At 34.3% G+C, this 57671-nt stretch carries 54 protein-coding genes (2 of these 54 running past the window's edge); 22 read left to right on the top strand and 32 right to left on the bottom strand.

Going from position 1 to position 57671, the window contains the following annotated elements:
• From ACFSTE_RS12905 to ACFSTE_RS12860, 10 genes are all read left to right on the top strand, one after another.
• Positions 1-42, top strand: partial view of an SDR family oxidoreductase gene (locus ACFSTE_RS12905; protein WP_176027182.1) — the 3' end only. 702 nt of this gene lie to the left of the window's left edge; 42 of the gene's 744 nt are visible here — the last part of the coding sequence; the start codon falls outside the window, past its left edge; its stop codon occupies positions 40-42.
• A gap of 170 nt (positions 43-212) precedes the next feature.
• Entirely contained in the window at positions 213-551 is a 339-nt protein-coding gene (locus ACFSTE_RS12900) for a cupin domain-containing protein (RefSeq protein WP_176027183.1), read from the top strand.
• Between the two features lie 50 nt (positions 552-601).
• On the top strand, positions 602-1102 hold the full coding sequence (gene azu / locus ACFSTE_RS12895) for an azurin (protein ID WP_378253433.1): 501 nt from the start codon (positions 602-604) through the stop codon (positions 1100-1102).
• Between the two features lie 326 nt (positions 1103-1428).
• Positions 1429-2937, top strand: a complete 1509-nt coding sequence (locus tag ACFSTE_RS12890; RefSeq protein WP_176027185.1) for a pyridoxal phosphate-dependent decarboxylase family protein — start codon at positions 1429-1431, stop codon at positions 2935-2937.
• A 55-nt stretch (positions 2938-2992) separates the two neighbouring features.
• Positions 2993-4330, top strand: coding sequence for a lysine N(6)-hydroxylase/L-ornithine N(5)-oxygenase family protein (locus ACFSTE_RS12885; RefSeq protein WP_176027186.1), 1338 nt, complete (start codon positions 2993-2995; stop codon positions 4328-4330).
• A 227-nt stretch (positions 4331-4557) separates the two neighbouring features.
• Complete coding sequence (locus tag ACFSTE_RS12880; RefSeq protein ID WP_176027187.1) at positions 4558-5715, top strand: MFS transporter; 1158 nt, start codon at positions 4558-4560, stop codon at positions 5713-5715.
• A gap of 166 nt (positions 5716-5881) precedes the next feature.
• Positions 5882-7699, top strand: a complete 1818-nt coding sequence (locus tag ACFSTE_RS12875) for an IucA/IucC family protein (protein ID WP_176027188.1) — start codon at positions 5882-5884, stop codon at positions 7697-7699.
• Positions 7700-7710: 11 nt separating this feature from the next.
• Positions 7711-8331, top strand: coding sequence for a GNAT family N-acetyltransferase (locus tag ACFSTE_RS12870; RefSeq protein WP_217704358.1), 621 nt, complete (start codon positions 7711-7713; stop codon positions 8329-8331).
• 19 nt (positions 8332-8350) lie between these two features.
• The gene (locus tag ACFSTE_RS12865) at positions 8351-10159 is read left to right on the top strand and encodes an IucA/IucC family protein (protein ID WP_378253430.1); all 1809 of its coding nucleotides are present in this window, start codon (positions 8351-8353) and stop codon (positions 10157-10159) included.
• A gap of 15 nt (positions 10160-10174) precedes the next feature.
• Positions 10175-10762 (top strand): nitroreductase family protein, encoded by a 588-nt coding sequence (locus ACFSTE_RS12860; RefSeq protein ID WP_176027189.1) that lies wholly within the window; start codon positions 10175-10177, stop codon positions 10760-10762.
• Positions 10763-10849: 87 nt separating this feature from the next.
• On the opposite strand, the gene ACFSTE_RS12855 is transcribed toward ACFSTE_RS12860, so the two are convergent.
• Positions 10850-11860, bottom strand: a complete 1011-nt coding sequence (locus ACFSTE_RS12855) for a helix-turn-helix transcriptional regulator (RefSeq protein ID WP_176027190.1) — start codon at positions 11858-11860, stop codon at positions 10850-10852.
• Positions 11861-11954: 94 nt separating this feature from the next.
• Here ACFSTE_RS12855 and ACFSTE_RS12850 point away from each other — a divergent pair, with 94 nt between their 5' ends.
• Positions 11955-14303, top strand: coding sequence for a TonB-dependent receptor (locus ACFSTE_RS12850; protein ID WP_378253427.1), 2349 nt, complete (start codon positions 11955-11957; stop codon positions 14301-14303).
• 25 nt (positions 14304-14328) lie between these two features.
• Positions 14329-15648, top strand: coding sequence for a DUF4374 domain-containing protein (locus tag ACFSTE_RS12845; protein ID WP_176027192.1), 1320 nt, complete (start codon positions 14329-14331; stop codon positions 15646-15648).
• A 175-nt stretch (positions 15649-15823) separates the two neighbouring features.
• Here ACFSTE_RS12845 and ACFSTE_RS12840 read toward each other — a convergent pair whose 3' ends face one another.
• From ACFSTE_RS12840 to ACFSTE_RS12810, 7 genes are all read right to left on the bottom strand, one after another.
• The gene (locus ACFSTE_RS12840) at positions 15824-16663 is read right to left on the bottom strand and encodes a M57 family metalloprotease (RefSeq protein ID WP_378253425.1); all 840 of its coding nucleotides are present in this window, start codon (positions 16661-16663) and stop codon (positions 15824-15826) included.
• 497 nt (positions 16664-17160) lie between these two features.
• Positions 17161-17436: an ATP-dependent Clp protease adaptor ClpS gene (locus tag ACFSTE_RS12835; protein WP_176027194.1), complete on the bottom strand. Its 276-nt coding sequence runs from the start codon at positions 17434-17436 to the stop codon at positions 17161-17163.
• A 56-nt stretch (positions 17437-17492) separates the two neighbouring features.
• Positions 17493-18335, bottom strand: a complete 843-nt coding sequence (prmA, locus tag ACFSTE_RS12830) for a 50S ribosomal protein L11 methyltransferase (RefSeq protein ID WP_176027195.1) — start codon at positions 18333-18335, stop codon at positions 17493-17495.
• Positions 18336-18453: 118 nt separating this feature from the next.
• A complete protein-coding gene (gene tpiA / locus ACFSTE_RS12825; protein WP_176027196.1) occupies positions 18454-19206 on the bottom strand; it encodes a triose-phosphate isomerase in 753 nt (250 codons plus the stop codon).
• 43 nt (positions 19207-19249) lie between these two features.
• Positions 19250-20299, bottom strand: coding sequence for an ABC transporter permease (locus tag ACFSTE_RS12820; RefSeq protein ID WP_378258877.1), 1050 nt, complete (start codon positions 20297-20299; stop codon positions 19250-19252).
• A 71-nt stretch (positions 20300-20370) separates the two neighbouring features.
• Entirely contained in the window at positions 20371-21465 is a 1095-nt protein-coding gene (locus ACFSTE_RS12815; protein ID WP_378253422.1) for a BT_3928 family protein, read from the bottom strand.
• An 88-nt stretch (positions 21466-21553) separates the two neighbouring features.
• Positions 21554-22102: a DUF1599 domain-containing protein gene (locus tag ACFSTE_RS12810; protein WP_176027199.1), complete on the bottom strand. Its 549-nt coding sequence runs from the start codon at positions 22100-22102 to the stop codon at positions 21554-21556.
• A gap of 104 nt (positions 22103-22206) precedes the next feature.
• On the opposite strand from ACFSTE_RS12810, the gene folP reads away from it, so the two are divergent.
• From folP to ACFSTE_RS12780, 6 genes are all read left to right on the top strand, one after another.
• Positions 22207-23037, top strand: a complete 831-nt coding sequence (folP, locus tag ACFSTE_RS12805) for a dihydropteroate synthase (protein WP_176027200.1) — start codon at positions 22207-22209, stop codon at positions 23035-23037.
• A gap of 373 nt (positions 23038-23410) precedes the next feature.
• Entirely contained in the window at positions 23411-24973 is a 1563-nt protein-coding gene (locus tag ACFSTE_RS12800; RefSeq protein WP_378253420.1) for a 7TM diverse intracellular signaling domain-containing protein, read from the top strand.
• A 228-nt stretch (positions 24974-25201) separates the two neighbouring features.
• Positions 25202-25462, top strand: a complete 261-nt coding sequence (locus ACFSTE_RS12795) for a hypothetical protein (protein ID WP_378298170.1) — start codon at positions 25202-25204, stop codon at positions 25460-25462.
• Positions 25463-25519: 57 nt separating this feature from the next.
• Positions 25520-26563, top strand: a complete 1044-nt coding sequence (locus tag ACFSTE_RS12790; RefSeq protein ID WP_378253416.1) for a hypothetical protein — start codon at positions 25520-25522, stop codon at positions 26561-26563.
• A gap of 74 nt (positions 26564-26637) precedes the next feature.
• Positions 26638-27666, top strand: a complete 1029-nt coding sequence (locus ACFSTE_RS12785; RefSeq protein WP_176027204.1) for a hypothetical protein — start codon at positions 26638-26640, stop codon at positions 27664-27666.
• A 174-nt stretch (positions 27667-27840) separates the two neighbouring features.
• Positions 27841-28617, top strand: coding sequence for a diadenylate cyclase (locus ACFSTE_RS12780; RefSeq protein WP_378253414.1), 777 nt, complete (start codon positions 27841-27843; stop codon positions 28615-28617).
• A gap of 95 nt (positions 28618-28712) precedes the next feature.
• Here ACFSTE_RS12780 and ACFSTE_RS12775 read toward each other — a convergent pair whose 3' ends face one another.
• The 5 genes from ACFSTE_RS12775 to truA form a co-directional block, all read right to left on the bottom strand.
• Positions 28713-29390 carry a LytR/AlgR family response regulator transcription factor gene (locus ACFSTE_RS12775; RefSeq protein WP_176027206.1) on the bottom strand — a complete coding sequence of 226 codons (678 nt, stop codon included), beginning with the start codon at positions 29388-29390 and terminating at the stop codon, positions 28713-28715.
• A gap of 73 nt (positions 29391-29463) precedes the next feature.
• Positions 29464-30474 (bottom strand): sensor histidine kinase, encoded by a 1011-nt coding sequence (locus ACFSTE_RS12770; protein ID WP_378253412.1) that lies wholly within the window; start codon positions 30472-30474, stop codon positions 29464-29466.
• A 26-nt stretch (positions 30475-30500) separates the two neighbouring features.
• Positions 30501-32807 carry a TonB-dependent receptor domain-containing protein gene (locus tag ACFSTE_RS12765; protein ID WP_378253410.1) on the bottom strand — a complete coding sequence of 769 codons (2307 nt, stop codon included), beginning with the start codon at positions 32805-32807 and terminating at the stop codon, positions 30501-30503.
• A gap of 114 nt (positions 32808-32921) precedes the next feature.
• Entirely contained in the window at positions 32922-34685 is a 1764-nt protein-coding gene (locus tag ACFSTE_RS12760; protein WP_378253408.1) for an ABC transporter ATP-binding protein, read from the bottom strand.
• The gene (gene truA, locus ACFSTE_RS12755) at positions 34666-35427 is read right to left on the bottom strand and encodes a tRNA pseudouridine(38-40) synthase TruA (protein ID WP_176027210.1); all 762 of its coding nucleotides are present in this window, start codon (positions 35425-35427) and stop codon (positions 34666-34668) included. The genes ACFSTE_RS12760 and truA overlap by 20 nt, the downstream gene beginning before the upstream one ends.
• 116 nt (positions 35428-35543) lie before the next feature.
• Between truA and ACFSTE_RS12750 the strand changes: the two genes are divergently transcribed.
• Positions 35544-36038 (top strand): metallophosphoesterase family protein, encoded by a 495-nt coding sequence (locus ACFSTE_RS12750; RefSeq protein WP_176027211.1) that lies wholly within the window; start codon positions 35544-35546, stop codon positions 36036-36038.
• A 68-nt stretch (positions 36039-36106) separates the two neighbouring features.
• Here the strand turns inward: ACFSTE_RS12750 and ACFSTE_RS12745 are convergent, their stop codons facing one another.
• On the bottom strand, positions 36107-36517 hold the full coding sequence (locus ACFSTE_RS12745) for a DUF4293 domain-containing protein (RefSeq protein ID WP_176027212.1): 411 nt from the start codon (positions 36515-36517) through the stop codon (positions 36107-36109).
• Between the two features lie 215 nt (positions 36518-36732).
• Here ACFSTE_RS12745 and rho point away from each other — a divergent pair, with 215 nt between their 5' ends.
• The 3 genes from rho (at position 36733) to ACFSTE_RS12730 (ending at position 40807) form a co-directional block, all read left to right on the top strand.
• The gene (gene rho / locus ACFSTE_RS12740) at positions 36733-38433 is read left to right on the top strand and encodes a transcription termination factor Rho (RefSeq protein WP_176027213.1); all 1701 of its coding nucleotides are present in this window, start codon (positions 36733-36735) and stop codon (positions 38431-38433) included.
• A 122-nt stretch (positions 38434-38555) separates the two neighbouring features.
• Complete coding sequence (gene msrA / locus ACFSTE_RS12735) at positions 38556-39218, top strand: peptide-methionine (S)-S-oxide reductase MsrA (protein ID WP_378253404.1); 663 nt, start codon at positions 38556-38558, stop codon at positions 39216-39218.
• Between the two features lie 431 nt (positions 39219-39649).
• On the top strand, positions 39650-40807 hold the full coding sequence (locus tag ACFSTE_RS12730; protein WP_176027215.1) for an SH3 domain-containing protein: 1158 nt from the start codon (positions 39650-39652) through the stop codon (positions 40805-40807).
• A gap of 387 nt (positions 40808-41194) precedes the next feature.
• Here the strand turns inward: ACFSTE_RS12730 and ACFSTE_RS12725 are convergent, their stop codons facing one another.
• The 18 genes from ACFSTE_RS12725 to rplO all read right to left on the bottom strand — a co-directional run.
• Positions 41195-42088 (bottom strand): bifunctional 5,10-methylenetetrahydrofolate dehydrogenase/5,10-methenyltetrahydrofolate cyclohydrolase, encoded by an 894-nt coding sequence (locus ACFSTE_RS12725; RefSeq protein WP_176027216.1) that lies wholly within the window; start codon positions 42086-42088, stop codon positions 41195-41197.
• A gap of 40 nt (positions 42089-42128) precedes the next feature.
• A complete protein-coding gene (gene ffh / locus ACFSTE_RS12720) occupies positions 42129-43457 on the bottom strand; it encodes a signal recognition particle protein (RefSeq protein WP_176027217.1) in 1329 nt (442 codons plus the stop codon).
• A 242-nt stretch (positions 43458-43699) separates the two neighbouring features.
• On the bottom strand, positions 43700-45478 hold the full coding sequence (gene argS / locus ACFSTE_RS12715) for an arginine--tRNA ligase (RefSeq protein WP_378258875.1): 1779 nt from the start codon (positions 45476-45478) through the stop codon (positions 43700-43702).
• Between the two features lie 274 nt (positions 45479-45752).
• Entirely contained in the window at positions 45753-46169 is a 417-nt protein-coding gene (locus ACFSTE_RS12710) for an RrF2 family transcriptional regulator (RefSeq protein ID WP_176027218.1), read from the bottom strand.
• A gap of 13 nt (positions 46170-46182) precedes the next feature.
• On the bottom strand, positions 46183-47088 hold the full coding sequence (gene ctlX / locus ACFSTE_RS12705; RefSeq protein ID WP_378258873.1) for a citrulline utilization hydrolase CtlX: 906 nt from the start codon (positions 47086-47088) through the stop codon (positions 46183-46185).
• A 40-nt stretch (positions 47089-47128) separates the two neighbouring features.
• Positions 47129-48091: an arginase gene (locus tag ACFSTE_RS12700; protein ID WP_254884075.1), complete on the bottom strand. Its 963-nt coding sequence runs from the start codon at positions 48089-48091 to the stop codon at positions 47129-47131.
• Positions 48092-48246: 155 nt separating this feature from the next.
• The gene (locus tag ACFSTE_RS12695) at positions 48247-49533 is read right to left on the bottom strand and encodes a citrate synthase (protein ID WP_176027220.1); all 1287 of its coding nucleotides are present in this window, start codon (positions 49531-49533) and stop codon (positions 48247-48249) included.
• A gap of 220 nt (positions 49534-49753) precedes the next feature.
• Positions 49754-51067, bottom strand: coding sequence for a phosphopyruvate hydratase (eno, locus tag ACFSTE_RS12690; RefSeq protein WP_378253400.1), 1314 nt, complete (start codon positions 51065-51067; stop codon positions 49754-49756).
• Positions 51068-51260: 193 nt separating this feature from the next.
• Positions 51261-52367, bottom strand: a complete 1107-nt coding sequence (gene carA, locus ACFSTE_RS12685) for a glutamine-hydrolyzing carbamoyl-phosphate synthase small subunit (RefSeq protein WP_378253398.1) — start codon at positions 52365-52367, stop codon at positions 51261-51263.
• A 131-nt stretch (positions 52368-52498) separates the two neighbouring features.
• A complete protein-coding gene (gene rplQ / locus ACFSTE_RS12680; protein ID WP_176027223.1) occupies positions 52499-52972 on the bottom strand; it encodes a 50S ribosomal protein L17 in 474 nt (157 codons plus the stop codon).
• Between the two features lie 60 nt (positions 52973-53032).
• Positions 53033-54025: a DNA-directed RNA polymerase subunit alpha gene (locus tag ACFSTE_RS12675; RefSeq protein WP_176027224.1), complete on the bottom strand. Its 993-nt coding sequence runs from the start codon at positions 54023-54025 to the stop codon at positions 53033-53035.
• 23 nt (positions 54026-54048) lie between these two features.
• Positions 54049-54654 carry a 30S ribosomal protein S4 gene (gene rpsD, locus ACFSTE_RS12670; RefSeq protein WP_176027225.1) on the bottom strand — a complete coding sequence of 202 codons (606 nt, stop codon included), beginning with the start codon at positions 54652-54654 and terminating at the stop codon, positions 54049-54051.
• 115 nt (positions 54655-54769) lie between these two features.
• Positions 54770-55153, bottom strand: a complete 384-nt coding sequence (gene rpsK / locus ACFSTE_RS12665) for a 30S ribosomal protein S11 (RefSeq protein WP_176027226.1) — start codon at positions 55151-55153, stop codon at positions 54770-54772.
• Positions 55154-55161: 8 nt separating this feature from the next.
• Complete coding sequence (gene rpsM, locus ACFSTE_RS12660) at positions 55162-55536, bottom strand: 30S ribosomal protein S13 (RefSeq protein WP_176027227.1); 375 nt, start codon at positions 55534-55536, stop codon at positions 55162-55164.
• Positions 55537-55538: 2 nt separating this feature from the next.
• A complete protein-coding gene (gene ykgO, locus ACFSTE_RS12655) occupies positions 55539-55655 on the bottom strand; it encodes a type B 50S ribosomal protein L36 (RefSeq protein WP_073316873.1) in 117 nt (38 codons plus the stop codon).
• A 119-nt stretch (positions 55656-55774) separates the two neighbouring features.
• Positions 55775-55990, bottom strand: a complete 216-nt coding sequence (gene infA, locus ACFSTE_RS12650; protein WP_010181908.1) for a translation initiation factor IF-1 — start codon at positions 55988-55990, stop codon at positions 55775-55777.
• A gap of 1 nt (position 55991) precedes the next feature.
• Positions 55992-57332: a preprotein translocase subunit SecY gene (gene secY, locus ACFSTE_RS12645; protein ID WP_176027228.1), complete on the bottom strand. Its 1341-nt coding sequence runs from the start codon at positions 57330-57332 to the stop codon at positions 55992-55994.
• Between the two features lie 10 nt (positions 57333-57342).
• On the bottom strand, positions 57343-57671 hold the 3' portion of the coding sequence (rplO, locus tag ACFSTE_RS12640) for a 50S ribosomal protein L15 (RefSeq protein WP_176027229.1). It continues 124 nt past the right edge of the window; the window shows 329 of its 453 coding nt (coding positions 125-453); its start codon lies beyond the right edge, outside the window — the gene reads right to left on this strand; its stop codon occupies positions 57343-57345.

Below are 57671 nucleotides of genomic sequence, written 5' to 3'. Positions count from 1 at the left end.
TTTCCCTCTTTCGCCATCAAAAAAATAAATGCTAACAACTGATACATTTCATCTTATGTCTATGCATAAATTTTTCATATCACCTTATCATAATTTTATGACTGGAATCATATAATGACAAGTAGCTTTTTTATAATTTTGATTCATTCTTAATTACAGAATTATATGTTCTGTACTATGTCTTAGTATTATTTAATGCAAAAAAACACCCTATGAAAATAGCTTCTCTCCATAAAGATGTAACATTCAATGAAAAAAAACCTTCTATTTCTGTATTGTTAGAAACTGAATACGCTAAAGAAATTCGAATTGCAATGAAAAATGGTCAACTCATGAAAGAACATCAAACACCATTTCCTATTGCGGTCGAAATATTTGAAGGAGCTATCTCCTTTACTGTTCGGCAGGAAACATATCTGCTTCAGAAAGGAGATATTATTTCATTAGAAGGAGGAGTTCCTCATAGTTTATTTGCAAAAGAAGATAGTATTATCAGGCTTTCTTTATCTAAGAATGATTCAGAAAAAAGAGTTAAGGACATCGTACAATAGCATGCTTGTCTTTGACAAAAACAACACACTATTCCAAGTAAATTATTTATATGAAAAAAGTAATATTTATTGCAGGTACCATCATCGCCCTTCTAGGATGTAATTCCAACCAGAAAGAAAAACCAGAAAGAATAACCATCCAATCAAAAAACAAAACCGAAGCATCATCGAATGATCTCGTCAGTAACACGATTATCTTATCTTCTAATGACCAGATGCAATTCGATAAAAAAATACTTCGAGTAAAAAAAGGCGAAAAAATTACATTAACCCTCCAGCACACAGGAACCATGAGTAAAAATGTTATGGGACATAACTTTGTGTTATTACAGCAAGGAACTGATATTATTCAATTTGCCAGAAAAGCAATGAAAGCAAAGGATACAGAATACATTCCGGAGGGTGACGACGTCATTGCCTATACGAAGTTAATAGGAGGAGGAGAAAAAGTAACAATTACCTTTGATGCTCCTGCTCCAGGAACCTATGATTACATATGTAGCTTCCCGGCACATTATACATTAATGAAAGGAAAATTGATTGTAGAATAAGTACAATGATTCTAATATTGTAATAAAAGAAGTCCTATTCTACACTGTCAGATTTTCTTTAAACTAAAAAAAACACCAATTTCTCACTGCGGTTAGTTTTCAAAACATATGTTAATTAATCGCAGTTTTTTTAAATCTTTTAGACACTTCCTTTTCCCTTTACCAAATCATTAACAGTTATTTCTATAAATCACGTATAAATCTGTGAATACTTCTATACGTGAACGGCTTCATCCGCGTCTTTTTTTCTCCCTTATACGTCATTTAGTTCTTTTGTTTGGATTTAGTTTTGTGTAAAAAATTATTTAGACCAAATAAAAATAATTATGCTACTTGAAACTGAAAAAACTCTTACTCCTCTCTCAATTGACACCAAACTTCTTTTTGATGCCGATTCCAAACACGAATATGAAGATGCGATTTTTAATGCAGTACAATACATCAAAGGTTTCCTAAACAATGAGAATTTTTATAGTGGAGAAAAGCCAAATAACCTGAGAGCTCTTAAGCACCTTATACAAGCAGATCCATCATCTCCTATTTCTATAGAAGAAAGTTTAAAAGAAATTAAGACTTTATTTTTAGATCATGCAATTTCTTTTCACAATCCACAATATGTAGCACATCTTAATTGTCCCATATTAATTCCGGCACTTGTAGGTGATCTCATCGCATCTTCTGTTAATACTGCAGTAGAAACCTGGGATCAAAGCACTTCTGCCACTTTGATAGAACAAGAAATGATCAGGTGGATCAGTAACGAATTTAAGTTCCCAAAAGAAGCCGATGGAGTATTCACCAGTGGAGGAACCCAGTCTAATTTTATGGCACTCCTGATGGCCAGAGATCATTATGCGTTTAAGCACTTCGGATTAAACCTTAAGGAAAATGGATGGGCTGATGTAGTGAGTAAATTCAGATTTTTTTGTTCGGACAAAGCACATTTTAGCATTAAGAAGAATGCGGCATTACTCGGTATGGGATATAATTCGGTGATCACAATTGAAACCGATGAAAGAATGAAGATGAAACCCGAAGCATTGGTTCAGGCTATCGAAAAAGAAAAACAACACGGGAATATCCCAATCGGTATCGTTGCCACTATGGGAACTACTGATTTCGGAAGTTTCGATCCTCTTACTACCATCTCTAAAATCGCTAAAGAATACGATATTTGGTTACATGCAGATGGCGCCTATGGGGGATGTTATGTTATAACCGATACACATAAGCACTTATTAGAAAGTGTGCAATACGCAGATTCTGTAACGGTAGATTTTCACAAGACAATGTTCCAACCTGTATGTTCGAGTGCATTTATTGCAAAAAACAGACAACATTTCCGCTATGTTTCTTATTATGCTGATTATTTAAACCCATTAGAAAGCAGAGATACTGAATGTCCTAATCTCATTGAAAAATCACTGCAAACCACCAGAAGATTTGATGCATTAAAATTGTGGTTCACCTTAAAAGTTACGGGACAAAAAACACTTGCTTCTTATCTGGAAGCAGTTCATTTACTAGCTCAGGAAATCTATCATGAAATTAAGAACGATCCTTTTTTCGAAGTGATTCATGAACCCGAATTAAGTACATTAGTCTTTCGTTTCAAAGCCAAAGGAATTGAAGACAACACCATTCATGACACCATCAATTTATTTATAAAAAACACTTTATTCAAGTCTGGTCAAACATCTGTTGCCAGTACGAAATATAACGGTAATACTTATTTAAAATTCACCCTCTTAAACCCTAAAAGTACTATAAGTAACCTTATAGACATTATAAATCAGATCAAGCAAAAAGGGCAGGAATATAAAATGAGTAATTAGGCTTTTTTGCCATAACATTTTAACGATTATTTAAATTCAAAAAAATCAAATCCCTATGAACCACACAAAAATTTTGGACTTTTTAGCTATTGGAGTGGGTCCATTTAACCTTGGTCTGGCATGTCTCACAGAATCTATTGATGAATTAGAAGGTGTTTTTCTAGATAAAAAAGAAAAGTTTGATTGGCATCCCGGGATGATGCTTCAGGACACCACGTTACAGATTCCTTTTATGGCGGATCTTGTAACGCTCGCTGATCCTACCAACCCATTCAGTTTCCTTAACTATATGAAAGAGCAAGGGCGTATGTATTCTTTTTACATAAGAGAAAACTTCCTTGTTTTGAGAAACGAATATAACAAATACTGTCAATGGGCTATCAAAAAACTCCCTAATGTTCACTTTAGTACAGAAGTAAAGCATATTCAATACAGCGAACAAGAAAAATGCTATATTATTACCGCTACCTGTACTCAAACAAGTGACCTGAAAATATACAAAGCAAAAAAATTAGTCTTTGGAACCGGAACGGTTCCTTATATCCCTAAGTGTTGTTCTTCTCTTAAATCACAGGCTGTTCATTCTTCTGGTTATCTATATCACAAAGAAGAATTACAGAAAAAAAAGTCAATTACCGTTTTAGGAAGTGGTCAGAGTGCAGCAGAAATATTCTATGATTTATTACAGGATATCGACACTATTGGTTATGAATTAAACTGGATAACCAGATCGCCAAGATATTTCCCATTAGAGTATTCAAAGTTAACACTGGAAATGACATCTCCTGAATATGTTGATTACTTCTATAACCTTCCTGAAACCAAAAGAGATCATTTAATTTCTAATCAAAAGCACCTCTACAAAGGAGTGAATCAAGATCTGATAGGGGCTATTTTTGATTTGTTATATACCAAAAAACTTATCAAGGATGATATTAAAATCCAGTTAAGAACAAATTCTGAATTAAAGAAGGCTTCTTTTGACACTGAACAAAACAAGTTTAATTTAGAAATACATCAGACAGAGCAGGATAAGCATTACAGACATCTGGTAGAAGGGCTCGTACTGGCGACAGGATATACCTATAAACAACCAACATTTATAGAAGATATCGAAAATAGAATCCAGTGGGATCAGAAAAACAGATATGCCGTTAACCGTAACTATAGTATTGATACAAAAGGAAACGAAATCTTCGTGCAAAATGCTGAACTACATACCCATGGGTTTGTTACTCCGGATTTAGGGATGGCTTGTTACAGAAACTCGTACATCATAAAAGAAATTACCGGAAAAGAATACTATCCGATAGAACAAAAAATAGCATTCCAGCAATTTGAAGTAACGGAAGATGAAGAAATCCAGGTAAGTAATGCTGTAAATCCGTCTTAACAATAATATTACGCCAACCATGCAGAAGTACAAAAGCTTGCAGTTATCAGATTTTTATTCAAACCATAGCTATAGAATAAAAAGTATTTTTTCTTCTTTTGACTGTCAAGCTTTTTACTTCTTTTTTACAAAACATCAAATTACACAATCATCCGTTTCTCCTAATAAACAATAAATCTTTCTTAACTCTTTTACACAAAATGAAAATCAAGTCGTTTTTGATATTTATGACTTTAGTAGCAGTTCTCTGCGACTATATGTTACATCCTTTTTATCCTCAGTTTTTTGAAGCTCGTTTTGGTGTTACCGACCCTAAATATGTGGGATATTATTTTGCTGCTATATGTGCAATGGTAATGATCTCATTCCCTTGCTGGGCATATCTTTCTAAACGAGTTGCAGAACTTAATATATTAGTATGTACTCAATTTATCGCTGGTATTCTGGCCTTATATTGCTATTGGACGACATCTTATCTCAATTTTTGGATTGTATCATTAATCATGATTCTTTTTAAAGGAAGTTATCTCTTGGTATATCCTTATATTCTAAAAACAATTACCCGAAAAGAGCATACAAATACGATCGGACTACTATCAGTTGTTGTTCATTTAGGAAGTATTTCAGGAGCTGTCATCGGAGGAATTGTTGTCGACTTTCTGGATGCAAATAATATTTATCTGATCAAGGCAATTGGAGATTTCTTATTAATGGCGACCAGTATATTTTTACTAACCAGCAATATTTCCAAAACAAAAAAAGAAGACGCTTCCAAAAACCTTCCCGAAAATCAGCGTTCTCCTAAAGGTTTTGTACTAAAACTGGGACTTATTTTATTGATTTTATATTTTAGTTCCGCATCTATTCGCCCATTCTTCTCTAAATACTGGGAATTTTTATCGGTATATGACAGTAAAATTATTTCTGGATCCATATATGCTATTCCTGGACTAATGGCATTAATTGCATTATGGTATAATAAAAGTAAATCATCAAAAAAGGGCAGTTATGAAGGAATCATGTCTTCTATTTTTCTGGGGATTATTGGGTTATTACTCCAGGGAATCCCTCATGAAGCTTTAGTTATTGCAGGACGTGTCATTTATGGATGGGCTATATTTCATATCGTTGTTAGAATGGAGGTATTACTCTTTACTTTCAGTACCAAAGAATCCTATACTACCGATTATAGTAAAATTCATTTTTTCAAAAACCTGGGAGTACTATTGTCCTCTTTTTCGATAGGGATCCTGGTAGATAATTACGGACTAAGAATTCCTTTTTTTACAGCATTAATCGGATTCGGAATCACAGTCAGCTTATATTATATATTTTTTAAAACAGAGCTAAAATCGAATCAAAAGAAATTAGCAAAAGTATCATAACCTCTTGTCTATTTTTAAAACCTAAACCGATGTTCTCCTATTTTCCTATCAAAATTACAACACCTCTTTTATCAAGGAACGGAGACTCTCTTTTAATGTATTACACAAGTACCCATACCCCGTCTTGTAATCATTATAATTTGTATACACTTATAAACCTATAATTATGAATCGTATTTCACCCAAACAAGCCAGTGTGCATTTAACCCCCAAGCATTGGTATAAAAGTAATCGACATCTGATAAAAAAGGCAATATGCGAATTTTATCATGAATTATTAATCAAACCCACCATTGTTTCTTCTTCAAAAAATGGATGGAACACCTATGAATTAGCCGTAAAGAACAGCACTATTAAATACACATTTGATGCTAAGCTCTTACACTTACGTCATCTTTGGATTAAAGATGATTCTTTAAGAAAAACAGACAATAATCGTCCTTCAGAACTGGATGTAGTTTCATTTTTCAAGGAGTTTAAAAGTGACTTAGGAATTGATGACGCCAGATTTCCTGTCTACCTGGAAGAAGTTATAAGCACACTCCACGGAAGTATTTATAAATTATCTTCGGACAACCTCACATCGGATGAGTTGGTACATGCTGATTTTCAAACTATCGAAAAATCAATGACCGAAGGACATCCGGGTTTTGTAGCTAATAATGGACGAATCGGTTTTGATAGCACGGATTATCAAGCCTATGCTCCTGAGACTGGAAAAACATTTTCGCTTATTTGGTTAGCTGGACACAAAGACCACACGCATTATTCTGCAAAAAAAGAATTGCCATATAAAATCCTTATCGAACAGGAATTAGGAAAGGATACAATAACTCGCTTTAATCAAATAATAACAGAAAAAGGGCAACATCCCGAATCATATTATTTTATCCCCGTACACCCCTGGCAATGGCACAATAAACTAGTCAATATATTCTCCCCTCAGATTGCAAAAGGAGATTTGATTTTTCTAGGTTCCAATCCTGATCAATACCAACCACAACAATCAATCAGAACCTTATTTAATATCAGCAACCCTCATAAATTCTATACAAAAACAGCCTTATCTATTCTGAATATGGGCTTTGTCAGAGGGTTAGCGATGTATTATCTGGAATCCGCTCCTAAAGTTGCTGCCTGGCTAGAAGAACTACTCTATAAGGATCCTTATATAATAGAAACAAATTTCAGAATGCTTAGTGAAATCGGAGCTGTTAGTTTTATCAATCCTTATTTTGAGGCGCTTGGTCCCGAGAGCGAATACAACAGACTATTGGCTTCATTATGGAGAGAAAGCCCTACGAATATGATTAAAAGAGAGCAAAAATTAATGACTATGGCTGCTTTTTTACATATTGACACCAACGGAGAAGCCTTCCTACCTAAACTCATAAACGCCTCTGGTCTATCAATCGATGACTGGCTCAGAAGTTATCTCAAAGCATATTTAAGCCCATTTATTCATTGTTTTTACAAATACGATCTTGTGTTCATGCCACATGGAGAAAACCTGATCATGGTTATGGATAACAATGTTCCAGTAGGAAGTTTTTTAAAAGACATTACAGATGAGGCTACAATCTTAAGCCCAGATATTGATGTTCCTGAAGAAATAAAGCGTATATACGAGGTCGTTCCGGATGATATTAAAATACTTTCTTTCTTCATCGATATTTTCGACGGTTTCTTCAGGTATATGGCACACATACTGGAAGAACATGCTGCTTATGATCAAAATAATTTCTGGAGAATAGTCGCTGAAAATATTCAACAATATCAAGAAAGACACCCTGAGCTAAACGATAAGTTTGACCATTATGACCTTTTTGCCGGAGAGTTCCAGTTATCGTGTTTAAACAGGCTTCAACTAAATCAAAATCGTCAAATGATTGATATGCATGATGCGGTATCTCAATTGCAATTTGTAGGAAAATTACAAAATCCCATAGCGATTTTTAAAAAGGAAAATACATTCACCAACTAATACAGAGGATTATGTCAGCTAAGAACGTCATCAATACTAATTATAAAAATAATACTCCCGCTGTTGTATACACCAAAACAATAGAGGGATTAGGAGATATTAGTCTTCGACCTATGCATGTCGCTTCTGATATCAAAACAATCCACGAATGGGTTACACAACCTTATGCTGCTTTCTGGGGGATGGAAAAAAACACATTGGAAGAAGCCACGACAATCTACAATGATTTACTTGCGCTTCCATACCACGATGCGTTTATCGGGATACTAGATGGTGCCCCTATCTTCTTAATGGAACGCTATGAGGCTTCTAAAGATATCATCGGATCATATTACAATGCATTAGCAAATGATATTGGAATGCACATATTAGTAGGTCCTCCTACAAAAAGAATCCCTTCTTTTACCTGGAATATTTTCACTACTGTTATGGAATTTCTTTTTTCTGATCCAGCTACAAACAGGGTTGTGGTAGAACCTGATAGCAATAATAAAAAAATCCATGTCCTGAATAAAAGAGCCGGGTTCAAATACCAAAAAGAAATCCAGTTACCACATAAAAAAGCACATCTGGCTTTTTGTGAAAGAATTGATTTTGAAAAAGCTATCAAAACCAATGCTGCTACTATTTAAAACCTAAACCAAACAACTAATGAACACTGTCAATACGATATATGAGCAAGAAATAACCCCACACCTTATACCCGAAATCTGGGAAAAAGTAAATCGCTTACATACCCGAAAAATTCTTAGTGAACTTGCTCATGAATTAATTATAACCCCCGAATTACAACAAACCAATAACCATTGGGGACATTACAAAGTGATCGCTGATACTCCTGAGATCACGTATACTTTTAAAGCCAAGAAATACGCATTAGATCACTGGCATATTGACCCCAAATCAATTACAAAATATCATCACAAAGAAAAGCAACCTCTGGATTCTCTTAAATTTATTATTGAATTCAGGCATACACTGGGGATCTCTGATGAAATGCTTCCTACTTATATGGAAGAAATCACCAGTACATTGTTTAGTGCTGCTTTTAAATACAAGAAAGAAACATTTGATGCTGCTTCTTTAGTACATCAAGATTTTCAGGGGATCGAACATGCAATGACAGAAGGACACCCTTGCTTTATTGCCAACAATGGAAGGATCGGGTTTAACACCAAAGAATTTTTAGCTTACTCTCCAGAAGCTGACCTCCCTTTTCATATTATCTGGATTGCGGGTCATAAAGAGAATGCTAGTTTTTATTGCACAAAAGAGCTCTCTTATCAAAAAGTGATGGCTCAGCAATTAGGAGAAGAAACGATTACTAGGTTTAATACTACATTAATTGATAAATCACTTTCTCCAGAAGCATATATATTCATTCCTGTTCACCCATGGCAATGGAATAATAAAATAACCACTGTTTTTTCACAGGATATAGCGAATCAATCCATTGTATATTTAGGAGAAGGTCCTTATCGACATTCTGCTCAGCAATCCATTCGATCACTGTACAACCTCGACCACCCAAAAAAGTTTTATACCAAAACTTCTTTATCCATTCTCAATATGGGATTTATGCGAGGGTTATCACCGTACTATATGGGGAGCACCCCCCCAATTACCGAATGGATTTCTGAGCTATTAGATACTGATTCCTACCTTAATAAAAAAGGGTTTACCATGCTTAGAGAAGTTGCTACAGTCGGGTATAGAAACCTGTACTTCGAACCTCTTGGAAAAACAAAAGCACATAATAAAATGCTCTCTGCTCTCTGGAGAGAAAGTCCTGATACCAAAATCCAGGAAGGGGAACAGCTAATGACCATGGCAGCACTCCTGCATCAAGATAATGAAGGCAATTCTTTTCTCAAGGAGATTATTAAAGCCTCCCCAATCAATACAGAAAGCTGGGTACAACAGTATTTATCTGCTTATTTAGCCCCGCTTATCCATTGCTTTTATAAATACGGTATCGTATTTATGCCTCATGGAGAAAACTTGATTCTAGTCATGAAGGATCACATTCCTGTCAGGGCTATCATGAAAGATATTACAGAAGAAGTAATTGTGTTCAATGATCAACTAACACTCCCTGAAAAAGTACAACGACTGTATACAGAAACCACTGATGAAATGCAGATTCTATCCATTTTTACAGATGTATTCGATTGTATTTTCAGGTTTATCACCCCTATTCTGGATGAGCATTGCAATTATCCTGAAACATTATTTTGGAAACAGGTAGCTATTTGCATTCATAAATACAAACAAGCTCACCCGGAATTAACCCCTAGATTCGAACGTTATGACATCTTTGTCAAGCAATTCAAAAGGTGCTGTCTTAATCGTTTACAATTAGATAACACCAAACAGATGTTAAACCTGGCTGCCCCAATCGAAAGCCTAAAACTGGAAGGCACTCTGGAGAATCCAATTGCACCATTTCGGAAATTATAAATTAACACATCATTTATGAGCACTACACTTTCTATACATCCGATCAGCCAACTCATACGAAAGCGAAGAACAACCTATGCGAGTAATTATATCTCAAAAGAGATTCCTAAAGAATTGATTGAGGAAATTATTACCAATGCATTATGGGCTCCAACACATAAAAAAACGCAACCCTGGAGATTTATTGGTTTATCCGGCAAACATCAGGAGGTATTTGGACAATATATGATGGAATATTATAAAGAGCGTTTATCAGAAGAGCAATATCCTCCATCCCGCTATCAATCGACGATAGAATACCCTAAAAATGCAACTATGATCGCTATTATATTTCAGCGAAGCCAGCGAGTAGAAATTGCAGAATGGGAAGAGATTGCTGCGATTTCGTGCGCTGTTCAGAATATGTGGCTTTCCTGTACTGCTTTGAATATAGGATGTTACTGGGATACCTGTGATGCTGCTATTGAATATGGTAATGCCCTTGATCTAAAAGAACACGAACGCTGCCTCGGGATTTTCTATATGGGATATATACAAGAAGAGTCTCAAGAAAAACGAAAACGGAGCACCTTGAAAAGAAAGTTGGTTTGGGATATCAAATAAGGGGGATTTTCCCAAACTAACCATAGAAAGCACATCAGTTTATTAATGATAACGCCAACATTATTAATTGATGTGTCTTTCATTATATCAAACAACTGATACTTCTAATTTTCTAAATTTCTTTGGTGTTAGTTTATTCATTTTTTTAAAAGCAGCGGTAAAATGCGTTGAGTTTTTATACCCTACCAGTTCCGAGATTTCATAAATAGGCTTTTTTGTATGAATCAACAGCTTCTTTGCCTTTTTCATTCTTTCGTGAATGGTATATTCAAAAATAGTCTTTCCAAACACCCGTTTAAATTCTTTTTTCAGGATAAAATCATTCATTCCTACCTGTCTGGCCAATTGATGAATCGAATATTGAACAGTTAAATCTGCCCCAATAATAGCTTGCACCTGGTATACTTTTTTTACCAGATTATCTTTATTAGACATGTCAATACTAATCGTTTTGATCAAATCTAATTTCATCGATAACAATTCTAATATTTTTGACTCGAGGAATAATCGTTTTAAAGCTCCTGCTTTTTGATCCGAAAAAATATCTGTAAGAACTCCTTGTGTTTTAGCGCAAATCGGTTCTATAAATTTAGTTCCCAAGTGATCCAAGTCATACTTTGCCTTGATAGAAAAATCTTCATGAAGCCCCCGATTCGTTATAAAATCTGAATTCATCCGTATTTTGATTTCCTTCAGGTATTTATTTTTATTGTATAAAACAGTACCAGACACTTTTGATAAATACACCAAATAGCTTTCCTGACTTTCATATATAATATCCTCTTCTCTACCTTTTACCTTTATAATCTGTTCCCCATTAATTAAATACGAAAGCTCTAAAAAATCCTTTATTCCATACTCATCTTCCTTAGCATCTTGCTTTAATAATACGTCGAATATATAGATACTAAATCCATCGAAACTATAATATTCTAAGTATCCATCTCCAAATTCTTCCAAAAATTTGAAGTATTTTACTTTCATCCCCCCCAGAAAATACTCATTAATCAACACATTCATAGCAGATATAGGAACCCTATCTTCCTCTCTTACACAGGTACTTTCAGACAGTTCTTTTTCCCGTCTTTTTTTTTCCATAATGCGTCATTTTAATCTTTTTACAGACACTACTTTTGCAATGAAATTTTATTTAGATCAAATATAAATAATAAATTAAGTTTTGTTTATAAAAATGTTGAAATTTGTAAAAAGAAATGCCCCTTCGTTTCTTTTCTTTCTGGTTTCTGTTGCTTTCTCGCAAAGTAAAATTACCGGAACAGTCACTGACGAGAATGCAACTCCAATCCCTGAAGCGACTATTCTTATTAAAGAAATTAATGGCAAAGGAACGGTCAGTAATTTTAATGGTCAGTTTTCCTTAGAACTACCAAAAGGATCTTACACACTGGTTACTAGTTATCTAGGATTCAAAAGTACTCATACCAAAATCGTCCTCTCTGAAGGGGATCAAAAGGAAATTACCATTGCTCTAAAAGAGGATATCAATCAGCTCAAAGATGTGCATCTTACTGCCAAAACAGGAGCTTCCAAAGTTAAGGAGCAGGCTTTTGAGGTAGAAGCGATACAGATAAAAGGATTAAAAAACATAAGTACAGATATCAATGCTGTACTACAAACAGTCCCTGGTGTTAATATCAGACAAAGCGGTGGTTTAGGTTCTGATTTTAATTTCTCTTTGAATGGGTTATCAGGAAAACAAGTAAAGTTTTTTATTAATAATATCCCACAAGAAAATCTGGGAAGCTCTTTAACTTTTAATAACTTCCCTGCTACACTAATCGAAAGAGTAGAGGTATTCAAAGGTGTCGTTCCTATCTATTTAGGCTCAGATGCGATGGGAGGTTCCATCAATATCATTACTAATAAGCATAAGAATAATTTCTTGGATGTTTCTTATGACGGTGGGTCTTTTAATACACATCGGGCAACTTTGAATACACAATACTATAGCAAAACCGGTTTTAAAATCAACCTTTCTTCCTATTATAATTATTCGGATAATGATTATACAATTGATGGAATTCTGGTAAGAGACGAACTCGGAAATGATACAGGAGAAAGACGTAATAATGTAAGACGGTTCCACGATGCTTATGAATCTCAAATGATCAATATACAAGCAGGAATTGTTGATAAGAAAATTGCTGATGAACTTGCGGTGAGATTTATCGCATCCTCCAACAATAATGAGATACAACACTCGATAGATCCGGAGCAACCATTTGGAGAAGTTTTTGAAGAAAATAATGTAAAACAAGCGGCTATCATCTATAGAAAATCAAAACTCTTTAAAGAAAGGTTAAAATTAAATCTATATGCTTCTATTGCTGAAAACAGAGATAGAACTGTAGATACAGCATCCAGAAGATATGACTGGTTCGGTAATTTTAAAGTAGATGAAAGTAATGGAAATGTAGCAGGAGAGTTTGGAAGAGACAAAACGCTCTTTGAGTTCAAAGACAATATTTACATGATTAATTTTTCTTCGAATTACAAGGTAAATGAAAACAGTTCTGTAAGTGTTAATTATACGAAAAACTACCTCAGAAGAAGAGGAAAAGACCCTGCAAAATTAGATGGCATCCCTTTTGAAACCCCTCATATTCTTGATAAAAATATACTAGGTCTTTCATACGATATCTCCTTACTTGACAATATGTTAAATACTTCTCTTTTTACCAAGGGGTATATATTACAATCCGAAGGTGTCAAAAACACAGAAAGACATCAAATTAGTTTAGAATATTTCGAAAACAGATATGAAAAATTAGGGTACGGAATGGCTTCCAGCTATAAAGTCACAAAAAACTTCCAACTTAAAGGATCCTTTGAAAAATCCTATAGAATCCCTGAAGGATACGAAATGTTTGGAGATGGATTACTACTAGAATCAAATCCATTTTTATTACCAGAAGAAAGTTACAACGGTAATTTAGGTTTTATCTGGGACCTAAAATGGAACGACATCCGAGTTAATATCGACAGCAATTTATTTATACGGGATGTTAAAAACTTAATGGTCTTAACATCTGAAGGGATTTACTCCAGATATAATAACTATGCCGAAACAAATAATATTGGTATTGAGAGTGAAATAACAACCTCTTATAATGATTTCTTTTTTTCGGTAAATACTACTTATCAAAATATAAAGGACAAAAGAATAGGTGAACGTGTCGCCAATATCCCATACTTTTTTGGGAATCTGAGAACAGGATATAACTTTGAGGATCTATTCTCTGACCATGATAATTTATCCCTCTCTTTTGATTCCTATTATGTACATGAATTTCCTTTTATGTCTTTTAGTAATGGAAATCCTTCCAATAGGAGACATATACCTGAGCAGTTATCACACAATGCTCAATTAGGATATTCTTTTAAAAAAGGACAATACAACATTTCTGTACAAGCGAGAAATTTTACAGATGCTGTTGTTAAGGACAATATGGATATACAAAAACCCGGAAGGGCATTCTATGTAAAACTCAGATACTTCATATCTAATAAAAACAATTGACAATCAGTAAATTAAAAACAAAAAGATGAACACTAAAAGAATTAATTGGAGTAAAAGCATACTTCTGCTTTTAACTATTTCGATAATCGCTTTCTCTTGTAAAAGCGATGATGATACAGTCGAACCTGATAAAGGACAATATGTTGTTAGTTTTCAAGCTAACCCAATTGGACAGAACAGACCTGTAGATTACTTACTAACACTTCCTTCAATAGAATCTCTTACTACCGGTGAAATTTCTGTAGAAGGCAAAGGAATTGAATTAAAAGGGTGGAATTATTTCCACGGTGCCAATAATACCATATTCACTACCCAATATACTGCTTCAGGAGTAACAACAGCATACCAATTAAACGAAGCTGGAAAATTAACTGAAGTAAATAATTTTTCTACTCCAAGTGCTCCTATGAATTTCATTAATACTGATGATAAGAAAATGATCGCTGTAGAATTGTTAGGTTCATTAGATGATCCTAGTAAAGGTATTCCTAACAGGGATTTCAACATCATTAATACTGACAATGGTATGCTCGAAAAAAAGGTCAACCATGCAATAGACAGTAATGACGGTAAAAATGAAGGTCCTGCATATATTCCATGGGTAACCGGAATGGTTCAAAACGGAGGAAAACTATTTGTTTCATACCATAAATTACCAGCAGCAGGAACATATAACCCTATACAAGTAGAAGAAAAGGCACATGTAGCAATCTTCAAATACCCATCTTTCGAATTTGAAAAGCTTATAGAAGATGATAGAACTAGTCCAATTGGTACTAATGGTCATGTAAACGGAATTGAAAAAACAGAAAATGGAGATATCTATTCGTATTCTTCTTCTGCTACAACTTGTGCATTAGCTGGAGCGACAAAACCTTCTGGTATTTTAAAAATTAAAAATGGAGCTACTACCTTTGATCCTGATTACTTTTTTGATGTAGAAAATGCTACTAACGGAGGTAAAATCTTTTGGATGGATTATGTAGGAAACAACAAAGCACTAGCAAGAATAATTTTGGATGACACTATTGGTCCTTGGGGAGTATACAATGAGCAAGGTCCTTTCTTTAAACTAGTTGTTATTGACCTAGTACAAAAAACAGTAACAGATGTTCAAGGATTATCTCCTCATGCCAACCGGTATACTGCCCCTTTATTTGTGGAAAATGGAATCGCATATCTAAGTAGTCGAGTAGGAGGAATGCCTATAGGTCCACCAGTTAACGGAGATATTAAAGATGGAACATCTCATATTTATATCGTAAACCCTGAAACTGCTACGGCAACTAAAGGAGCGAAAATAAACGGGCTTTCTATCAAAGGTATTTTTAAGATTTCTAACTAAATCTCTTTTTATAACTCCTGATACTTTGATGTATCAACCTATACCCCCCTTTGAATAGGTATATTCAAAGGGGGGTATTTTTATATTTCCTAAAAAAATCAAGAATGATCAAATAAAAAAACCACCTCTAAAAGAGGTGGTTCCATTAAAAGTTCAAAGTCTCTTGTTTGTGTGTTTAGTATAACGCTCTTAATGCTGTTATATCAGAACTTGTAAATTCTCCATCTTCTCCGGATCCAAAACATGCTAACATAATAGAGTCTGCTCTATCTGAAGTTGGAGTTCCTGGAATTAGAATAGCTCCAACACCTGCTTGCCCTTCATTACTGTTTTGACCACAGCTCTGACGAGATTGCCAGTCTTGGTGGCGGAACCCTATACAATGCCCTATTTCGTGACCAATTACATGCTCATTTACATTGTTTCCAAAGCTACTAGTTCCCTGATTTATCTGAATCCACTTATATGCTCTTCCTCCACTTGGGAATCCAGCAGATCCTCCGCCTCCAGATTGGTTGTTATTGTAAACAACCATATCTGCGGCTTGATAATTTGTACCAAAAGTCAGTCTAAAATTCAGAGAAGTACCTATTCTGTTATAGTTATTAACAGCCCATTGTAACCCTGTTCTCATAGTACTGGTAAGTGCATTTCCCGAACCTGTATACCCAAGGATATCAATCGTACGGTTTGCTCCTGATACCAGATTACTGGTTCTATACTGCTTTTGTCCATCAGCAAGTGCTTCCAATTCTTCTAGTTTTTCTAATCCTGCACGAGGAATTTGAATATCACCAGAAACTAGGTACGCTTGCTTAGTCCCATCCAGATGTGCTATTTCCTCAATAGTTACATCATCTATATTAACTCCCATATCAAACAGCTTAGTTAATTCTGCTTTTGTAGGAGTTAATGCAATCTCTTTCTCTTGTTCACTAGCTAGTTCTTCTTTCTGACAGGAAGTTGTAAAACCTGCAACAATAGCGCATAGCGCTAATAATTTGATTCTTTTCATTTTAATAAGTTGAGTTTGTGTAGTTATCTAAATATTATCCTCAAAAAATGAGGTTTTATTCAGCCACAATAAATTAATATTGCTTCGAACTTTTTAATGGTTTGCGTTTTCAATATATAACATTTTTTCCAAAAAATAAGTTAATTAATTAGCTTATACGCATTAAAAACAAGCAATATTTGAATTATACACAATAAAACGCTTAAAAAACAAGACACACTTTTTTTTATAATGCACATAAATTCGACAAAATACATGGCTCCCACAAACAAATGTTAGTTTAGTCCCTAGGATTACTAGACTATTAAAAAAAAAGGTTCTTTCTGACAGCAGAAAACAAAAAGTAGTATTTTTCTTTCAAATGTTAAATTTTTATGTTTTGCGCCTTTTTTTTATAAAAAACTGCAAACAAAACACGATTTCCCCATGAAAAAGAAAAGGCTTAGCAGTAATTACTGCTAAGCCTTTTTGTTATTTTTATTATGTTTTTTCCGTTATTATATAATCTCTGCGCTAAGTCCTTCTTCCAACAACTTAGAACACCTAGGTACTAAATCATCATAATTTCCTGTTTTTACTGTGCACTTTCCTGTATAATGAACTAATAAGGCGCATTGCTCTGCCTGCAACGGTGTATGTTCACATGTGTAGATAAGTGTTTCAATCACATGATCAAAAGTGTTTACATCATCATTATACAAGACAATCTCGTTATTAGGTTGCTCAGTTGTTTTCTCCAGAACTTCCTCTAATACTTTTTCCTGAGTACTCATAACATGTTTTTTATACAAATATAACATTTAGAAAATAATGTTGTTCTGATTTAAATTCATTTTAACACATAACTTGATGAAATCCAATTATTTCTATCCAATTTATTAACAAACGTTAAACCGTTTTTCTCACACTCTGCCGTAATCATCTCTAAATCTTCTTTATAGAAGCCACTCAGAAATAGACAACCTTCTTTATTCAGTGATTTTGTATAGGCATGTATATCTTTTAGTAAGATATTCCTATTAATATTAGCTATGATTACATCATAGGTTTTTCCTTCTAACAGGGAAACATCTCCCTCAAAGGCAGTAATGCGTTGGCATTTATTTCTTTCTATATTTTCACGAGTGTTTAAATAGCACCAGTTATCTATATCGATTGCATCGATATTGCCTGCTCCTCTCATTTCTGTCAGGATTGCTAAAACTCCTGTACCACATCCCATATCTAACACCTTTTTACCTTCAAAATTATGAGTCAAGATATGTTGTATCATCATATGTGTTGTCTCATGATGTCCTGTCCCAAAGGACATTTTGGGCTCTATTACAATATCATATTCCGCTACTGGCTTATCATGAAAAGGAGCTCGCACACTACAGATATTATCAACGATGATGGGTGTAAAGTTTTTCTCCCATTCTTTATTCCAGTTTATCTGTTCTATCTCCTTAAACGTATATGTTATTTCAAACTCATCCGATTGCAATACATATATATCGGCTAGTATTCCTTCATTCCATTCTTCTTTCTGGATAAAGGCTTCTACTCCTGTCGGAGTTTCTACAAAACTTTCAAAGCCAGCATACCCTAGTTCTGCTATCAAAATTTCTGTTGCTGGTTGTAGTGGAGATATCGTAAAATAATATCCCAGATATATAGTATTACCTGACATTGTTTTTTCTGTTTTAAAAAAAGCAAAAATACTCTTTTAGGCTATAAAAAAACAATCTACAAACCTTCCTATACGGAAAGATTTGTAGATTATCTATATTATGATAAACGAAGTTTTTTTAAAAGGCATTTGCTATAGCTGCAAAACTATCCACATCTAATGAAGCTCCTCCTATCAATCCTCCATCAACGTCTGGTTTTGCAAAAATCTCAGCAGCATTTGCCGGTTTTACACTTCCTCCGTACAAAATAGAAATCTCGTCAGACACTTCTGTTCCAAATTTTTCTTTGATTACATTTCTAATAAAAGCATGCATTTCCTGTGCTTGTTCAGGAGACGCGGTTTCTCCTGTTCCTATTGCCCATACTGGTTCATATGCCAGGATTATATTTTGCCATGAACCTTTATCAAGGTGGAAAAGGGCTGCTTTTAATTGCTCTTCCACTACCTGAAAATGATTGTTACTTTTTCGTTCTTCCAGTTCTTCTCCAAAACAAAAAATAACCTGCATCTTATGCTTTAAAGCGGTAGTTACTTTTTCTGCCAGCACCTCATCTTTTTCTCCAAAATATGCCCTGCGTTCACTATGTCCAAGAATAACAGTGCGTACTCCTACACTAGTTAGCATATTTGCTGATATTTCTCCTGTAAATGCGCCATTCTCTGCCTGATGCATATTTTGAGAGGCTACTTTAATTCCTGAGTCCTTTAATGCTTCTAAAGCATATGGCAAATTGATAAAAGTAGGTGCTACAATAATTTCTGTTCCTTGGCGCTCCTCTAATTTTGTTTTTAATCCAGATAGTAAAGCGCCGGTTTCTTCCAGATTGTTATTCATTTTCCAATTTCCGGCTACTACTCGTTTTCTCATTAATTACTAATTTAGGTGTGGTTAAAATTTAATTTCTAATTGGTTATATTTTTACTCTTGGATCAAGCCATTGATAAATCACATCCACAAAGATATTGATTAGAATAAACATAGTGGCAATGATTAATACAGCTCCCATTATTATAGGTAAGTCCAAGGTATTCAATGCATCTACAATTTCTTTTCCGATTCCGTTCCAGCCAAATATATATTCGACGAACACCGCTCCTGCCAACATGGAAGCAAACCAGCCCGAAATAGCGGTTACTACCGGGTTCAATGCGTTTTTTAAGGCGTGTTTTCTAATAATTTGATACAATGACAAGCCTTTGGATCTGGCAGTTCTTATATAATCTTCCTCCATTACCTCCAGCAAAGAGTTTCTCATCAATTGTGTAACTACTGCAAGGGGACGAATTCCTAATACTACTGCAGGTAATAATAAGTTTTTCCATTGCAGGTAAACCCCTTCTCCAAAATCATCAACCTCATATAAACTTCCTGTCATATTGAGATGGGTATATTCTTGCAGGATATACCCAAAAAGCCAGGCGAAAATTATAGCACTAAAAAAAGAAGGAACACTCATACCTATAGTACTAATCAGCTGAATTAACTTATCTCCCCACTGATCCTTGGTCAAAGCACTTATCACTCCCAGAAATACCCCTAGTATAATTGCTATCAAAATAGCACAAACAGCGAGTACAATTGTATTGGGCAAGGTCTCTCCTATAACTTCGCTTACTTTTTTCCCGTTTTTCTGAAATGATTCTCTTAAATATGGAAATTTAATCACTATACTTTTTCCTCCTAGCGTAAACAGTTTCTTTCCTGTATATTTTTTAGAGTCAAAAAAAGAAAAATCTTCTTTTTTTACATCGTGTACCGACAACGGCGATAAATCATTCAGATAGTATAAATACTGGGTAAATAACGGCTGATCAAATCCATATTTTTTTCTAACTGCCTTTAATTGTTCTTCATTTTCATTTTGTCCCAACATCATCTGAGCAGGATCTCCGGGAAGCACATTAAATAGCATAAAAATAACAGATATTACCCCCAAAAGGGTCAATATCGCATATCCCATTTTTTTTAAATACTTCAACACAGTCTACTGTTATTTATGAATCCAATTCCTTGCTATCGACATCCTTTTTTCTAAAAATTCAGATCCTCGACATCATTCCAATGAAGCTTATCAGTTATAGTTCCTTTGTTCAAGGTTATAATTCCCGGATTCGATCTTACAATCGTCTTTAATGCGGTTTCATCTGTACTGTAAAAATCAAAATCCAATTGGTGTTTTTCTTTCACTCTATTAATAGCTTCCGGTACAGAAGCGGTCAATCCTATTACCGTGTATCCTTCTGACAATGCTTTATCTGTTATTTTTTTTATTTGAGCAAAACCGGGAGCTTCACTTTTGGATAAGTTATAGGCTACTACAATTAACAAACGATCTTTTGCTAAAAACGTTGCTGTGTGGTCTACTCCTTCTTTTTCGATTGCAAAATCATGAATTGGAGGTTCATACCCTTCTTTTATTAGCTCTGTATCAACTTTGATAAATTTACCATCTACCTGAGGATAATCTCCTGACGTGATTACAACTTTTTCTTCTCCATTTACATCAAACTTCCATTGATATTCGAATTCTGCTTCTGGAGCTCCTTCCGGAATTTCCATTCCTTCCTGAATATTCGTCCCTATTTTATAAGCCCTAAAATCAAAAGCTGGCAAATGCATTAGTACATGATACGCAAACCACAAACACAATGAAAAGGCTACAAAAACAATCCACTTATGTATTGCTACCGGCTGAATTGGTGTGATATATTTCTTTCCTAAAAATAAAACAATAATAAAAATAAGCAGTATTACATCCTTAGTAAATGATTCCCAAGGAGTCAAGGGTAACGCATCTCCAAAACAACCACAATCAGTAACCTTATTAAAATAGGCTGAATAAAATGTCAAAAATGTGAAAAACAAAATCATCCCCATTAAAGACCATAAGGTTATTTTTGGCAGGTATCCCAGCAATAAAGTAATCCCTACAATGATTTCAAATATTACGATTAAAACAGAAAGCATTAGTGCATAAGGAATCAAAAATTCCATATTCAATACTCCTTCACTAAAGTATTCCTGAAGTTTATATGAAAACCCCAGCGGGTCATTAAGCTTAATAAATCCTGAAAAAAGGAACAATACTGATACAAAAACTCTGGAAAACCAAACTAAATACTTCATATTTGACGGTATTAAACTTTGTTAAAAACAAACAAGATACTATCTGTTTTTTCTTTTGATAAAGTAATTAACACTAATTTATTATTTTCTAACAATCTTTTGCTTTTCCTAAGTGAATCATTGCAAACACGGCATAATTAATCATATCCTGATAATTAGCATCAATCCCTTCACTAACGAGTGTCTTTCCTTTATTATCTTCTATTTGTTTTACTCTTAATAATTTTTGCAAGATCAAATCAGTTAAAGAGCTTACTCGCATATCCCTCCAGGCTTCTCCATAATCATGATTTTTATTCATCATCAGTTCTTTAGTGATCCCTACATGCTTATCATATAACTTTTCTGCTTCGCCTGGTGATAAATCTGGTTGGTCTGCTATTCCTTTTTCTACCTGCACCAATGCCATCACACTATAGTTGATAATTCCGATAAATTCAGAAATTTCTCCTTCATCTACTTTTCTTACAGCATTCTCCTGCAGACTTCTGATGCGCTGTGCCTTGATAAAAATCTGATCTGTCAATGAAGGTAATCGCAGGATTCTCCATGCACTTCCGTAATCTTTCATCTTTTTCACAAACAAATCTCGACATTGATGTATAATCTTGTCGTATTGTATAGATGTATCTTGCATAAAACTATTGAATTTTGTGTAAATTTCGCGCTATTATAGCAATTAAAAAAATCATCATACAAGTTTAATTAATTCTATCGGATTCAAACGCATAACAAGTAACCATGACTATCAACTGCAAAGGCACACTTATCGATCTTTCTTCTCCAAAAGTAATGGGAATCTTAAACCTCACTCCTGATTCTTTCTATGACGGAGGATTTTATAAAAATGAAACACTGATTCTTAAACAAGTAGAAAAATTATTAAACGAAGGAGCTAGTTTTATTGATCTTGGCGCATATTCTTCCAGACCAGATGCTACTCATATATCGATTGAAGAAGAGAAAAAAAGAATACTTCCTATTATCGCATTACTGCTCAAAAAATTTCCTGAAGTACTGTTGTCTATCGATACTTTTAGAAGTGAAATTGCTCGACTAAGTATTGAAGCCGGAGCAGCGATTATTAATGACATTTCAGCTGGAAACCTGGATAATCAAATGTTAAAAACAATAGGAAACCTTCAGGTTCCATATATTATGATGCATATGAAAGGAACTCCTCAAACTATGAAGTCTTTGAATCAATATAATGACATGATCAAGGAAATTCAGTTTTATTTTTCAGAACGTGTTGCTGCTGCCAGAAAAGAAGGTATTCATGATCTTATTATTGATCCCGGGTTTGGATTCGCTAAGAACCCACATCAAAACTTCTCTCTACTCAATCAATTAGAGTTATTACACACACAAGGATTACCTATTCTCGCAGGGGTTTCCAGAAAATCAATGATCTACAAAACACTGAACATATCTCCCAGCGAAGCATTAAACGGAACAACATGTTTGCATACGATCTCCTTATTAAAAGGAGCATCCATTCTGAGGGTACATGATGTAAAAGAAGCTATGGAATGTATTGCCCTGACAAATATGCTCCAGCAAAAAGATTAATACGGTACTAATCAACTGTACACGATTCTTTCATAAATCAATACTACTATATAGATACCTATCTTTATGGCAGGTCGTCTCATGTCCTGAAACAATATACGGTCTAAGAAAGTGTTTTACAATTTCCACAATTGAACGTATTTATGAAGCAACTCCCCTCATACAAGTACATGAGATATATTTCAGGAAATGAATATTAATTTCGAACTCTCTTTCTGAACATTTAAATCTTGACTCATTGAGCAAAAAAATCAAAGAAACCGGGTAATATTCTTCTTATTCCCACACTGTATTGTTAGAACGATAAGCCTCGAAAAAGCATAATCAACTATCATCGTATTAAAATGTATGTTTACACAATACCTATACTCCAATGAATGGATTGATCAGAACACTTATATCACTTCTTCTTTTATCTTTTATTTCAAGCTGCACAAAAACCAATAGTGATCTCACTGATATTAGTTTTTCATACTGCTCTTATTCAGATAATTCAAATCAATATACGATCAAAACTATAGAGAAAATTCCTTTTCATATATCGGAGAAGGTAAATATTCATTTTTTTAAAGGGACAATATGGATAGCCTTAAAAATAACAAATCATAGCCCAAGCAGAAAAACGCTTATTATACATAATAATGACAGAATAAATCGGAATTACAAATTCTATAAACTCGACTCGACGATAAACCAATTGCATTCTTTAAACACTATCAAAGACATCCAATATAACGACGATCGTTTTTTTAATTTTTCGAAACCTAATTTCAGGATTGTTCTGGAACCTCATGAGCAAGGAACTTACTATATACAAACCAGCAATAATGGAAAAGTAGTTCGGGCAACTCCTTACATAACATCCCTACAGGAATTTATCAGGATTATATATTGGGATACTATTGAAAATATTTTCTTCTATGGGATGATGTTCATTATCTTTTGTATTACTATTTTTTACTGGATTATATTGAAAAAAAAGCTCTATTTATTCTATACTTTATACATCCTATTCACCTGTTTTCTTTATATAGGTTTTGACGGTTATTTATACGGTCATGACCTTCCCATCATTATAGTTGAGCATTTAATTTTTGTTTTTTACAAGTGTAGTATTTTTTTTCTCATCATATTTAGTGCCCATTTTTTAGGAATCAAAAAAACATATCCGCAGTTTTATTTATATCTAAAATGCTATACTGTAATCGTGATAACAGGATTGTTAATCTATCAATTACTTTTTTGCTCTACTCAAATAGGAAAAATACATATCGTTGAATATGGATTCGGGGTGGGGTGGTTATTACTACTATTATCAATGATTATTAAAGCTGCACAGAAACAAAAGCAAGAAACAATACAATATGTATTAGCCATGTCATTTGCCTTATTTTTTGTTAGTATCGGAATCCTTAATATCTGCATCGTTTCCGATGTAACAGGCAATACTTTTTTTAAAATTGGAACCACCTTTGAGTTTATAATTTTCACCTATTCCACAGCACATATCTTGGGTAAGAAAAGCAACAAAATAAAGCAGTATATCCGACATCAAAGTATTTTGGAAAACTCCAATATCAAGCTACAATCAAAACTTTATCAGGTCAACAACACCAAAATTAAAAAAAACGATTTTTTGAATATTTTTAAGTTACTCGAGTCTAATCTCACAAATGAAGGAGAATGGGCAAGTTTTAAACAAAAGTTTCAGGAATTAAACCCTCATTTTTTGTCTAATTTATATGAGAAGCATCCAGAATTATCCAAAAATGAAATCAGATTACTCACACTCGTAAAAATAGGGTTTACTCAAAAAGAGATTTCGAATATGTTGTTTATCACAGAGGGAAGTGTAAAAAAAGCAAAGCAACGGGTAAGAAAAAAAATTGCTATTAGCACTAATGTTACCCTATCAAGCTATTTATCGATTTTTTAGCATTCTATCATCACTCCTCCTAAAAAAACCTCTTATTTTTAAAGTATTACCCCTATTGTCCCCTCTTTTGTCTCCCCTGTAAAAAGCATATTTACTCTGCTTTCTTTATAATTTTGATCCCACTGGAATTCTAGTAAAAATATTATCAAACAAAAAACTGATAATCTATTGAGGCAGCCGAAAATCATATAGAGTAGGCATCACCATTTTTTTATAATCAAACAATTCATGAAAAAATTAGATTCGTTTACATCAAAAAAACTCGCCTTAGATATGAATAATATCCAGGGAGGATTATCTTCTGCAGCTGCTGCAAGGCGAAGTAAAAGACATTGGATATCTAGAACGGATGTGGGACATGGACCATCAAATGACTGGGTCGGACACTGCAATAATTTCACCCACCTTAATTGGCTTTCCGGAACCCCTGCTAATCAAGCTCTTCCCGACAATGATCCCTTTGGAAACATATCGTTGGATACTAATTAAGAAAAAGCCTTCCCTGATTTCTTTGATCAGGGAAGGCCTCTAAAATATAGATAACCGATGAAAATAGGAATATTACTAAGTCAACAAGGAGATCCCTGCTGTCAAGAAATATATCAATGGATCATATCTTTTGGGCATACCCCTGTAGCTATCTATGAAAAAGAAATATTAGAAAATGAAGCGCTTTTCCTTCATATATCGACTACTTCATTTGAGTTTCAGATTACAGATCTCCATGGAAATACATTTGATTTTACTGAAATAGATTTCTTTTTTCAAAGGACCTGGTCCTCTGAAAGAATAAAAACAACCAACAATGTGATAATTTCTGAAGAAGACAGTTTTAAATCTATAGAAATAACAGCTATCAGAGATTTTATTTTGAGATGGCTAAAGCAGCAAAAAAAACTCATAGGTTATAGTAGTCATCTTTCCAAAAACAAGCTAAGTCAGTTGTTAGTTGCCAGAAATTCAGGGTTTAAAATACCTCAAACTATCATAACCAAAAAAAAGAAAGACCTTCTATCTATATTTAAGAAAAAACAAATTGTTACCAAATCTATCCAAACAGAGTATATCAGCAAAGAGTCAGATGGGTATCGCACCAATTATTCAACAATTGTAGATATTAACGATCTACCTGAGGAGTTTTTTTCTGCACTTTTTCAATCCAAAATAGAAAAAATATTAGAGTTAAGAATTTTTTATTTTTTGGGGGAATTTTATAGTGTAGCGATGAAACCAAATAGTAATGAGAAAGAAGTAGATATTCGTAAACTTTTGGCTAGCGACAGAACTATCAATTACCCTTATCAGCTACCCAAAAAAATCGAAGACTGCATAACTCTTTTAATGAAAACATTGGAGTTAGACATGGGATCATTAGATGTCATTCTTGATGTCGATCAAAATTACGTATTTCTAGAAGTTAATCCCCATGGACAAATAAGCATGGTTTCACAAGGTTATGGATACCCGCAAGTAGCAGAAAATATCGCAACGGCATTAACAAATAAAAACGGGCATTTCCAAAATGAAAAAATCAACAGTAATCATCGCACAAAACACGTCCGAACCCTTCAAAAAAATAAGAGTTTATGACAGAAGAATTTATCATAAGGGACTAAAAACATCTGCTTTTAGCTCTTCCAGATTTTATAAAAACATATCGCAATATGGTTAGTCAATGTACTCGATTTGCAATTACCGAAGGATTCAGCAGAGAAATACTTATTAATTACGAAAAGGAAATTCAAGCCACTCCAAAAGGTTTTAGTAAATACCTCATAAACAAAGAGAAAGGAAACAAAGAATATGATAAATTCATAAGTGACAATGCTTTATATTCAATTCACCCAAAAGCAAATGGATATGTATGGAATTCATTCAGTTTTATTACAAATCTTATCATTGATATTTCAGTTAATACCATAGATACTCCCATATCCCCAATACTAAACGAATTATTAGTTGAAGCAATTGAAATACGATATCTGATAAGAAGTCAAAAAAAACTGGAACAGTATCTAACTAAAATTTCTGGAGTCAGTTTAAGAACCATTCATATTGTCATTAAGGATATGGAAGTTGATGAAAAATACCTAAGTCGGCTATTCTCGCACCCACTGATTAAAAACATTGCATTACCAATAAGTTTTAAAAAATCTTTAACTTTAGACGTGATACATAAAGATATGAGCCAAGGCATCAGTTTTTATGATCCAGAAGAAAAAAGTCTGATTAATCTACATATCACTCCTAGCTACGAATTAGTATCAGAATCTAAAGAATACCATACTTATTTTAATCGCAAATTATACATCAGCAGTTCATGTCAGGTAAAAAATGCTCCAGAGAGTACCGAAGAATTTGCTGATATTCGATTGATTGACTGTAAAGAATTAAAAACTATAGTACAAAGCATTGCTTTTCAAAAATACTGGAGGGTTACCAAAGATAACTGTGATGTATGCAGTGACTGTGAGTTTAGGAATATTTGTGTAGATCGCAGAATTCCCAAACAAAGAGAAGAACGATGGTATCATGAGAAAGAATGCAACTACAATCCATATATCAATAAATGGAAAGGAGAAACTGGATATGTATCTTTGCAGACAACAGGAATTATCAGTTCTGCCAAAACATTTCGTATTGATTCAGATAATGTAGCATATTTAAATCGAATACTCTGGGAAGAAATATAACGGTTATCATACTATTATGGAAGCCCTCCTTACCTACCTCAACAAAAATAAAGAATACAGTTAAATCCCCCTAACCGACACTTTATACATTATTATTTTGAACATCGTCTTTTATTAGAAGTTTTTGAAATCTAAGTTCCCTAATTTTTCTATTTTTACAAAAAAAGGGGTGCTTTGGATTTAATAAACCTTAGATTTTTAGATGTTTTAGACATTGTACTAGTTGCATTTCTGCTCTACTACGTATACAAACTCGTAAAGGGAACTGCTGCGATCAATATTTTTATAGGAATTGTTATTATTTATCTGGTATGGAAATTAACGCAGTTCCTCGATATGGAAATGTTAAGTAGTGTACTAGGAGAGTTCATTGGTGTAGGAATGTTTGCTCTGATTGTTGTATTTCAGCAAGAGATCCGGAAATTCCTTTTGATGATCGGTTCTACAAATTTCGGTAGAAGGCGAAAGTTTTTAAAACAACTAAAGTTTGTACGGGACAGCTCTGAGGAAATCGATACCGATGTTGCTTCAATTATTAAAGCCTGTAATAATATGGGAGCTTCCTATACCGGGGCGTTAATTATCCTCAAAAGAAACACTTCTCTTGATTTTGTAAAAAGCTCTGGTGATGCAATGGATATACAGGTAAACACTCCGATTATAGAAAGTATATTTTATAAAAACAGCACTCTACACGATGGTGCTATGATCATTGAAGATAATAAAATAGTTGCCACACGAGTTATTTTGCCTGTTACAAATGAACGAGACATCCCTCTTCGTTTTGGTCTCAGACATCGGGCTGCCATTGGGGTGTCTGAAAAAACAGATGCACTGGCATTGGTAGTCAGTGAGGAAACCGGACGAATTTCTTATATTAAAAATGGAAATTTTGTAGCATTTAAAGACATGTCAGAATTATCAAAAAAAATAAAGCAGGATCTTTCATAAATCTCTATTATATAAGTCTCCTCAAACTCATTTCCGAACGAATTTGGTCAATAGTAGCCTGTTTTATTTTCTTTTAATCTTCAATAAACTGGGGTTTATTCTTTGATCCGTTTGAAAAATTCAGAGATATAGGTTTTTCCGATAGATATCGCATGATCTTTAATTAAGATTCTATTTCCTTCCACTTTTTCTATTTTGTTAAAATTCACAATATAAGATCGATGTACCCGGACAAAACCATCAGGCTTTAACTTTTCTTCCCAGTTATTCATACTATCCTGAATCAATATCTTTATTCCATCTCCCACAATAGATACATAATCTACTTCGGCCTTTATATAATCGATATCTGTTTTTCGTATTTTATGAAATGTTTTATCTGCATACACAAAAATCTCCGGGTTTTCCTGAGATCGTTCTTCTGGCGCAATTGCTTTTTGTATTCTGTGCACTGCTTTTAGAAAACGACTATACGAAAAAGGTTTTAGCAAATAATCTTCTACCGCTTCTTCAAAAGCATCTATGGCATAATCCCGATATGCTGTCGTAATAATCACTCTGGGTTTTTCGTCCAGACTTTTTAGAAAGTCAAGTCCATTGATTTCTGGCAACTGCATATCTAAAAATAAAAAATCAGCTTCCTTCATTACTGACAACGGAAGATCTGTTGCTGATTCGTACACCCCGATACATTCTACATACGAAGTCCTCTCTATAAAATTAGTAAGCAACTGCTGTGCTGGCAATTCATCTTCTATTATAATACATTTCATATGTTCACACTGTTATAGCAATACGTATCTCAAATACGTCAAAAAAACTGCTTTTTATACAATCTTAATCTTATTACTTATCCATTAAATCTACAGTTAGCGTTACCTTAAAAATATTATTCTCTGTTGCTATTATCAATTCATGAGCTTCAGGATATAATAAGGTTAATCGTTTTTTTGTATTAGTCAGCCCAATACCACTGCTTTTCCAGATCGTCTCCTGATTATCAGAATATTTTGAATCATATTGATTTTCTACATAGAGATGCAATTTCTTTTCTTTAAGTTTAATATCTATGATCAACGGAATTTTTTTACCTTTTGCTACACTTGAATATTTAAATGCATTCTCTATAAACGGAATGAGAAGTAATGGAGGGATCTTTTGTGAAAGATCATCCGTAGTACTCTTAAAATTAATTTCTATTTTATCTGCTAGTCTTGCTTTTTGCAAAGAGATATAGTCTTCTATAAAAGTAATCTCTTTACTTAATTCCACTCTGTTCTTACCTCCTTCATGCAACATATAATGTAGATTGTCTGACAACTTCAAGATTTTATCCGGCAACCCTTCATCTTTTAGTAAGGCGTTAGAATACAACATATTCAATGTATTGAAAAGAAAGTGAGGATTCACCTGTGCTTTTAAGCCATTAAGTTCCGCATTGATCCGATTTCTTTCGCTTTTCTCTAAAGCTCTTTGATTCATAATATTTTTCTTAAATCCCCAAAATGCTAAAAAGAATATATTTACAAACAGGTATTCTGCCAGTCTGCTAAAAAAGCAAATCCTAATACTACAATACATACATGAGATAACACTCCAATAACAACTAACATACACCATTAGCAACATTAAAATCACCCACACAAGAATAACAAAAGTCCTATTAGAAACTTTTTTAAATATAAAATAAGCCAGGTACACACTCGAACTAATAAATAAAAGCTCAATTCCTTCTTTTTCTACATCAAAATGATAGTGATCCTCCCAACCTTTCTCCATCACTGGATAGAAAAAATAAATCACCCAGAATGCTATATGAAATATAATCTCTAATTCCCTGATATTTTTGTACTTCATAAAATCCATGTCATAAATTTACATCTTTAATCCATTACCCCACTTTCATACTGCTTTTGTTTTTTATTTCTCTTTTTTATATCACCACTTCTGAAATTATAGGTACAAGAAAATGACACTATTCTGGATAAGGGTTTATAATTAGAATTTTCATAAAACCCCGAGCCAAAACTTCTGTTCCTATAACGACGTTGATTAAATACATCATCTAAGGTAACATTCAGATTCATTCGCCCATCTAACATCTTATACCTCACCCCTGCACTTACATAATTCACCTGTCTGGACGTCGAATAGAACCCTTTACTCTCTCCTTGATAATTCCACGTAGCATTTGCCCTAAGTTTTTTTGACAACTTTATCTGATTTCTAAATGTAATATTATAATTCTCTCTATAATCATTAAAGAATTCTTCTGCTACCGTTGCATCATTGCGGCTCTCTTCTCTATTATAATTAAAGCTCAAATCATTATCCAGCCATTTGGTTGGATTAAGTCTCATGCTTAGACTCCCTCCATACCCTTCAGTTTTTCCAATATTATCCACAGTTGTAACAGTCACTCCCTCTTCGTTTAGAAAACGAATGGTCTGTATGAAGTTTTTCTTTAGTCTAAAATACACTGATGGATAGACTTCTATAATCCCTTTTTTAAACTGATATGACAATTCCATATTATCAGAAAATTCAGGTTCCAAATCAGGGTTCCCTACAAAAACTGCATACTGATTCCCCTGGGTTGTAAGTGGGTTTAATTGTCTTAGACCCGGTCTGGATGTTCTCTTGTTATACCCAAAAGCAATCGTGTGGTAATCATTATATGTATAACTCAGATGAAGAGAAGGAAATACATTAAAAAAATTGTTTTTTATTCGGGTGTTTTGCAATACAAAATCTCCAGTATTCTTATAATCTTCTGCCCGCAAACCTCCCTGAATATCAACATTATACAATTTCGTTGTTAAAATTACATAAGCTGCATGTGTTTCCTGATCGTTTATTAATTGATTTACATTTTCTAATACTCCTAATTCATTCTCTTCATCACTTTTACTATCCAGTCGCTGAAACTCCCACAAGTATCCTGCCTCCAACTTTAATTCATCGTTAATCGGTACATTATAATCTCCGGAAACATTCGATATGAACACATTATTTATTATCTGATTATCTGCAATTATTCCTTCTGGGACAATCGTATTCCTCAAGTCATTTTTATTATCAGAAAGTTTTGCATCAATTTCGAAAAAATGTTCTTGATTATTAAAGAAATGTCTATAATTGAATCCGTAATTCAATGTTTTATGAATATGAGGATTCAGAGTTCGTTGAGACGTAACTTCTTCTCCTCTTTCTTCTATAAAATTAGTATTGATATCATGAGAATTATCTGTAAAATCTACCCCTAAAGAAAACTCATTATTTTTATTCGGAAACCAATCAAGTCCTGTATTAAACCGGAAAACATCTCCATTAAAATCAAAATGATTTTTTTGTTCAAAAGGATTTTCTCCTATTCTCTCCCGCAGTCCATCACCTTCAAAAAGCAATTTTCTGTATGAACCTCCTACTTTATAATTCACTTTTTCCTTTCCATACCCTAATGACACTCCCGCATTATAACCGCCTAGTGTATTTCCTCCGATATCAGCATTGAAATTTACTCCTTTTTGAACTTTCTTATTCGTAATGATATTGATAATTCCTGTTAGCCCATTTGCTCTATATTTAGCCGATGGAGAAGTAATCACCTCTACTTTATTTATTTCATTAGCAGGTATCTGCCGTAACAATTCATTAACACTCAACGGAGAAGGTTTCCCATTAACTAGCACATTTACATTCTGACTCCCTCTTAATGAAATATTACCATTCTGATCTGTACTGATATCCGATAATTGTTCCAAAACCTGAGAGGCACTACCTCCTGCTGCCAATATATCTTTCCCTACATTGATAACTTTTTTATCTATCAGTTGCGTCACTGTTGTTTTTTCTCCTACTACCACCACTTCATCTAAGGACGATACTTCTGCTAACAGGGTAATATCTTTCTTTAATGCTCCTTTTACCTCTACATTCAAAGAAAATTTTTGATAGCCCATAAATTCTATTTCGAGCATATATCTTCCCGCTTTAATTTCTAAAAAATAATTTCCATCGTCATCAGTAATTCCTCCTTTTAAGAACGCTCCTGTTTCTTTTTTTAACACAACAGTAGCATAAGGAATTGGAGCCTGTGTTTCACTATCCTTAACAACACCAGAAATACTTTGAGAACAAACAAATTGACTCCACAAAATCGACATAATCAACAATAATAACCGTATCATAACTTATAATCCTTTACGTTTTTGACACGAAAATATGCCATACATACAGCTATGATTAATTATATCTGTGAAAGTAACAATATTGTCTGTGAACGCTTTTTTACACTTATTACACTAAAGTTCTGATGTCGCAAATTGAACTTCGTATAGGTTTCGGTAGTATCCCTTCTCCAAACGCAGTAACTCTGAATGATTTCCTTGTTCTACGATTTCACCCTGATCCATAACGATGATTGTATCTGCATTTTTTATTGTAGCTAGTCGATGTGCAATTACAATAGAAGTTCTTCCTTTAGTTATTTTATCTGTTGCTTCTTGTATTAACTGCTCACTATAGGAGTCCACAGAAGAGGTCGCCTCATCTAATATGAGAATAGATGGATTCGCTACATAAGCTCTCAAAAATGAAATTAATTGTCGTTGTCCGGAAGAAAGCATTGCTCCTCTTTCTTTGACATTATAATCATATCCTCCGGGAAGGCTTTCTATAAACGCATGAATACCTATTTCTTTAGCTGCCTTATAGACTTGTTCTTTTGTTATATCTGGATTATCTAGTGTTATATTATTCATCACCGTATCTGCAAACAGAAACACATCCTGAAGTACAACACCTATGTATTTTCTTATTTTCTTTAGTTCCAGTGTTTTTATATCAACCTGATCGATAGAAATAACCCCGCTATCTATTTCATAGAATCTATTCAACAAATTGATAATGGTTGATTTACCGGCACCTGTTGCTCCTACAATCGCTACAGTTTCACCTGCCTTAACATCAAATGAAATTCCTTTTAGTACTTCTTCATTCGCTACATAGCTAAACCGAACATTAGAAAATTCAATATCGCCTTTTACCGTTTTCAATACTCCTGTTCCTGAATCCTCTATCACTGCATTTGTATCTAATACCCCGAACACTCTTTCCGCTGCCACCATTCCCATCTGTAAGGTATTAAACTTATCAGCTATTTGCCTTAATGGTCTGAAAAGCATTTGAGAGAGTTCTATAAATGCCACGACTACTCCAAGCGTCAATTCTTCTCCATAGGCTGCTTTTAACCCTCCGAACCATACAATTAATCCTATAGTAATTGAACTTGCCATTTCTGCAATAGGAAAAAAGATAGAGTTATACCAAACGGTTTTAATCCATGCTTTTTTATGTTTATCATTAATCTCTTTAAATCTTCTATACTCCGTCTTTTCTCTCACAAAAAGTTGTACGATCTTCATTCCTGAAATTCGCTCCTGCACAAAAGAATTGAGATTAGAAACCTGTGTTCTTACTTCTTCGAAAGCAGCCTTCATCTTTTTCTGAAAAACCCGAGTAGCATACAAGACCAATGGCAATACTACAAAAACCAATAAAGTAAGCTTCCAACTTTTGGAAAGCATAAAACCAATAATCACCAACATCTTCAGAAGGTCACTAATAATTACAAAAAGTCCTTCACTAAAGATACTGGCAATTGTTTCTATATCACTAACTGCTCTTGTAACCAGCCTACCTACTGAAGAGGTATCATAATATTGTTTCTTAAAACGCAACATATGATCGAACAGTCGTACCCGGATATCTCTCACTACCACTTGTCCTAACCAGTTAGCAAAATAGATAAATAACAACTGAAATAACACCTCTAGCAGTAAAACTCCCAAGATGATCGTTATATAATAAACAAGTAACTCCCTATCCTTAGGGATGATCGCCATATCAATTGCCTTTTGCAGAAAATTAGGTCTCAAAACCGCAAATACAGAAAGTAATATCGCTGCTACCCCTACAAAATAAAATGTAATTTTATATGGGTCTGTGTAACCAATCAGCCTTCTAAACAATTTAATATCAAACGCTTTACCCGTTTTTTTCGCCATTCAAATAAATATTTTGAGGATACTTAACTTCAGTAAGAAACAATCCCTGAGCCGGTACAGAATAACCCGCATTACTTCTGTTTTCACTTTCAATTATAACTTCCAAATCACATAGTTCCAGTTTCCCTTCACCTATTTCAATCAGTGTTCCCACAATTGCTCTAACCATATTCCTCAGAAACCGATTCGCACTAATCATAAAAACCATACGATCTCCTTTCGTCTTCCATTCTGCATTTGTTATAGTACAATTATACGTTTTTACATCTGTTTTAGACTTACTAAAACATTTAAAGTTGGTATAGTTTAACAACATTTTGGCAGCCCTGTTCATCTTATCTAAATCCAGTTCCTTTTTCACATAATAACTTGTACCTGTTCCAAAAGGGTCTTTCCTTACATTTACAAAATACTCATAAGACCTGCTCAGAGCATCAAATCTCGCATGCGCATCATCAGTAACTCTATCCACACTATGTATCGCAATATCAACAGGCAACAACGAATTCAACTTATAGGTAAGTAACTCTTCATCTATTGAAGTTATTACATCAAAGTGTGCCATTATTTTTCGGGCATGAACTCCTGCATCCGTTCTACCTGCTCCTACAATCTCTATATGAGTTCTGAGTAAAGTAGAAAGTGCTGTCTCTAAAACTTCCTGTACCGATATGGCATTGGGCTGACGTTGCCATCCATGATAATTTGTCCCTTTATAAGATAACTCTATAAAATATCTCAAAGCATTATAGTATTTTTGCGATAAAACAAGCACAAATATACTTTTTCTAATTGAGTCAAAGATTTTTTTCAATCAGCTTCTCAAACAGAAATAACATATATTCATATCAAACCGCTGTGAAAAAAATATTACTCTTAAGTGACACACATAGTTATATAGACGATCGAATTCTCCATTATGCAAAAGAGGCTGATGAAGTATGGCATGCCGGAGACATTGGCGACCTCAAGGTTACTGACGCAATAGAAGCTATTACTCCCCTCAGAGCTGTATATGGAAATATAGATGACGATACAATCAGACGAACATTTCCTTTAGATCAGCATTTCAACTGTGAAGGCGTATCTGTATGGATTACTCATATTGGAGGATATCCTCCTAAATACAACAAGATGACACGGGATAAAATTCGCCAAAACCCTCCTCACTTATTTATATGTGGTCATTCCCACATATTAAAAGTAATTCCTGACAATAAAATAGGAACCTTACACATGAATCCAGGAGCAGCCGGTAAACACGGATTTCATAAAATGAGAACAATGCTACGCTTCACATTAGATAAAGGCAAAATTGAAAACCTAGAAGTTATTGAACTTGGAAAAAAATAATATAAAAAAAACTCGAAGTTGGCATACTTCGAGTTTTTTAACGCACTAATACTACTAAGATTTTAGGTTCATCGTAATCGATCTACAGATTTTACAAGATGCTCATCCTTTTTGATAGCTTTATTCGCTATCACTAATAAAACGATAGAAATGATAGGAATAAGCATCCCAATACCTTTCTCAGAAACTACAGTTTCTCCAGATACATTTAGAGACCAATAAACGAATAGTCCTAGTAAAATAAAGTTTAATAAGATATTGATACGCCCCAAAACAAATTGAAGCTTTCTATTTTTAAACATAAAGATAGCAATTACCGCTATCAACGCTATTACACTATAAATTCCGAGAAGGAAAGGGCTTTGAATCACATGTAACTCTTGTCCTTCTACTCCAAATCCATATGATAAAAAATTACTCACCCCTGCTGACAAAATCGCAACAAACAGTAAATAAACACTTTGAACTCTTTGAATCATTAATATAATGTAATTACGTAAAATGCAAAAATAAGAGTTTCTTTTTATAAATATGTTTAAATTATTAAAAATAAAGTCGTATAATTGCACCACAAATCGTAACACCTTAGAACAAGGTCATTTATCTTCTAAATAAAATTTTCCCGTAAATTCTTCTTTAGAAAGTTTAAAATTCATTACCAAAAAAAAAGCGTAACTATTTTTATAAGTTTATAATGTTAGAAATTTCTGAATTAAAAGCAAAAAAGCTTCCTGATTTGCAGGAAATTGCAAAAAACCTCAATGTCCCCAAATTTCGCACATTGAAAAAACTAGACTTAGTTTATCAAATACTTGACCATCAAGCAGCAAACCCAGAAAAAATAAAATCTGCTACCCTTCCTAAAAAAGAAGAATCCTCTTCTAAAGCAGAAGCTAAGCCTACTGAAAAACCTGCTAGACCAAGAAGAACACGAACAAAAAAGACCGAGGACACAGCTGTCAATAAAACCAACAAACCTGTTTCTCAAAAAAACACAGAAACAGCCCCTGTTCAAAACAAAGAAGAAAAAGCTCCTGTTAAAAAGGACAATAAAAAACCTACTTCTTCCAAGGAAACCAAAAGAACTCCAACAAATAAAGAGGAGAAAAAAAATACACCCTCTCACAATAAAGAGGAGAAAAAAGACAACAATCGCCCAAAAAATAATAACAATAATGGCGATAAGCAGCAAAATAAGAACAGGAATAACAACCACAACAACAAGAAAGAAAACGGAAATCACGATAACAGGAACAGATACAAAGAACCTGATTTCGAATTTGATGCAATCATAACCAGTGAAGGTGTTTTAGACATCATGCAAGATGGATATGGTTTTTTAAGATCAAGTGATTACAATTACCTTTCTTCTCCTGATGACATCTACGTATCACAATCTCAGATTCGACTTTTCGGTCTAAAAACAGGAGACACTGTATTAGGACAAGTACGCCCTCCCAAAGAAGGTGAAAAATACTTTCCTTTAATTAAAGTAAACAAAATAAACGGACTAGATCCTCAGGTAGTAAGAGACCGTGTTTCTTTCGAGCATCTAACTCCTCTTTTTCCTCAGGAAAAATTTAATATTGCAGAAAAACAAAGCACAATTTCCACCAGAATCATGGATCTTTTTGCTCCTATTGGAAAAGGTCAAAGAGGAATGATTGTATCTCAACCAAAAACTGGTAAAACAATGCTTCTTAAAGACGTAGCCAATGCAATTGCTGCAAATCACCCAGAAGTATACCAAATGATTCTTCTGATAGATGAAAGACCAGAAGAGGTTACAGATATGCAGCGAAATGTAAAAGGAGAAGTGATTGCCTCTACATTTGACAAAGAAGCTATTGAACACGTAAAAGTAGCAAACATTGTATTAGAAAAAGCAAAACGATTAGTAGAGTGTGGTCATGATGTGGTTATCCTATTAGACTCTATCACACGATTAGCCAGAGCATACAACACCGTACAACCACCAAGTGGTAAAATATTAAGTGGTGGGGTTGACGCCAATGCTCTACACAAACCAAAAAGGTTCTTTGGTGCCGCTCGTAATATAGAAGGAGGAGGATCTCTTTCGATTATTGCCACAGCACTAACAGAAACAGGATCTAAAATGGACGAAGTTATCTTTGAAGAATTCAAAGGTACCGGTAACATGGAACTTCAATTAGATAGACGTATTGCTAACAGAAGAATATTCCCTGCTATTGATCTTATCTCTAGTAGCACAAGAAGAGATGATATTCTACTTGACGACACCACTATTCAAAGAATGTGGATCATGAGAAAGTACTTAGCAGACATGAACCCTGTAGAAGCTATGGAGTTCATTAACGATCGTTTCAAACAAACCAGAAATAATGACGAATTCCTCATATCAATGAATGGTTAAAAAGTCTAAATAACAATATTTTAAAGCGATCATCTTTTCGGTGATCGCTTTTTTTATTTCTTTAAAAGAAAGTTTTCAGCAACAAACAAGACTAAGATTAACAAACTCTAAAAAAACATATCATGAAATTTCAGTTATACCTTATATATGTATATACTATATTAATAGTAAGCTGCAAAGGAAACAGCCAAGACAAAACTCCTCCAGCTCCCCAAAAAGAAATTCAACCAAAAGAAGTTATCAGTAAAGACGGCTTTAAAAGAGCCTATTTCGCAAGTGGTTGTTTCTGGTGTGTAGAAGCAATCTATGAAAACACTAAAGGCGTTAAAGAAGCCATTTCGGGCTACTCTGGAGGGCACACAAAAAACCCTACTTACGAATCAAGCAACACAGGACGTACGGGGCACGCCGAAGCTGTCGAAGTCATATACAACCCTAAAATCATTTCTTTTGAAAAATTAATTGATATTTATTTTGCCACACAAAACCCAACACAAGTAAACGGACAAGGTCCCGATCACGGCTCTCAATACAGATCAATTATTTTTTACCAAAACAAAGAACAAAAAGATATTATAGACCAAAAGAAAACAGCATTATCAAAAAAAATAAATCGTAAAATAGCTGCAGAAATCCTTCCTTTTCAAAAATTTTGGATCGCTGAAGACTATCACCAAGATTACGAAAAAAAACATCCTTACAATAGATATATACTGAATGTTTCTGTCCCAAGATTAAAGAAATTACAAAATAAATTTCCTGATTTAGTAAAGAAAAGACATTAAAAAAAAAGCTGAAATTTTACGTTTTGCAAAAAGTTCAAAAACATGAAACAGAACCGACAACCTTGCAATATTTTCTGTTAAAAATCCGATGTAATACAACAAAACATCGTCAAAAAACACAAAAATAGGCTTACAAAAAATAAGTTTTAACTAAAATAAAGTGCAACTTCTTTGGCTTTTTAATATTTATTTGATACATTTGTTAGTGTGTTAATAGATTTCTTTTCAGAACTTTGACTTAAAAAGTTAAAGTTTTACTTGAATTATTTATCACAAACACCTTATAATCAACAAGTTATATTTTGACGGTTATAAGTGTTAAAAATTAAAATTTAGAACTAAAATTAAGAATAGATAGAAAATAAATACTCAGAAAAGCCCAATCTACTAAGTATTTTATTGAATTTTTGAAACCCGTAAATACAGAAGTTATGAAATCATTTTTTACATTTATCTTACTCGCGGTGATAACTTTTCCTACCGTAACTAATGCACAGATGTCTGAACGATATCTAATGTCTGCAGCAAAATTACAAGTTCATAGTGGACCTGGTCGTAACTATAACATAATTGCAGAAGTTCCTCAAGGAACACAAGTATATGTAATCAGCTCTGAATATGGAGACTGGAGTACTGTACAACACAAAAATATTAACGGATTTGTCTTAACGAAATTACTTACAGAAGACAGCCGTATTGCAGAAGCAGAAAGAGCTGCCAAGGAAGCTGAAGCTAAAAAGAGAGCTGCTCAAGCTGCTGTAGCAAAAGCAATTGCAGATGCAGAAGCTGCAAAAAAGGCTGCTGAAGAAGCTGCCAGAAGAGCTATTGCAGATGCTGAGCGCTTAAAAAGAGCTGCAGAAGCAAATGCTGCCTTAGCTATCGCTGATGCTGAAGCTGCAAAAAGAAATAAAATGACTGCTGCCGAAAGAGCCAGAGCAGAAGCTGAAGAAACAAGAAGAGCTGTTGAAAAAGCAAATCAAAGAGCACTTAATAGCGATGTAGCTTCTACTCCTATTGAGTCTACTACTCCTTCTTACGGATCTAACAGAAACAGAGCTACATCTGCCCCTATAGCAGTAAGCAAAGAAAATAAGTTTGTAGGATGGAAGAAGAAAACATATAAATCTGGAGCAACTCCTAAATCATTTGAGAAATTCAAACCTTCTTTTAACTACAAATTAGATAACTATCTAAAAATAAATGTAGGTAAAAACACAGATGTAGTTATCAAGTTATACAAAATGGGTAAAACTGAAAAAGATGACAAATGTATCCGTGTTACATATATCAAAAACAGTTCTACTCAGTACATAAGAAACATCCCTGAAGGAGAGTACTATGTAAAAATTGCTTATGGTAAAGAGTGGATGGAAACGGTTAAAGGAGGAAAGCCATATGGACAATTTACTCAAAATGCTCTTTATGAAAAAGGTGAAGACATCTTAAACTTTAACCCTATTAAAACTGACAAAGGGATCAATGTTCCTTCTTACACACTATCTTTAGATCTATTATCTAATGGAACTCTAGGATATGGAGATGGTAAAGGAGATGACAACATTACTCCTGATAGTTTTAACGACTTTTAAGAGTCTCCTCTCAATAAAAAACATAGATTTCATAACATAATAAAAAGAGCACTGCTTTGCAGTGCTCTTTTTATTTAACACAATTTTCTTCCCCCTTCCTCTATTCACGAACAACCTTTCCTATAAAACATTCTCTTCTTTCACCTAATAATACCAAACCCAAACAATGTTTAGCTTTTCTACAAAACAATAAAGTTTTCAGAAAGTTCCTCTTATCAAAGAGAGATATTTTTTATTCAAAATACTCTTATACACACAAAATCAGCACTACTCTATACACTCTAAACAAATATTTCGTATTAAAAAACCTCTGATATAATATTCATATCAGAGGTTTTAATATCGTTAACTATCCTGTAAAGAACTATCTACTTTATAGACTACAATTTATTTCTTTTTACCATTTGCCTCATGTCTCTCCCTAGCCAATAATGTATTTTTTAACAGCATCGCAATAGTCATTGGTCCTACTCCTCCTGGTACAGGTGTAATATGAGATACTTTCTTACTCACATTTTCATAATCAACATCTCCCACAATTCTATATCCTTTTTCTGTAGATTCATCAGGCACTCTTGTAATTCCAACATCAATTACTACTGCATCATCTTTCACCATTTCCGCTTTTAAGAAATTAGGCACTCCTAAGGCCGAAATAACAATATCTGCCTGAGATATAATCTGAGTAATGTTTTTGGTATGACTATGCGTTAAAGTCACTGTGGAGTTTCCTGGCCACCCTCTTCTCCCCATCAAAATACTCATAGGACGCCCTACAATATGACTTCTCCCTATCACTACAGTATGTTTTCCTTTTGTATCAACTTCATAACGCTCTAAAAGCTCTAATATCCCAAAAGGAGTTGCTGGAATAAAACTAGACATATCCAATGCCATTTTACCAAAATTCGTTGGGTGAAAACCATCCACATCTTTATCAGGATCTATAGCTAAAAGTACTTTTTGAGTATTAATCTGCGGTGGTAATGGCAATTGAACAATAAATCCATCAATATTATCATCTTCATTCAATTCGGCAATCTTAGACAGCAATTCTATTTCACTAGTTGTACTAGGCATTTTCACCAAAGTAGATTCAAACCCCACACGCTCACATGCCCGCACTTTACTCCCGACATATGTAAGACTTGCCCCGTCATTACCAACTATAACAGCTGCTAAATGAGGTACTTTTTCTCCTCTTTTTTTTATTTTCTTTACTTCAGCTGCAATTTCGTCTTTGATGTCATTACTGACTTTTTTTCCATCCAGGATTTCCATAAACCTACTTTATTCTAAAAAAATTATGTGTTGAATCTTATTATTTCATTTTATTCATCATCTGCATCATACGTTTGCCTCCGCCTCCTTGCATCATTTTCATCATCTTACTCATCTGGTCAAATTGTTTCAACAATTGATTTACCTGCTGTATTGATGTTCCAGAACCTTTTCCTATTCTTTTCTTTCTACTTGCATTTATTATTTGAGGTTTTGCTCGCTCTCCCGGTGTCATAGAATGAATAATTGCTTCAATATGCTTAAAAGCATCATCATCAATATCCACATTCTTCATCATTTTTCCTGCTCCAGGGATCATTCCAATCAGATCCTTCATATTCCCCATCTTTTTTACCTGTTGGATTTGTTTAAGAAAGTCATCAAACCCGAATTGATTTTTAGCAATCTTTTTCTGAAGTTTTCTAGCTTCCTCTTCATCAAATTGCTCCTGTGCTCTTTCTACAAGAGACACAACATCTCCCATTCCTAGAATACGATCTGCCATACGAGAAGGATAGAACACATCAATAGCTTCCATCTTTTCTCCTGTACCTATAAATTTAATAGGCTTGTTAACGACCGATTTAATAGAAATAGCCGCTCCTCCCCGGGTATCCCCATCTAGTTTTGTAAGGATTACTCCATCAAAATTAAGAACATCGTTGAAAGCTTTTGCTGTATTCACTGCATCTTGTCCTGTCATAGAATCCACTACAAACAAAGTCTCATGTGGTGTGATTGCTTTATGGATATTAGCGATCTCTGTCATCATTTCTTCATCAATCGCTAATCGCCCTGCCGTATCAATAATCACTACATTAAATCCATTCTCTTCAGCGTGAGCTACCCCTGCTTTTGCAATAGCAACAGCATCCGTATTCCCTCTATCACTAAATACCTCTACATCTATCTGTTCTCCTACTACATGTAACTGATCAATTGCCGCTGGTCGGTAAATATCACATGCTACTAATAAAACCTTCTTTGTTTTCTTCGTTTTAAGATAATTAGCAAGTTTTCCTGAAAAAGTCGTTTTTCCTGATCCTTGCAATCCGGACATCAAAATTACAGATGGCTTCCCTGATAAATTAACTCCTGCAGCGTCACCTCCCATCAAAGCTGTCAGCTCATCTTTGACTAGTTTCACCATTAATTGCCCGGGCTTCAGGCTTTTTAATACATCTTGCCCCAAGGCTTTTTCTTTTACTTTAGAAGTAAAATCTTTTGCTATTTTATAGTTAACATCCGCATCAACTAATGCTCTACGAACTTCTTTTAATGTTTCTGCTACGTTAATTTCTGTAATCTGACCGTGGCCTTTAAGAATATGTAACGCCTTATCTAACTTATCACTTAAATTATCAAACATATGCTTTCTTAATGTTTTGGATCTCTACTATTAGCAGCAGAGTAGAAAAATGCAAATTTAAGGATTTGAAGTGTATTTATAAAGAGGGTTTCATTATTATCTTGTTTTTTAAACTTCTATAAAAAACCAGGTATTTTATTTCTGTTTTCTAGAATTTATCAAGCTATTTTTCTCAAAAACAAAAAAGCCACCTGTATAAAACACAAGTGACTTTTTTTTTATTAGCATTACGATGCTGAGTCTTACATCCTGGAAGGAACATTAATTCCCAGCAAAGCAAAAGAAGACTTAATCGTTTCTCCTACTAAATTTGAGAGTTTTACTCTAAATTTTTTCTCTTCTTCAGTGGTCGCCCCAAAAATGGACACATTCTGAAAAAATGAGTTATAACTTTTTACCAAATCATATGCATAATTCGCCACCAATGCCGGACTCATTTCCTTAGCAGCATTCTGAATTACTTCTGGAAATTGCTCCAATTGCTTGATAACCTCTCTCTCTTTTGAATGAAGAATCACTGCTGTTTCTGATCCTTTCCAATCAAAATCTGCTTTCCTAAGAATTGCTTGTATTCTGGCATATGTATATTGTATAAAAGGTCCTGTATTCCCCTGGAAGTCTACAGACTCTTCGGGATTAAAAAGAATTCGCTTTCTCGGATCTACTTTTAAGATATAATACTTTAATGCGCCAAGACCTATAGTATTGTACACTTCTCTTTTCTCTTCTTCACTATAACCATCTAATTTCCCTAGCTCTTTTGATATTTCTCCGGCAGTGGTTGCCATTTCTTTTATCAAATCATCGGCATCTACCACAGTCCCTTCTCTACTTTTCATCTTCCCACTAGGCAGATCAACCATTCCATAGCTTAGGTGATGTAAGTTTGAAGCCCAATCATACCCTAGCTTTCTAAGAATTAAAAACAACACTTTGAAATGATAATCTTGCTCATTCCCTACCGTGTAAATCATTCCTCCAACATCGGTATTATCTTTTACCCTTTGGATCGCCGTTCCTATATCCTGCGTCATATACACAGCTGTTCCATCGCTTCTTAGCACCAATTTTTCATCCAAGCCTTCATCTGTCAAATCACACCATACAGACCCATCTTCTTTCTTAAAAAACACGCCTTTAGAGAGCCCTTCTTCTATATTATCTTTTCCTAACAAATAGGTATTACTCTCATAATAATAGCTATCAAAATCAACCCCTAACGCCGTGTATGTTGTTTCAAATCCATCATAAACCCATTGATTCATTGTTTTCCACAAAGCAACTACTTCTTCATCTCCTGCCTCCCACTTTCTAAGCATTTCCTGCGCTTCCAGGAAAATAGGAGCCTCTTTTTTAGCCTCTTCTTCTGTTTTTCCTGATTCGACCAATTCAGCTATTTGTTTTTTATACTCCTGATCAAATTTCACATAGTAGTTTCCTACCAATTTATCCCCTTTTAATCCCGAAGTTTCTGGGGTTTCCCCATTAGCAAATTGCTTCCAGGCGATCATCGATTTGCAAATATGGATTCCTCTATCATTAATGATTTGAGTTTTATACACTTTTTTACCACTCGCCTTAATAATCTCAGCAACACTATACCCTAATAAGTTATTTCGTATATGCCCTAAGTGCAATGGCTTATTTGTATTCGGGGAGGAATATTCCACCATAACCGCCTTATCTCCAGGAGTCGGTTCTACATATCCATAATTGGTTTCTTTTTCTATATCAGCAATAAGGCTGAGATAATATGCATCTGACACTACCAGGTTCAAAAATCCTTTTACAACATTAAAAGCACTGATTTCTTCCACCGTGCGAACAAGATACTCTCCTATAGCTTCTCCTATCTGAACAGGATTACCTTTTACAACCCTTAACATTGGAAATACTACTACTGTAATATCTCCTTCAAATTCTTTTCGGGTTGCTTGAAATTCAACAGTCTCTAAAGTAGCTTTATAGAGCTCTAGCACTGCTGCTTGTACATGTTTTGAAATCGTTTGTTGTAAAGTCATTTTATAAGCCTTTCTGACATTAAAGATTTTATCTTTTGGCAACCGATTTATGGCATCTTTTCTTTCTAAACTCATACAAAAGTTCCCTTTTCATCCGCATAGAATACTGCGATTTCCACAAAATCAATCTTGCCTTATAATGAAGCTGCAAAGATAATAGATTTCCGACGTACTTTTAACCTTTGCTCATCATTTCCATACTTCATAACAGAACTCCATAAAAAAAGCGATATGTTGATTTACATATCGCTTTTTGCTTAGTTATATTATTACATTATTCCTGATCTACAAAATCAGAAAGAACTTTATTTTCTAACACCCGAAGAGTATTATCTCTAACTTCGATCATAAGTCCATGAACTGTACAGGCATCTTCATCCGGACAATCATCGCATTTTTCATAAAAATTAAGACTTACACAGGGCAACATCGCTATGGGACCTTCCAACACTCTAATAATGGAAGCCATTGTGATATCTTCTGCTTTTTTTAGCAAATAATATCCTCCACCCTTACCTTTTTTAGAACCTAAAATTCCATTTTTACGCAGTGTCAACAGGATACTCTCTAAAAATTTTTGAGATATATTTTCATTTTTGGCTATCTCAGAGATCAAGACTGGTTTATCAGACTTCTTTCTGGCTATATAGGTCAATGCCTTTAAGCCATATTTTGTTTTTTTAGAAAGCATACAATCAATTCAATTACTTCTTTGGCAGAAAAACTTCTGCCATCATGCACCTTGCACTTCCCCCTCCTAATGTTTCTATAGTAGTTAGGTCACTATGTAAAATTAAGCAATGCTTTTCTATTTTAAAAATCTGTTCTTTTGTCAGACTATTATATGCAGAAGAGGACATCACCAAATACCTTTTATCCTCTTCTCCAACCACTTGAAGCATATTTCCTGCAAATTGATGTACCTGCGCTTCCGTAATTGCGATAACTTCTTTTCCGTCTTCTTTCAAATGTTTCAAAACATTCTTTCGTTCTTTTTTATCATCGATACTGTCCAAACAGACAATTGCCAATGTTTCTCCAACTCCCATCATCACATTCGTATGATAAATAGGCAGCCTTTCTCCTGCTACAGTCTGATATGCTGTAAAAATAACTGGAGTATATTCAAAATCTTCACAGAATTCAATAAACAATTCTTCATCTGCTCTAGGAGATAATGCACAATACGCCTTTCTGTGTTTTCTGTCTAAAATCAGACTTCCGGTTCCTTCTAAAAAGATATTTTCTTCTTCTGCCAACGTATAATCAATCACATTCTTGATTTCAAAACCAGCATCTTCGACGGCTTCCAACACCTCTTGACGTCTTTCTTTTCGTCTATTCTCAGCAAACATCGGGTATAAGCCAATATCTCCATTCTCATGAAATGAGACCCAGTTATTAGGGAATACAGCATCTGGTGTATCATGAGCGGGATCATCATTCACAACAATCACATGAACTCCAACTTTCTTTAATGCTTCAACAAAAGCATCAAATTCTTGCTGTGCTTTGCTATTAGCAGTTGCTGCCAATATGCCACCGTCTTCCTGATAATAATTATTAACCGCCGTTTGCTCATTCATCCTGAATTGAACAGGGCGGATCATCACAATAGTATTAGTTACTTGCTTTTCCAACGTCTTTATCTTAACTCAACATTTTTTCGGTAATGGTTGCTGTTGCAGCTTTCAACACATCAAAGGCTGCTTCTGCCATTCTGTTTCCTTTATTATCCAGCGTAGGATTCACTTCTACTACTTCAAAACAAACTACTTTCTTCGTTTCTATAAATTGCTGAATAATATAAATAGCTTCTTCTATATCAAACCCCTTGGAAACCGGTGTTCCAGTTCCTTTGGATATCAAATCACAATCCATACTATCCACATCAAAAGACACATAAACGACATCACAGGCATCTAATCGCTCAATTGCTTCCTTCACGCATTGTTCAAACCCCCGGTATCGCATTTCTGCAACAGAATAGTTTTTAATTTCATTTTTTGCAATTAATCCCTCTTCCGGTTCTTCTGTATCTCTTACGCCAAAATACACAACATGCTCATGTTTTACCTTCTGCCCTTCGATTCCAATATTTTTCATTTTATCCCACAAGCCAACGGTTTCTTCTGACACATCATTAATCTTGAAATCCAGGTTATCATCTGCAAGTGCAGCTGCTAATGGCATTCCATGAATGTTTCCCGAAGGAGAGGTGTAAGGAGAATGAACGTCTGCATGCGCATCTACCCATACAACTCCGATTGTTTTTTCGGGATGAGCTGCTTTTATACCACTAATGGTACCTAAAGCAGATGAATGATCTCCTGATAATACTACAGGGTATGTATTATTTTTTAGACTATTTTCCACACTATTACTCAATCGCGTACATACATTAACAACACTTCCTATTCGCTTTGCGAATGAGTTATTCACCTTATTATAAATTGTTTCATTTTCTGTTTCTACATTTTCGTATGCATACAGATTAAAATAATCATCGTTTTTATTAATTGCGGCAATCTCAATTGCATCAATCCCTAAATCAGACCCTCTTGTACCTGCTCCTATATCTGATCTATTTTTAATTAACTTGATTTCTTTCATTATTTTCTACCAATTATTAATAGTTTTCAAAAATACTCAAGATTTAAAACAATCTTTATACGAATTTCACAAATTTCAAAAACATATAAAAAAAAGAAAAGCCTTACTTCTATATTACATAGGTAAGGCTTTTCTCTATATGATTTTTAAAAATCTTATCTTTTTTCCAGATCGACAAACTCTCTATAGTTCTCTCCTACATATATTTGTCTCGGTCTTCCGATTGGCTCTTTGCGTAATCGCATTTCTCTCCATTGTGCTATCCATCCTGGTAATCTACCCAATGCAAACATCACAGTAAACATTTCTGTAGGAATTCCTAATGCTCTGTATATAATTCCTGAGTAGAAATCTACATTAGGGTACAGTTTTCTTTTCACGAAGTATTCATCTTCCAGCGCTACTGAAGCCAAGCCTTTAGCTATATCTAATACCGGATCTTCAATTCCTAAATCTCCTAAAACTTCTTCTGCAGATTTTTTAATAATTTTTGCTCTTGGATCAAAGTTTTTATACACTCTGTGTCCGAATCCCATCAATCGGAATGGATCTTCTTTATCTTTTGCTTTAGCGATATACTTTGCCGTATCTCCACCATCTGCTTTGATTGCCTCCAACATTTCGATTACCGCCTGATTAGCCCCTCCATGCAAAGGACCCCATAAAGCTGAGATTCCTGCTGATAAAGAAGCAAACAAACCTGCATGCGATGATCCTACAATTCGTACAGTGGAAGTAGAACAGTTTTGTTCATGATCAGCATGTAAAATAAGTAATTTGTCCAGTGCATCATTTACTATGCTATTTGCTTCGTATGCTTTATTAGGTCTAGAGAACATCATTTTGCATAAATTCTCTACATACCCTAATGAATTATCTCCATAATCTAACGGAAGACTTTTTCTCTTCCTCATAGTCCATGCTGCCAAAACAGGGAATTTCCCCATGATCTTAACAATAGCGTTATACATTGCTTCTTCTGAATCTACATCTACAGATCCCGGATTGAAGGCTATCAGCGCACTTGTCAAAGAAGAAAGCACTCCCATTGGGTGCGCACTTTTAGGGAAACCATCCAGTATCTTCTTCATATCTTCATCTACATGAGACTCTTCTTTGATATCTTTATCGAATTTCTCTAGTTGTTCTTTGGTTGGCAACTCTCCAAATATAAGAAGATACGCTACCTCTAAGAAGTCTGCTTTTTCTGCTAATTCTTCTATAGAATACCCTCTATATCTCAAAATACCTTTCTCTCCATCTAAGAAAGTAATCGCGCTTTCACAACTTCCAGTATTTTTATATCCTGGATCAATAGTGGTAACTCCTCCGGTAGCTCCCCGAAGTACTTTTATATCGATTCCTAATTCGTTCTCAGTTCCTTCTATAATAGGGAATTCATACCTATTACCATCTATTTCTAACGTTGCTTTTTTTGACATATGATTATTCAGAATTTTCTATTAAAAAGTGTTGCTAATTTACAAAATATAGTCTTAATTTTTACTTAATACGATCATGATTTTTGCGCAAAAAACTCTTTTTTTTAAGTACAAATCAATTTTATTATTTTTTTATTATTTCCTGGATTCTTCTTCTTACAAAAACAAAAAAAGAGGATGCCTACACATCCTCTTTTCTATTTCATTATTACAAAGCAAATTACGAAAGAACTTCTTCTCTTTTTTGCTTTACTTTAAAAGCTTTATCTTGTGGATAGTATGCTACAGTTCCTAATTCTTCTTCTATACGTAATAACTGATTGTACTTTGCCATTCGGTCACTTCTAGAAGCTGAACCTGTCTTAATCTGTCCTGTATTTAATGCTACTGCCAGATCTGCAATTGTATTATCTTCTGTTTCTCCAGAACGATGAGACATTACAGAAGTATACCCTGCATTATGCGCCATATTTACAGCTGCTATTGTTTCTGTCAATGTACCAATCTGATTTACTTTAATCAAAATAGAGTTTGCAATCCCATTCTCTATTCCTTTAGAAAGTCTTTCTACATTAGTCACGAACAAATCATCTCCTACCAACTGTACACTATCTCCAACTTTTTCTGTAAGATATTTCCATCCTTGCCAGTCATTTTCATCCATTCCATCTTCTATAGAAATGATCGGATATTTTGACGCCAATTCTGCTAAATAATCAGCTTGCTCTTCACTTGTTCTAATCTTTCCTTTATCACCTTCAAACTTGGTGTAATCATATTTACCATCAACATAAAACTCGGCAGAAGCACAATCCAAAGCAATCATCACTTCATCTCCTAATTTATATCCTGCCTTATCTACAGCTAATGCAATAGATTCTAACGCATCTTCCGTACCATCTAATGTAGGAGCAAACCCTCCTTCATCTCCAACAGCAGTACTCAATCCTCTATCGTGTAATACTTTCTTTAGGTTGTGAAAAATTTCAGTTCCTATCTGCATGGCATGTGTAAAATTTTTAGCCTTTACCGGCATGACCATAAATTCCTGGAATGCTATCGGAGCGTCGCTATGAGATCCCCCATTAATGATATTCATCATAGGAACTGGTAAGGTATTTGCACTAACCCCTCCTATATATCTGTATAATGGCAAATTCAATTCGTTAGCCGCTGCTTTTGCTACCGCCAAAGAAACTCCTAAAATTGCATTTGCTCCTAATTTTGATTTATTAGGAGTACCATCCAATTCGATCATCGCCTGATCAATCAGGTTTTGATCAAAAATAGAATAGCCTAGCAATTCTTCTGCAATTATTGTATTTACATTTTCCACCGCTTTAAGAACTCCTTTTCCCATATAGGTTGTTCCTCCATCTCTAAGCTCAACAGCTTCATGTTCTCCTGTAGATGCTCCTGATGGTACAGCTGCTCTACCTAAAACGCCATTCTCTGTAATAACATCAACCTCTACCGTAGGGTTACCACGGGAATCTAAGATTTGTCTAGCGTGAATATTAACAATTACACTCATGTTTTCGTTTTATTTTTTGACAGTTATAATTATTTGCAATATACAAAACCGGTATATTCTGACCGTATTTAACAGTCATCTAATTTACTGCATTAATCCCTTTAAACACTGTAAAGTTATCAACTACAACGTTATCGGTAACACATTATCATTTTAGGCTTTACAAATTGAAAATAAAGGAAAAATACCCCTATTATTTTATCTTTTTTATATTTTCTATGAATTGATCAAATAAATAAACAGAATCATTTGGTCCTGGACTTGCTTCCGGGTGATACTGTACTGAGAAACAGTTTTTATTTTTCATTCTGATTCCAGCTACTGTATCATCATTTAAATGCAAATGCGTCACCTCTATTTCTTCATTTTTCTCTGCTTCTTCTCTATTAATAGCAAACCCGTGATTCTGAGATGTGATTTCTCCTTTACCCGTAAGCAAATTCTTCACCGGGTGATTGATTCCTCTATGCCCGTTATGCATTTTATATGTACTAATCCCATTAGCTAATGCAATAACCTGGTGTCCAAGACATATTCCAAACAAAGGCAAATCTCTTTTAATAATTTCTTTGGCTGTATTAATTGCTTCTTCTAATGGTTCAGGGTCTCCAGGACCATTAGATAAGAAATATCCATCAGGCTTCCATTCACTTAATTCTTCGAAAGTACTATTATATGGAAACACTTTGATATACGCTCCTCTTTTTGCAAGATTTCTAAGTATATTCTTCTTAATTCCTAGATCTAACGCTGATACTTTATAAGGTGCTTCAGGATCTCCAAAGAAATAAGGCTCTTTTGTTGATACTTTAGACGCCAGTTCCAAACCGTTCATATCCGGAACTGCTGCTAATTTTTCTTTTAATGCATCTACATCGTCTACTTCTGTAGAAATAACGGCATTCATTGTTCCATTATCTCTGATATAACTAACCAATGCTCTTGTATCCACATCAGAAATAGCCAATAAATTATTTGCTTCAAGAAATTCCTGTAAAGACGAATCCGCTGATACTCTAGAATACTCATAGCTAAAGTTCTTAACGATTAATCCTGCTATTTTTACAGAGTCTGACTCAACTTCTTCTTCATTGGTTCCATAATTACCAATATGCGCATTAGTTGTCACCATCAATTGCCCATAGTAAGATGGGTCGGTAAAAATCTCCTGATATCCTGTCATACCAGTATTAAAACATACTTCACCAAAAGCGCTTCCTTCTTTTCCTACTGCTTTTCCGTAGAAAATTGTTCCGTCTGCTAATAAAAGAATTGCCTTTTTACGAGATTGATATTTCATCCTAAATTTACTTTTTTCAAAAAATCCCCACTACTGCGGAAATGAACCTATTTATTATTTATTTACTCAAAAAAAAAGGATAAACGTTAAACGCCTATCCTTTATAATTATGTGTGTTTCACACTTTTCATTTATTCTTCTTCAGAGCTATTAGTTTCAGCTACTGGTGCTGCTGGTGCAGTACTAGCTTTTCTTCTACCTCTTCTAGTAGATTTTTTCTTCGCTGGCTTATTAGCATTGTACAACTCATTATAATCAACAAGTTCTATCATTGCCATATCAGCGTTATCTCCTAAACGATTTCCCAGTTTAATAATTCTGGTGTATCCTCCAGGTCGATCTCCTACTTTAGCAGCTACCTCACGGAACAATTCTGTTACCGCATACTTGTTACGCAATCTAGAGAAAACAATACGTCTGTTATGTGTAGTATCTTCTTTAGATTTTGTTACTAAAGGCTCTACAAATTGTTTTAATGCTTTTGCCTTTGCTACTGTAGTGTTGATTCTTTTATGTTCAATTAGGGAACATGCCATATTCGCAAGCATAGACTTACGGTGTGCAGTTTTTCTTCCTAAGTGATTGAATTTTTTTCCGTGTCTCATGACATTTAATTTTAATCATCATCTTGCTACAACCCTCTTTGGGGAGCAAAATATGACTGATTAGTCTTTATCTAATTTATATTTTGAAAGATCCATACCAAAGTTAAGCCCTTTAACATTTACTAGTTCTTCTAGTTCTGTCAAAGATTTCTTACCGAAGTTACGGAACTTCATTAAATCGTTTTTATTATACGATACTAAGTCACCCAAAGTATCAACTTCTGCTGCTTTCAAACAGTTAAGAGCTCGCACAGAAAGATCCATATCTATTAACTTAGTTTTTAATAGCTGTCTCATATGCAATGATTCCTCATCATATGTTTCTGTTTGTGCAATCTCATCAGCTTCTAAGGTAATACGCTCATCAGAGAACAACATAAAGTGATGGATCAATATTTTTGCTGCTTCTGTCAACGCTTCTTTTGGATGTATTGATCCGTCTGTTACGATTTCAAAAACAAGTTTTTCGTAATCCGTTTTTTGTTCTACACGATAGTTTTCTATACTATATTTTACATTCTTTATAGGCGTATAAATTGAATCTGTAAAAATAGTCCCTATTGGTGCATTTGCCTTCTTATTCTCTTCAGCAGGAACATACCCTCTTCCTTTCTCAATAGAAATTTCGAGATTAAGTGCTACTTTTTTATCCATATTACAGATTACCAAATCTGGGTTTAACACCTGAAATCCGGATATAAATTTTTGAAAATCTCCAGCAGTTAATTGCTCTTGCCCTGATACAGAGATTGTCACTGATTCATTATCCACATCTTCGATTTGACGTTTAAAACGTACTTGTTTAAGATTAAGGATAATTTCAGTAACATCTTCTACTACTCCTGATATAGTAGAAAACTCATGATCTACTCCTTCAATTTTTAAAGAAGTAATAGCGAATCCCTCTAAAGAAGATAACAAAACTCTACGTAAAGCGTTACCAACTGTTAATCCGTACCCTGGTTCTAATGGTCTGAATTCAAACTTACCATCGAACTCAGTAGAGTCTATCATGATAACTTTATCGGGCTTCTGAAAATTTAATATTGCCATGTTATTGTTTCTTCTATGAGTTATTACTTAGAATATAATTCGACTATAAACTGTTCGTTTATGTTTTCTGGAATCTGAATTCTAGACGGAACAGCTACAAATGTACCTGTTTTTGTATCATTATTGAATGTAATCCACTCATATACGCTACTGTTTGCTGCTAATGAATTCTGGATTACTTCTAGTGATTTTGATTTTTCTCTAACTCCTACTACATCTCCTGCTTTTAGTCTGTATGAAGGAATATTTACTAATTCTCCATTAACAGTGATGTGTCTGTGCGATACTAATTGCCTCGCTCCTCTTCTTGAGTTAGACAATCCCATTCTGTACACTACATTATCTAATCTGGATTCACAAAGCTGAAGTAAAACCTCCCCTGTAATTCCTTGAGAACGGGTTGCTTTTTCGAACATGTTACGGAACTGGCGTTCTAAAATTCCGTATGTATATTTAGCTTTTTGCTTTTCCATTAACTGGATTGCATATTCACTTTTCTTTCCTCTTCGTCTGTTATTTCCGTGCTGACCTGGAGGATAATTTCTTTTTTCGAAAGATTTGTCATCTCCGAATATCGCTTGACCAAATTTTCGAGCGATTTTAGTTTTTGGACCAGTATATCTTGCCATTACTATTGATTTAATTAATGAGGTGATTATGAATTAAGGTCTCTTTCCTTCGATAACCAGCTTTCCTCTTTTTTGATTTACGTTATCTTAATTGTTATTGTCCTAGTCAAAAGAATTATACTCTTCTTCTTTTTGGAGGACGACATCCATTATGCGGCATTGGTGTTACATCGATTATTTCTGTAACTTCAATTCCTGCATTATGTAAAGAACGGATAGCAGATTCTCTACCATTTCCAGGTCCTTTTACATATACTTTAACTTTTTTCAATCCAGCTTCGATTGCTACTTTAGAAGCATCTTCAGCTGCTAATTGTGCTGCATATGGAGTGTTCTTTTTAGAACCTCTAAATCCCATTTTACCAGCTGAAGACCATGAAATCACGTCTCCTTTTTTGTTTGTTAAAGATATAATAATATTGTTAAAAGAAGCAGTAACGTGTGCTTCTCCAACAGCTTCAACAATTACTTTACGTTTTTTTGAAGTTGACTTTGCCATACTACTTATTATTTAGTTGCTTTTTTCTTGTTAGCAACTGTTTTTCTTCTTCCTTTACGTGTTCTAGAGTTATTCTTAGTACGTTGTCCTCTTAAAGGTAACCCAGCTCTGTGACGGATTCCTCTATAACAACCGATATCCATCAAACGCTTGATGTTAAGCTGTACTTCTGAACGTAATTCTCCTTCAATGGTATAGGCTCCTACAGCTTCACGAATACGACCTATTTGGTCATCATTCCAGTCAGAAACTTTTATACTCTCATCTACTTTGGCAGTTTCTAAAATTTCTTTAGCTCTACTTCTACCAATTCCGAAGATATAGGTTAATGCTATAACTCCTCGCTTTTGTTTAGGTATATCTACCCCTGCAATTCTTGCCATAATTACCCTTGTCTTTGTTTAAATCTAGGATTCTTTTTATTAATTACGTAAAGTCGGCCTTTTCTACGCACAATCTTGCACTCGGCACTTCTCTTTTTTAATGATGCTCTAACTTTCATCTCTTTGGTTTTAATTCCCAAAATGTAACCGGGTTACATTTTGGGATATATCATTAACAAGATTTTTTCAGTTTGCAAAAGTATAGAAAAAATCTTAATTAACTAATATTAAAATTATATTAGTATCTATATGTGATACGAGCCTTTGATAAATCGTATGGACTCATCTCTAATTTCACCTTATCTCCAGGTAATAATTTTATATAATGCATACGCATCTTACCTGATATATGAGCTGTCACTACGTGACCATTTTCTAATTCCACTCGAAACATCGCATTTGATAACGCTTCGATAATACTACCATCTTGCTCTATTGCTGGTTGCTTTGCCATATTATGCTACTGCTTTACGGTTTTTTCCAGTTTTCATTAATCCATCATAATGTCTATTCAACAAATATGAGTTTACTTGCTGTACTGTGTCTATTGCTACTCCTACCATAATTAACAGAGAAGTACCTCCAAAGAACAATGCCCATCCTTGCTGCACATCTAATAATTTCACTGCTATTGCAGGAAAAATTGCTATCAATGCTAAAAATATAGAACCTGGCAATGTGATCTGAGACATAATTCTATCTAGATATTCTGATGTTTCACTTCCTGGTCTGATTCCTGGTATAAATCCTCCACTACGTTTTAGATCATCTGCCATTTTATTGGTCGGAACGGTAATCGCCGTATAGAAGTAGGTAAACACTATAATTAATAATGCGAATACCAGATTATACCAAAATCCAAAGATATCTGTAAAGGCAGCTGCAACTCCTTGAGCAGCTTCTGAATCAGAAACTTTTCCTGCTACCAGAGCAGGTAAGAACATAATTGCCTGTGCAAATATAATTGGCATTACTCCAGATGCATTTAGCTTTAAAGGAATATACTGTCTAGAACCAAATACGTTCTTCTCATATCCTCCACTTGCCGTTCTTCTTGCATACTGTACCGGTATCTGACGCACTGCCATTACCAGTAAGATAGAAGCTAAAATAATCACAAACCAGATAACCAATTCTATCAATACCATAATCATTCCTCCTCCGTCTCCAGAAACTCTAGAAAAGAAGTTTTGTACAAATGATTGTGGTAAGGTAGCAATAATACCTACCATAATCAGTAATGAGATTCCATTACCGATTCCTTTATCAGTAATTCTCTCCCCTAACCACATTGCAAAAATACATCCGGTAGTTAAGATGATCACAGATGATACAACAAAAATCGTTTGGTTTGGTAATACAAAAGCGGACCCCGGTAATGTCGCAAAAAGGTTATAAATATAACCAGGACCTTGCACCAAAGTAATAGCAATTGTCAACCAACGTGTGATTTGATTGATCTTCTTTCTTCCACTTTCCCCTTCTTTTTGTAATTTCTGAAGATATGGTATTGCGATACCCATCAACTGAACTACAATAGAAGCGGAGATATACGGCATGATCCCCAGAGCAAATACAGATGCATTCGAAAATGCTCCTCCAGTAAATGCATTTAGGAGACCTAATAATCCCTTATCTGTTTGTGTAGCTAAATTTGCTAATTGAGATGCATCTATACCAGGCAGTACAACTTGCGCACCAAAACGATACACTAAAAGCAATCCTAATGTAATTAAGATTCTATTTTTTAGCTCTTCGATTTTCCATATGTTTTTTATTGTATCAATAAATTTCATGAGTTCTCTTTTATAAGGTTACTGCTTCACCTCCAGCTGCTTCGATAGCAGCTTTAGCTGTCGCTGTGAATTTATGCGCCGATACTTTTAGTTTCGCTTTTAGCTCACCTCTACCTAGTATTTTTACCAAGTCTGTTTTTCTAGCAAGTCTAGTAGCTAACAATACGTCAAGATCAACTGTATCAGTAATTTTACCAGCGTCCACTAACTTCTGTAAAGTATCTAAGTTTACACCTTGATACTCTTTTCTATTAATATTTTTGAAACCAAACTTAGGTACACGTCTTTGAAGAGGCATCTGTCCACCTTCAAATCCTATTTTTCTAGAATAACCAGAAC

The organism is Aquimarina hainanensis, from assembly GCF_042684685.1.
Classification (GTDB): domain Bacteria; phylum Bacteroidota; class Bacteroidia; order Flavobacteriales; family Flavobacteriaceae; genus Aquimarina; species Aquimarina hainanensis.
The sequence above is the reverse complement of the archived record's forward strand: the minus strand, read 5'-3'. Positions and strand labels throughout refer to the sequence as shown.

What these genes read in the sequence shown, in the direction of transcription:
- rpsM (WP_176027227.1), bottom strand. Translation starts at nt 55,536, where the DNA reads ATGGCAAGAATTGCAGGGGTAGATATACCTAAACAAAAGCGAGGAGTT.
- ACFSTE_RS12775 (WP_176027206.1), bottom strand. Translation starts at nt 29,390, where the DNA reads ATGAAATGTATTATAATAGAAGATGAATTGCCAGCACAGCAGTTGCTT.
- ACFSTE_RS12675 (WP_176027224.1), bottom strand. Translation starts at nt 54,025, where the DNA reads ATGGCAATATTAAATTTTCAGAAGCCCGATAAAGTTATCATGATAGAC.
- ACFSTE_RS12770 (WP_378253412.1), bottom strand. Translation starts at nt 30,474, where the DNA reads ATGAAGTACAAAAATATCAGGGAATTAGAGATTATATTTCATATAGCA.
- ACFSTE_RS12695 (WP_176027220.1), bottom strand. Translation starts at nt 49,533, where the DNA reads ATGTCAAAAAAAGCAACGTTAGAAATAGATGGTAATAGGTATGAATTC.
- prmA (WP_176027195.1), bottom strand. Translation starts at nt 18,335, where the DNA reads ATGTCAGGTAATACTATATATCTGGGATATTATTTTACGATATCTCCA.
- ACFSTE_RS12840 (WP_378253425.1), bottom strand. Translation starts at nt 16,663, where the DNA reads ATGAAAAGAATCAAATTATTAGCGCTATGCGCTATTGTTGCAGGTTTT.
- ffh (WP_176027217.1), bottom strand. Translation starts at nt 43,457, where the DNA reads ATGTTTGATAATTTAAGTGATAAGTTAGATAAGGCGTTACATATTCTT.
- ACFSTE_RS12700 (WP_254884075.1), bottom strand. Translation starts at nt 48,091, where the DNA reads ATGAAAGAAATCAAGTTAATTAAAAATAGATCAGATATAGGAGCAGGT.
- azu (WP_378253433.1), top strand. Translation starts at nt 602, where the DNA reads ATGAAAAAAGTAATATTTATTGCAGGTACCATCATCGCCCTTCTAGGA.
- rho (WP_176027213.1), top strand. Translation starts at nt 36,733, where the DNA reads ATGTTAGAAATTTCTGAATTAAAAGCAAAAAAGCTTCCTGATTTGCAG.
- ACFSTE_RS12885 (WP_176027186.1), top strand. Translation starts at nt 2,993, where the DNA reads ATGAACCACACAAAAATTTTGGACTTTTTAGCTATTGGAGTGGGTCCA.
- ACFSTE_RS12820 (WP_378258877.1), bottom strand. Translation starts at nt 20,299, where the DNA reads ATGGGATATGCGATATTGACCCTTTTGGGGGTAATATCTGTTATTTTT.
- ACFSTE_RS12870 (WP_217704358.1), top strand. Translation starts at nt 7,711, where the DNA reads ATGTCAGCTAAGAACGTCATCAATACTAATTATAAAAATAATACTCCC.
- rpsD (WP_176027225.1), bottom strand. Translation starts at nt 54,654, where the DNA reads ATGGCAAGATATACTGGTCCAAAAACTAAAATCGCTCGAAAATTTGGT.
- ACFSTE_RS12760 (WP_378253408.1), bottom strand. Translation starts at nt 34,685, where the DNA reads ATGGCGAAAAAAACGGGTAAAGCGTTTGATATTAAATTGTTTAGAAGG.
- ACFSTE_RS12745 (WP_176027212.1), bottom strand. Translation starts at nt 36,517, where the DNA reads ATGATTCAAAGAGTTCAAAGTGTTTATTTACTGTTTGTTGCGATTTTG.
- ACFSTE_RS12865 (WP_378253430.1), top strand. Translation starts at nt 8,351, where the DNA reads ATGAACACTGTCAATACGATATATGAGCAAGAAATAACCCCACACCTT.
- ACFSTE_RS12790 (WP_378253416.1), top strand. Translation starts at nt 25,520, where the DNA reads ATGAAAATAGGAATATTACTAAGTCAACAAGGAGATCCCTGCTGTCAA.
- ACFSTE_RS12815 (WP_378253422.1), bottom strand. Translation starts at nt 21,465, where the DNA reads ATGAAGTATTTAGTTTGGTTTTCCAGAGTTTTTGTATCAGTATTGTTC.
- ACFSTE_RS12890 (WP_176027185.1), top strand. Translation starts at nt 1,429, where the DNA reads ATGCTACTTGAAACTGAAAAAACTCTTACTCCTCTCTCAATTGACACC.
- folP (WP_176027200.1), top strand. Translation starts at nt 22,207, where the DNA reads ATGACTATCAACTGCAAAGGCACACTTATCGATCTTTCTTCTCCAAAA.
- ctlX (WP_378258873.1), bottom strand. Translation starts at nt 47,088, where the DNA reads ATGATCCGCCCTGTTCAATTCAGGATGAATGAGCAAACGGCGGTTAAT.
- carA (WP_378253398.1), bottom strand. Translation starts at nt 52,367, where the DNA reads ATGAAATATCAATCTCGTAAAAAGGCAATTCTTTTATTAGCAGACGGA.
- ACFSTE_RS12800 (WP_378253420.1), top strand. Translation starts at nt 23,411, where the DNA reads ATGAATGGATTGATCAGAACACTTATATCACTTCTTCTTTTATCTTTT.
- ACFSTE_RS12880 (WP_176027187.1), top strand. Translation starts at nt 4,558, where the DNA reads ATGACTTTAGTAGCAGTTCTCTGCGACTATATGTTACATCCTTTTTAT.
- msrA (WP_378253404.1), top strand. Translation starts at nt 38,556, where the DNA reads ATGAAATTTCAGTTATACCTTATATATGTATATACTATATTAATAGTA.
- ACFSTE_RS12835 (WP_176027194.1), bottom strand. Translation starts at nt 17,436, where the DNA reads ATGAGTACTCAGGAAAAAGTATTAGAGGAAGTTCTGGAGAAAACAACT.
- ACFSTE_RS12795 (WP_378298170.1), top strand. Translation starts at nt 25,202, where the DNA reads ATGAAAAAATTAGATTCGTTTACATCAAAAAAACTCGCCTTAGATATG.
- ACFSTE_RS12810 (WP_176027199.1), bottom strand. Translation starts at nt 22,102, where the DNA reads ATGCAAGATACATCTATACAATACGACAAGATTATACATCAATGTCGA.
- ykgO (WP_073316873.1), bottom strand. Translation starts at nt 55,655, where the DNA reads ATGAAAGTTAGAGCATCATTAAAAAAGAGAAGTGCCGAGTGCAAGATT.
- ACFSTE_RS12855 (WP_176027190.1), bottom strand. Translation starts at nt 11,860, where the DNA reads ATGGAAAAAAAAAGACGGGAAAAAGAACTGTCTGAAAGTACCTGTGTA.
- tpiA (WP_176027196.1), bottom strand. Translation starts at nt 19,206, where the DNA reads ATGAGAAAACGAGTAGTAGCCGGAAATTGGAAAATGAATAACAATCTG.
- infA (WP_010181908.1), bottom strand. Translation starts at nt 55,990, where the DNA reads ATGGCAAAGCAACCAGCAATAGAGCAAGATGGTAGTATTATCGAAGCG.
- ACFSTE_RS12900 (WP_176027183.1), top strand. Translation starts at nt 213, where the DNA reads ATGAAAATAGCTTCTCTCCATAAAGATGTAACATTCAATGAAAAAAAA.
- ACFSTE_RS12725 (WP_176027216.1), bottom strand. Translation starts at nt 42,088, where the DNA reads ATGGAAATCCTGGATGGAAAAAAAGTCAGTAATGACATCAAAGACGAA.
- rplQ (WP_176027223.1), bottom strand. Translation starts at nt 52,972, where the DNA reads ATGAGACACGGAAAAAAATTCAATCACTTAGGAAGAAAAACTGCACAC.
- ACFSTE_RS12845 (WP_176027192.1), top strand. Translation starts at nt 14,329, where the DNA reads ATGAACACTAAAAGAATTAATTGGAGTAAAAGCATACTTCTGCTTTTA.
- eno (WP_378253400.1), bottom strand. Translation starts at nt 51,067, where the DNA reads ATGAGTGTAATTGTTAATATTCACGCTAGACAAATCTTAGATTCCCGT.
- secY (WP_176027228.1), bottom strand. Translation starts at nt 57,332, where the DNA reads ATGAAATTTATTGATACAATAAAAAACATATGGAAAATCGAAGAGCTA.
- ACFSTE_RS12860 (WP_176027189.1), top strand. Translation starts at nt 10,175, where the DNA reads ATGAGCACTACACTTTCTATACATCCGATCAGCCAACTCATACGAAAG.
- ACFSTE_RS12730 (WP_176027215.1), top strand. Translation starts at nt 39,650, where the DNA reads ATGAAATCATTTTTTACATTTATCTTACTCGCGGTGATAACTTTTCCT.
- ACFSTE_RS12710 (WP_176027218.1), bottom strand. Translation starts at nt 46,169, where the DNA reads ATGCTTTCTAAAAAAACAAAATATGGCTTAAAGGCATTGACCTATATA.
- rpsK (WP_176027226.1), bottom strand. Translation starts at nt 55,153, where the DNA reads ATGGCAAAGTCAACTTCAAAAAAACGTAAAGTAATTGTTGAAGCTGTT.
- ACFSTE_RS12765 (WP_378253410.1), bottom strand. Translation starts at nt 32,807, where the DNA reads ATGATACGGTTATTATTGTTGATTATGTCGATTTTGTGGAGTCAATTT.
- ACFSTE_RS12785 (WP_176027204.1), top strand. Translation starts at nt 26,638, where the DNA reads ATGGTTAGTCAATGTACTCGATTTGCAATTACCGAAGGATTCAGCAGA.
- ACFSTE_RS12875 (WP_176027188.1), top strand. Translation starts at nt 5,882, where the DNA reads ATGAATCGTATTTCACCCAAACAAGCCAGTGTGCATTTAACCCCCAAG.
- ACFSTE_RS12850 (WP_378253427.1), top strand. Translation starts at nt 11,955, where the DNA reads ATGTTGAAATTTGTAAAAAGAAATGCCCCTTCGTTTCTTTTCTTTCTG.
- argS (WP_378258875.1), bottom strand. Translation starts at nt 45,478, where the DNA reads ATGACTTTACAACAAACGATTTCAAAACATGTACAAGCAGCAGTGCTA.